The sequence below is a fragment of the Pelomonas sp. Root1217 genome (assembly GCF_001425705.1).
GTDB lineage: Bacteria > Pseudomonadota > Gammaproteobacteria > Burkholderiales > Burkholderiaceae_C > Pelomonas.
The window spans coordinates 992,289-1,049,378 of sequence record NZ_LMDC01000001.1; the positions used below are offsets into that span (position 1 = coordinate 992,289).

Genomic DNA, 57,090 nt, shown 5'->3' on the forward strand with positions numbered 1-57,090 from the left:
TCGGCGGGCGCACGCGTCGTCCACAGCATGCGGGCGGCGAAGTCGTTCTGGATGGCCTCGCGCCAGCGCCACAGCGTCACGAGCGCGTCGTTGAACTCACGCTCCCCGGGCTTGACGGGGCGGCCGTAGGCTGCAGGAACCGCGGGCCGGTAGCGGTCCACGGCGTTGGTCCAGATCGGGCGAGTCTCCTGCTCGACGGGCACGCCGCCGGTGAAGCCGTCCGGGTCGGTGTCCTCGCGGCGCGGGGTGTAGAGCTCGTAGCGCCCGCCCCAGCCGCCCCAGTTGGGATGCTCGGGCGCGTTCAGGCCGTTGGGAATGATGCCGAGGAAGGACGGCGTGTCGCCTTCCATGCCGTAGGCGATGTCGGGGTAGGCGGCGCCCAGTGGGCCGTGGCCCTGCTGGATGTTGCGGACGATCCAGGCGTTGCTGACGTGCTGGTTGTCGATGCCCTCGATCTCGCGGTGTATCGCGGCCCAGGTGGGGCGCGCATAGCTGCCGGGGCTGACGATGTAGAACAGGCCCGGGAACTCGCGGCGCAGCCAGGCACCGGTGTCGTCCTGGTCGGAGATGGTGTAGACGCGCAGGCGGCTGACGGCCGCGTCGACGGCTGCTTTCGGGTGCGCGCGGCGCAGGCTGTGCAGGGCTTGCGCCAGCGTGTTGGCCCCACCCCAGACGCTGACCCACAGCGGGCGCGGATCGGGGCGTTCGAGCTCACGCAGCAGCAGCTCGGAGCCGGGGCTGTCACGGCCATCACCGATGGCCTGCAGGCCGTACCCGAGCTGCCCCGTCACGACGCGGGCNCGTTCGAGCTCACGCAGCAGCAGCTCGGAGCCGGGGCTGTCACGGCCATCACCGATGGCCTGCAGGCCGTACCCGAGCTGCCCCGTCACGACGCGGGCGTGCAGCTGCGCGGCATCGGGATAGGCGCGGTCATGCTGGCGCAGCCGGGGCAGTACTTGGGCGTAGCGCTGGATCACCCGTTTGATCGACTCGGGATGCACGCCCTGCTTCATGTGCACCGAGGTCGTGGCCACGAGACCGCGCAGCTCGATGTCGTTGGCGTAGAGCAGCAGCCGCACGAGGGACTGGGTGTCGTCGGGCTCGTTCTCGATGTCGGTGAGGACGATGAGGCGCGGCTTGACGGCCGGCGCTACGAGCGTCGTCGCGCTCGCCCGCTGGAAGTTGACAGGCTCGGTGTTCCGCGCGATGGCGGCAGAGCCGATCACCAGCAGGGCGATCGCAAAGAGTCTCGCGGTGATTTGCATCGGGTCATTGAGTTAGGAGGTGGCCGCGAACAAGAGCGTAGGTAGGCCTCTGGTCAGTCAGTGTCGAACTCAAGCACGGCCACCTGCTTGTCGGCCTCGATCTGCGGGGGTGTGACGGCCGCCAGCGATGTCAAAGAATGCTCCACCACTGCACGACCCCGCCTGTGCACTGCCACTGCCGGACTTCGGCGCCGGGGGTCTTCCCGCCGTTGAAGTCATCCAGGCACAGGTTGCTGTTGCGGTTGACGATGTTGAGCTGGCCGCCGTCCGCGTTGACGAGGCGCCATTGCTGCACGGCCTGGCCGTTGCAGGTGTACTGCTGGATGGTGGAGCCGGGGGCGGTCTTCCCGTCGGTATCGTCGAGGCACAGGCCGCTCTTGACGTTGACGATGGTGACGTAGCCGTCGGCCGCAGGCACGATATTCCATTGCTGCGCCGCCGACCCGTTGCACGTCCATTGCACGACGGGCGAGCCGGCCGCGGTCGCCGAGTTGTGGTCGTCGAGACAGAGGCCGTTGTACTCATTCTTGATCGCACGGCCTGTCAGCGTCGTGGAAGTGTCGACCGCGTACTTCGCCGCGACGAGATTGGCCTGGACGGCGTCCTCGGTCGCGTCCGACGGATAGCCCGACGTCATGGCGCCCTCGTAGAACGTCCCCCGTCCCCCGTTGCTGTTGTCACCGCCGATGCCCAGGACGATCGCGCCCTCCTTGCTCATGGTCGTGTACCCGCCGCTCGGGCGCACGCCGTCATTGAAGGTCGACAGCGAACCGGCCTGTGTGTTGCCGCCGCGGATCGCCCAGTGGTTCGGCTCACCCTTGACGATGGCCGTGACGAAGCGGCTGGTGATCGTGGGATCGTTCGCGTTGAGGTGCGGGTCGCGGCCTGAGAACAGGCCGTTCTCCAGGTCCGCCATGATCCAGGGGCCCGGGCCTGCTCCGGTGCCCCAGGCGGACTGGTTGCCGAAGTAGATCGTTTCCATGTGGCCGTTGCCGGTGTCGGTCGAGCTCGTCTCGGCATTGCCGTAGTCGAAGCAGCATGCCGAGTTGAAATGCCACCCGTCGAGGGCCGCGTACATGCCTTCGGGCTGATCGCCCACCGCGATGCCATTGGTGGCGTTGTTGCGGTAGCCGGTTCCCGGTGGGATGTAGACGCCGTAGACCTTCTGGCCCGAGAGCGTCAACGGCGCCGCGTTGGCGACAGCGAGATTGTCGTACCCGCCGGCCGCCGGCCCCTTGAAGAAGCCGGGCGGCGCCTGCGTGAGGTGGTTGTTGCGCCCCGACTGGTCGTAGATGACGCTGATCAGGCAGGTCGCGCCGGTGCAGAAGGCGTCCTGCAGCGCAGCGTTGGCGATGCCGTTGGAAAGCGCGGTGACGTCGAGCGTTGCACTGTCCGATTGCCTGAGTACCTGGTACAGCGGCCCCGTATAGGTCGAGAGCAGGACCCGCGTCGTGCTGTGCGCCGCGACGCACGGCGTGCCGCCGGCGGCGTAGATATCGCAGGGCCGCTGCGCAGCCGAAGGCGTAGGTGTAGGAGCAGGAGCAGGAGCGGGAGGAGGAGCGTTGCCGCCACCACCGCCACAGCCAGCCAGCAGGCTCGTGGTGATGACGGAGAGAACGACGAGTCGTTTGCTGTACTTCATGGCAAAAGGGTCGGGTTCGTTGATGACAAGGCGCGATGGCGCTGATCAAAGGGCAGGCGCCGGTTCCAGCGCCCCTGTCGATGTGCCCGTGGGCGGCACAGGTGAGACCCACACCGCTGCGGCGGCGGGGCGGGCTTTCATTTCTTGCACACCGCGCTGATGGCGTTGGGGCCGGTTGCGGTGATCAGGCCCAGGCGATAGGGCAGCTCGATGTATTCGTACTGCTTGACTTTTTCCAGTTCAACGGCCGGGTTTGGTCCGAAGGCGTTTCCCACGGCGAGATGCCTCGGCCGACGGCTGGATCAGCGCCTCGCTCGATTTCCATTCGAAAGCGCTGGCGTGGGCCGGCGACCCGTCGCCGACGGCGGGGGGGGGCGTCGTGTCGCTGCCCTGCTTTACATCACTTGACGTTGTCGACGATGGCCTTGATCAGTTCCGGGAAGGCCTGGGCGCCGGTCGAGCGATCGAACAGCCCCGACGCGTGATTGGTGATGTAGCCCGGGTCCCACCATGCCGGCACGATGCCGTGCTGCACCATGGACTTCGTGACGTATTTGGTCCAGTAGGTGCGGTAGGTGCCGGCCGGGTCGTACTCGGTCCTCAGGATGGCACCGTATTCGCCCATCAGCACGGGCATGCCAGCATCGACGAAGCGGGACTTCATCTTCTGCAACTGCGCGTCCACGTAGGCTTCGTTGGCCCAGGTCTCGGTCGCGGCCGGATTGGTCGCGATCGCACCCCACTGCCAGATGCCGCTTTGGTCATTGAGCGCGAAGTTGTACGGATCGTAGAAGTGCACTTCGAGGAACAACCGGTTGGCCGCCGAGTCGGTGGGCTTGACGAAGCCGTCGTAGGTGTAGTTGATGTTGGTGTTGAAACCCTGCACCACGAGATGGCGCTTGGCGTTGTTGCCGCCCGTGGCCCGCACCGTGTTGACGAAGACCTGGTTGAACCCGTTCTGAACGGATTGGTACTCGGCCGTCGGCGGGCCGTAGTCGCCATGGAACATGATCTCGTTGGTGCCGGCGAACAGCAGGTAGTCGTCGTAGTTCTTGAAGTGGTTGGCGATTTGCGTCCACAGCTTGGCCAGGCGCGCGTTGGCAACCGGTTGGTTGGCGTAGGTCGGGTCCGTCCACTCGGTTTCATGGTTGTTCAACACGACGTAGAGACCGGCGTTACGGGCATAGCCGACGATTTGGGCGACGCGGGCCATCCAGGCCGCGCTGATGTTGCCGTCGGCATCGGCATGGTGGCTCCAACCGGCGCCAATGCGCACGGTTTTGAAGCCGGCCGCCTTCACCGCGGTGAGCAGTTGCTGGTTCACCATGGGGTTGCCCCAGGAAGTCTCGTCGGGTACGGCGTTCACCGAGTTGCCCAGGTTCCAGGCCGGCGACATCTCCTTTGACAGCTGGAGGCTTGTCAGATCGCGCATGGATCCGGGCACGGCGATCGCGAACGCCTGCGTGCTCTTGGCGCCGCAGCTGTTGGTGTAGGTGGCCGTGGCCGTGCAGCTGGCGCTGGGCGTGATCGTCTGCTCGCGCGAGCCGCCCGCGGTGCCGCAGCCGCTCCAGGTCCACATGCCGCCCGAGATTGGTTGCGGCCCCAGGATGGCCGAGCTGCCGGGGTTGACGGTCGCGGAGGCAGTCTGTGTCCACGAGCCGTTGACGTTGACCCACGGCGTGACAGCGGTCGGCGCGCAGCTGCTGCCGCGCGTGGCGGAAGCCGAGCCGGAGTTGTAGCTGCCGGCACTGGTCGTGAACTTGACCCAGTACCAGTAGGGCGTGCCGGTGTTGGCCGAACCGTCGGCGTAGTTCCTGGCGTTGGTGGCGGGCACGGCGATGCGGCTGCGGCCGGCGGGGTCGCTGTCGGTGTCGCGGTAGACCTCCAGGCGCGTGACNCCGTCGGCGTAGTTCCTGGCGTTGGTGGCGGGCACGGCGATGCGGCTGCGGCCGGCGGGGTCGCTGTCGGTGTCGCGGTAGACCTCCAGGCGCGTGACGTTGCCGCTGACGGTCCAGCTGAGCTGGTTGTCGTTGGCGCTGCCGGTGGCGCTCAGGCAGACGGTGGCGCCGCCGCCGCTGCCGCAGCTTTGCGCCTGGGCNGCCGCTGACGGTCCAGCTGAGCTGGTTGTCGTTGGCGCTGCCGGTGGCGCTCAGGCAGACGGTGGCGCCGCCGCCGCTGCCGCAGCTTTGCGCCTGGGCCAGCGGGGCCGCACCCAGCGCGGCCACCAGGACGGAGAAGGAAGCGAGGAACTTCATAGGGTGTCTCTCGGTGTGTTTGATCTTGGCGGCTGGCGCAGCGGCGGCCAGAACCCGATGCGGCCGGGGCGTGCAAGGCACGACCCCGGCCGTCGTCTTCACGGGCTTGGTTTCGTCACATCACTTGGCGTTGTCGACGATGGTCTTGATCAGGTCCGGGAAGGCCTGGTTGCCACTCGACCGATCAAACAAGCCCGATGCGTGGTTGGTGGTGTAGCCCGGGTCCCACCATGTCGGCACGATGCCGTGCTGGTAGGCGGACTTGGTCACGTACTTGGTCCAGTAGGTGCGGTAGGTGCCGGCCGGGTCGTACTCGGTCCGCAGGATGGCGCCGTACTCGCCCATCAGCACGGGCATGCCGGCATCGACGAAGCGGGTCTTCATCTTCTGGAACTGCGCGTCCACGTAGGCTTCGTTGGCCCAGGTCTCCGTCGCGGCCGGGTTGGTCGCGATCGAACCCCACTGCCAGATGCCGCTCTTGTCGTTGAGCGCGAAGTTGAACGGATCGTAGAAGTGCACCTCGATGAACATCCGGTTCGTCGCCGGATCGTTGGGCTTGACGAAGCCGTCGTAGGTCGCGTTGATGTTGGTGTTGAAGCCCTGCACGACGAGATGGCGCTTGGCGTTGTTGCCGCCCGTGGCCCGCACCGCGTTGACGAAGACCTGGTTGAACCCGTTCTGAACAGCCTGGTACTCGGCCGTCGGCGGGTTGTAGTCGCCTGCGACCATGATCTCGTTGGTGCCGGCGAACAGCAGGTAGTCGTCGTAGTCCTTGAAGTTGTTGGCGATCTGCGTCCACATCCGGGCCAGGCGCGCGTTGGCACTGGCTTGGCGGGCGTAGGTCGGGATCAGCCAGTCGCCTTCGTGGTGGGTGTTCAGCACGACATACAGGCCGGCGTTGCGGGCGTAGCCCACGACCTGCGTGACGCGCGCCATCCAGCTCGGGTTGATGTTGCCGTCGGCGTCGGCGTACTGGTTCCAGGTGACGGGAATGCGCACGGTCTTGAAGCCGGCCGCCTTCACCGCGTTGAGCAACTGCTGGCTCGCCATAGGGTTGCCCCAGGACGTTTCAGCCGGCACGGCGTCCAGCGTGTTGCCCAGGTTCCAGGCGGGCGACATCTGCTGCGACAGCTGGACGCTCGTCAGCTCGCGCATGGAGCCGGGCACGGTGATCACGAAAGCCTCTGTGCTCTGGGCGCCGCAGCTGTTGGTGTAGGTGGCGGTGGCCGTGCAGCTGGCAGTGGGCGTGATGGTCTGCTCGCGCGAGCCGCCTGCGGTGCCGCAGCCGCTCCATGTCCACATGCCGCCAGTGATCGGTTGCGGCCCCAGGATGGCCGAGCCGCCGGGGCTGACGGTGCCCGAGGCGGTCTGCGTCCACGAGCCATTGACGTTGACCCACGGCGTGACGGCGGTCGGCGCGCAGCTGCTGCCGCGAGTGGCCGAGGCCGAGCCGGAGTTGTAGCTGCCGGCGCTGGTCGTGAACTTGACCCAGTACCAGTAGGGCGTGCCGGTGTTGGCCGAGCCGTCGGCGTAGTTCCTGGCGTTGGTGGCGGGCACGGCGATGCGGCTGCGGCCGGCGGGGTCGCTGTCGGTGTCGCGGTAGACCTCCAGGCGCGTGACNCCGCTGACGGTCCAGCTGAGCTGGTTGTCGTTGGCGCTGCCGGTGGCGCTCAGGCAGACGGTGGCGCCGCCGCCGCTGCCGCAGCTTTGCGCCTGGGCGAGGGTGCCTGCGCTCACGCCGAAGGCGAGCAGCAGTGCAGGTATCAGGGTTCTCATGTTCTACCTTTCAGGGTTGAAAGTGCTCGGCCGGTTGTCTCCTCCGGTCACGAGCGTTATGAAAGATGCAGCTTCAATGCATGGCTACATCCCGACGACAACGATGGACTGCCAGCGGCAGCGCCAGAACCCGGTCCTGCGGGCCGGGCCGGGCTCAAAACGGCGCGGGCGCGGTGGCCCGCGGCGGCTCGACGTGGTGTGGGCGTGCATGGCTACCGCCGCCGGTTGATCCGGGTGGTCGGAGGCTTGGCAAGTCGGCGTGAGCACCATGCGAGGATTGATTCGACGCCGAATCATTCGGCGAAAAAAATGCGCAGCAGTGCCGCGAGGTCATCTTAATTCGGCCGACAACCGAACTAATTAGGGGAAACCATCGGCGCAGCTGCACCTGCTTACAGCTTCAGGAGATCATCAGCACCGCGCCGCGCGCAGGGGCGATCAAGGTCCGGCCGGGAAGGATCTCAACGGGCAGGACAATGTTGCGCGGGCCCTCGTATGTCTGTCCGCTGCGCTGCGCCTCGATCAATTGCATGAGGACGTTGACCGCCTGACGACCCATTTCGAGCAGGGGTTGGCGCACGGTCGTCATGCGCAGGGTGCGGGCCAGCAAGGTATCGTCAAAGCCAGCGATCGAAATGTCCCGAGGCACGCTCAGGCCTCGCGCCTCCAGCGCTTCCATGCAACCGAACGCGATGGCGTCGTTGCCACAGAAGATGGCCTCGGGCAAGCGTTCACCGCGGTGGCCCTGCAGCCACGTCTCCATCGCCTCTCGGCCGCCCTGCACGGTGAACCAGGTACGGATCACATGGTGGGCACCGACCTCGACGCCGGTTTCGGCATGCGCGCGCAAGAAGCCCTCGACACGGCGGTCCGCACCCTTGGTGTGCGGCGGCCCGCCCACGCACAGGATGTGGCGATGACCGAGTTCAAGCATGTGGCGCACGATGCCAAAGCCGCCGGCCTCGTCGTCCGCCTCGACGTTCACCTGGCCCTGCAACTGCATGCCCGCGTGGATCGTGACCAAGGGCGTATGGGGAGGCAGCCAATTCGTGCTGTCATCTTCCAGATACGGCGCCAGAACGACCAGCCCGTCGACGCGGCCGTCACACAGCGCGGGGATGCGCTTGGGCGCTTCTTCCCAGCCGCCTAGCGGGAAGACGCATGTCGCCTGCTCAGCCTCGGTCGCGCCGCGCACGACGCCGTTGAACACCTCCAGGAAGTAGAGGTTGGGTTCCTCATTGGCAATGTTGGCGACGAAGCCGATGGCGTTGGCCCGTTGACGGCTGAGCGCACGCGCCGTCGCGTTGGGCCGGTAGCGCAGGCGCTCGGCCGCTGCCAGCACCCGTTCACGCGTTTCCATGGATACGCGTGTCGAACCCTTGCCGGCGTTGAGCGCGCAGGATGCCGCTACATCTGACACGCCAGCTTCTCGCGCGACGTCGGCGAGCGTCGGCAATCTGTGACGACGACTTTTTGTCGGCTGGGTAGGCTTGGGTGTCGAGGCGGACACTGACCGGCGGCGGGTTTGAGTGAGCGGCGCACTTTAGCACCGGGCCGCCCGCAAGCTCGGCGTCGTCACGGCTGGAAGCCGGCAGTAACCCGGTCGAGCAATTCACCTGGCCACCAGGGGCGCGTGCCGATCGGCGGATCGCGCCGCGCAGGCAATGGTTGATACCGGGCGAGAGCCGAGAGGCTCCCGCCAGCTCAGCGCATCACGATCAGTTGAACCCGCCGGTTCGTGCTGCGGCCTTCGCGGGTGTTGTTGTCGGCCAGGGGGGCAGATTCGCCGTAGCTGATCGTTGCCATGCGCGCCAGCGGCAGGCCGGCGCGGGCCAGGTGCAGGCGCACGGCTTCGGCCCGCTTGAGGCCCAGTTGCTGGTTGCCCGCGTCGCTGCCGGTAGCGTCGGTGTGCCCCTGGATTTCAATGAACACCGGCTGGTTGTCGGCCTTGAGCTTGGTGACGAGTTGATCGAGTTCCTGGCCGGCCTCCTCGGTGAGCTGGAAGCGGCCCGACTTGAATTTGATCTTGTCATCGGTCAGCACGGTGCTCATCAGCAGGCCGGGCGGCTTGGGCAGATTCTTGGCGGCCTGGGCGCGCGCCGCAGCCTCCTGCTCCAAGGTCGCGATGCGCGCATCGCTGCCCTGCAACCGGCCTTCCAGCGCCTTGAAGCTGTCGTCATGCGCCTGCACGCGGGTGCCAAGACCGTCCACGCTGGTCTGCACCGGAGCGACTGTCTCTTTGACGAAATCCTTGGTGGCGCAAGCGCTCAGCAACATGACGCTGCTGGCGACGATCAGGGGCGAAAGTCTCGACATCGGTAGTCTCGTGGAGGAGGAAAGTGGTGCGAATGTAGGCAGTCCTTCACGGACGAACGTACCGAGCTGTGAGCAATCCTTGCGCCATTAACCCGGCTGAACAAAGCCTTACCGTTGCGGGCCAATGCGCTACGGGTTGGGCGGTGCTCACAAGCTGTATCAAGCTCGAACGTCAACCGCACCGCAGGCCTGGCGTTCAAGGAGGGCCGACGGGATGACCTCGGCCCCTTGATGAAAGCACCGATCATGACCACGCTGACCCTCGTCTTCAATGGCCCTTCGAATCAGGCCCGCAGGGCACTCGGGGGGCTGCTGCAGCGCTACCGTTCTGCCTATTTTGTTGAGCGCAGCAGCAATGAATACGCGGTGACGGCCGACGATGCCACCGTCGCGGAACTCACGAAGCAACCTCTCTGGTCGGCCCAGTTGGCCCAGGCGCCGGTACGCGGATGACCGGCGCGCAGGGCTCCGCTGCTGAAAAGGCAAGCCGGGAGTTCTGGACAACGCGTGCAGGTGGACACCTGCAACGCTGCGAGTGTCAATCCGGTGCGCCGGCGAAGGCGGCGCGGCTGCGTGAATTTGGCAGCATTCGGTGCGTGTCTATTGAGTAGGGACGCTGAGGATTAAGGTGACGTTCCGTACCCTTTCGGCAGGGCGTTAGCAAAGTCGCTGAAGTGGAAAAGCTACTGTTGTGGCGGGTGATCTACACCCCCCCGAGTCACTCTTCAAAGTGACAGCTTCTGTTCGGGGCCGTGGCACTCGAGCAAGGCCTATATCGAGCAATGCGCGGCTGCACTGAGCAAGACTCGGCAGATTGGCCTGCAAAGCAACAAGCAGGCGACGAATGGCGCCTGCACTTGGCCCACGCGCACCTGACACGGCTGGCCTGATCCCGGTAATGCGTCTGCGGATCGCGCCGGATGATGGGCAAATGGTTGCGCTATCATTTTGGCATGAGCCCATCTCCAAGAGCGAACTTCCGCTTCGGCTTGCTGACTGCCGTACTGCTGCTGGCTGCGTGCGCCAGCCCGCTGCGAGGCGATGCCGGCGGCAACTGGCTGGCGGCTTGGGCCAGCGCGCAGCTGGAGCAGGCGTCGCCAGCCGATGTCCAGCCCCCTTGGCGCCAGCCGATGCACGACGTCAGCCTGCGCCAGATCGTGCGCGTGGACGCTGCGGGGAAGGCCTTGCGAGTGCGCATCAGCAATCTCTTTGGCGCCGAACCTCTGGCATTGGGCGGCGTCAGCGTGGCCCAGGCGGATGGCCTGGTGGTGAAGGCAGCCAGCCTGCGGCCACTGAGCTTTGGCGGCCAGCGCGGCGTCGTCGTGCCGGCGCATGCCGAGATCTGGAGCGACGCGGTCGAGTTCGCCGTGCCGCGCCAGGCCGATGTCGCCGTGCAGATGCATGTACAGGCCGGGCCGACCCTGGCCAGCGTGCATCCAGGTTCGCGCATCCGCAGTTGGGCGGTGTCAGGCGATCGCGTTGGCATGGCGGACTGGCCCGATGCTGTGGCCCAGGAGGGCTGGCGGCATCTGGCAGCCGTGGATGTGCGGGCCGCCAGGGCGTTGCCCGTCCTCGTCGCGACAGGTGACTCCATCACCGACGGCTATGGCGTGCCCTCGGGCAGCTACCTGCGCTGGACCGATGTGCTGTCGCGTCGCCTGGTGGCCGAAAAGCGGGAGGTCTCGGTCATCAACACGGGTATCGGCGGCGGGCGCCTGCTGCGCGACGGGCTCGGTCCCAACCTCGTGTCGCGTTTTGACCGCGACGTGCTGGAAAGAACCGGTGCCACACATGCCGTCGTGCTGATCGGCGTCAACGATCTCGGTGTCAGTCACCGCGGGCGGCCGACGACGCCCGAGTCACGCGCCGCGCTGCTGGCCGAGATGAAGGCGGGTTTCACTGATCTCGCCACGCGCGCCCGTGCCCGCGGCGTCTGCCTGATCGCGTCGACCGTCATGCCGTATTCGGGCAGCGGCTATTACGCGCCGCAGGTCGAGAACGAGGCCGACCGGCAGACGCTGAACGCCTGGCTGCGCGAGCCTGGGCGCTTCGATGCCCTGGTCGACTTCGACGCGTTGATGCGCGACCCGGCGCGGCCGGCCTACCTGCGCGCCGACGTCGACAACGACGGCCTGCATCCGTCCCTGGCCGGCTATCGTGTGATGGCGGAAGCCTTCCCTGTCGAAGTGCTCGACAGGCGTTGCGAGAAGGTCAGCGCCCCTTGAGCTGGCGCCAGGCCGCGAAGTCCGCAGCCACGTCGGCATCGGTCGGCGGGTACAGGCCCAGCACGCTGCGGCCGCCCATCACCTTGTCCTGCACATAGTCCTCAAAGACGGTCATCTCGACGGATTCGTTCGCGATCTCGTCGGCCAGGTGGGCCGGGATGACGATGACGCCCTCGGCATCGCCGACGATCACATCGCCCGGGAACACCGGCGCATCGCCGCAGCCGATCGGCTCGTTGATGGCAATGGCCTGGTGCAGGGTCAGGTTGGTCGGTGCGCTCGGGCGCGAGTGATAGGCCGGCATGCTGTAGCGGGCAATGTCCGGGCTGTCGCGAAAGCCCCCATCGGTGACGACGCCGGCCACGCCGCGCACCATCAGCCGGGCCACCAGGATGCCGCCGGCCGAGGCCGCGCGAGCATCCTTGCGGCTGTCGATGACGAGCACGGCGCCTTCGGGGCATTCCTCGACGGCCTTGCGCTGCGGATGGGCGCGGTCCTTGAACACGCTGATGTCGTTCAGGTCCTCGCGCGCCGGCATGTAGCGCAGCGTGTAGGCCGGGCCGACCATGTTGGGCAGGCCGGGGTTCAGCGGCCTGACGTCCTGGATGAACTGACCGCGCAGGCCGCGCTTGAAAAGGGCGGTGCAGAGGGTGGCGGTGCTGACGCACATCAGCTTCTTGCGGGTATTTAGATTCATGAGCAAGTTCCAGGAATGCAACCACAGAGGCACGGAGACGCAGAGAAGAGCGTTGAGCTTTCCTCAGTGCCTCTGTGACTCTGTGGTTGCATTGGGTTTCAGTTCAATAGATGACCGGCTCGGGCACCGGTGCGCCGAAGCTGGTTTCCAAGAAATCGAAGTCGCAGCCCTCGTGGGCCTGCAGGATGTGGCGGCCGAACATCCAGCCGTAGCCGCGCTCGTAGCGCGCGGGCGGCGGTGTCCAGGCGGCGCGGCGGGCGGCCAGTTCCTCGTCGCTGACTTCGAGATGGATGCGCCGGGCCGGCACGTCGACGGTGATGCGGTCGCCCGTCTTCACCAGCGCCAGCGGCCCGCCGACGAAGGCTTCGGGGCTGCAATGCAGCAGGCAGCCGCCGTAGCTGGTGCCGCTCATGCGCGCGTCCGACAGGCGCAGCATGTCGGTCACGCCCGCTTTCAGCAGCTTGGTCGGGATGGGCAGCATGCCCCATTCGGGCATGCCGGCGCCCTTGGGTCCGGCGTTGCGCAGCACGAGGATGTCTTCGCCGGTCACGTCGAGGTCGGGGTCGTCGACGGCGGCCTTCAGGCTCGGGTAGTCGTCAAACACCAGCGCGCGGCCGGTGTGCTGCAGCAGGTGGGGCGCGACGGCGCTGGGCTTGATGACGACGCCGTCCGGCGCCAGGTTGCCGCGCAGCACGGCGAGCGCGCCCTCGGCATAGATGGGGTTGTCGAGCGGCCGGATGACGTCGGCGTTGAACACTTCGGCGCCCACAATGTTCTCGCGCACGCTGCGGCCGTTGACCGTCATTGCGTCGACGTCGAGCTTCTCCCGCATCACGTTCATCAGGGCCGGCAGGCCGCCGGCGTAGAAGAAGTCCTCCATCAGGTAGGCGTCGCCACTGGGCCGGATGTTGGCGATGACGCCGACATGGCGGCTGGCCGCGTCGAAGTCGTCCAGCGTCACCGGCAGCCCGGCGCGGCGGCTGATGGCCACCAGATGGATGATGGCGTTGGTGCTGCAGCCCATCGCCATGGCCACCGCAATCGCGTTGGCGAAGCTGCCCGCGCTGAGCATGCGCGCCGGCGTCAGGTCGTCCCACACCATCTGCACGATGCGCCGGCCGCATTCCGCCGACATGCGGATGTGGTTGGCGTCCGGCGCGGGGATGCTGCTCGCGCCCGGTAGCGTGAAGCCCAGCGCTTCGGCAATGCCCATCATGGTGGCCGCCGTGCCCATGGTCATGCAGGTCCCGTGGCTGCGCGCGATGCCTGCCTCCATCTCGGCCCAGGCCTGGTCAGACAGGCGCCCGGCGCGGCGCTCGTCCCAGTACTTGAAGGCGTCCGACCCCGAGCCCAGCACCTGGCCGCGCCAGTTGCCACGCAGCATCGGGCCGGCCGGTAGGTAGATGCAGGGCAGGCCCATGCTCAGGGCCCCCATCAACAGGCCGGGCGTGGTCTTGTCGCAGCCGCCCATCAGCACGGCGCCGTCCACCGGGTGGCTGCGCAACAGCTCCTCGGTCTCCATCGCGAGGAAGTTGCGGTAGAGCATGGAGGTTGGCTTGACCATGCTTTCGCTGAGCGAAATGGCCGGCAGCTCCAGCGGCCAGCCGCCCGCTTGCAGCACGCCGCGCTTGACGTCCTCCACCCGCTGCTTGAAGTGGGTGTGGCACTGGTTGGCGTCGCTCCAGGTGTTGATGATGGCGATAACGGGTTTGCCGATGAAGTCCTCGGCGGCATAACCCATCTGCAGCACACGGCTGCGGTGGCCGAAGCTGCGGAAATCGTCCTTGGCGAACCAGCGCGCGCTGCGCAGCTCTTCGGGTGTCTTGGTCATGGGCAGCGAATTCATCGGGCGAGGGCGTCGAACTCCAGGCGCATCCAGCGCGCCAGCGTCTGGCCGGGGCGCAGGATGCAGCCCTGTTCCCGCCAGCCCGGGTGGTTGGGCGCATCGGGGAAGAACTGTGGCTCCAGCGCGATGCCGGCATGGCGGGAAAAGGGCAGGCCATCGCGGCCTTTGGCATGGTGCACGAAATTGCCGCTGCAGACCTGCAGGCCAGGGTAGCTGGTGAAGAGCCGCATGGCCAGGCGTTCGTCGCTCGAGACCAGCGCGGCCGCAGGTGCCTCGCCGCGGGCGGCGTTCTCGTCCAGCACGAAGCAGTGGTCGTAGCCGCTGCCATGCGACTGTTGCTCACCCTGGCCCAGGCCGTCGCCGATGCGGCGTGGCTGACGCAGGTCGAAAGGCGTGCCGACGACCGGTGCGACTGCGCCGGTCGGAATCATGTCGGGCCGCACCGGCAGCATCGCGCTCGCGGCCACCTGTAGCCGGTGGCCGAGCACGGGCGCCGTCGTGCCGTCGAGGTTGAAGTAGGGGTGGCTGGTCAGGTTGACCGGGCAGGGCGCGTTGACGCGGGCGCCGAAGTGCAGCGTGACGGCCGGCCGCTGCGGGTCCAGGCGGTACTCGACTTCGGCGTCCAGCGCGCCCGGGTAGCCCTGGTCTCCGTCGGGCGAATGCAGGGTCAGCCGCAGGTGGTGCGTGCCGTGGTCGACGACCGTCCAGCTGCGCCGGTCGAAGCCGTCGGGACCGCCGTGCAACTGGTTCTCGCCTTCGTTGGCGACGAGCCGATGCGCGCGCCCGTCCAGCGTGAAGGCGGCGCCACCGATGCGGTTGGCGAAGCGGCCGACGATGGCGCCGAAGAAGCCGGGCTCGCGCTGATGGTCGGCCGGCGTCGCATGCCCGAGCACGATCTCGCGCCGGCCGCCGCCCGGGATGGGCACGAGGCAGGACAGCCAGCGCGCGCCCAGGTCGCTCACCTGGATCTGCAGGCCGTCGGCTGCGCCGAGCGTGAAGACCGCGGGACAGTCTGCTGCAGCCCCGGCGCTCATCGAGGCAGGTAGTCGAAGCTTGTGAAATCCGCCGTGCGTGCCGCGCCGCTGGTGTCGAAGGCCAGCATGCCGATGAAGGCGCCGGTGAAGGAGCCATGCTCGCCGCGGCCGCCTTCGTCCGAGATGACGCTCGCATCCAGCACGGGCCCCACGGGCTGCCAGCCCTGCCCCCAGTCGGCGAAGAACTGCAGCTGCGGGCCGTCGATGTCGGCAGCCAGGCGCACCGGGCCTTCGGCGGGCAGCACGACGGGCTCGGCCAGCGGGAACTGCAGCCGGTTATCAGGCCAGTCGCCAGGGCAGGACAGGATGCTGAGTACGCGACCCGATCCGTCCTGCCAGGTCACGACGAGGGCGTGGAATTTGTGGCGGTTGTAGTAGTGAGCGAGGCCCGCCGCCTGCTGGTAGGTGTCCGGGGAAAAGCTGGCCAACGTCGTCTCGGCGCGCAGGCTCGCGTCTTCCTGGCGGCGTGCCACCAGACTCTGTTCGAACCAGCTGCCCACCGACTCGCGGCCTGTCAACCGCAGCGCGTCGCCGGTCAGCCTGAACAGGCGGTCAGGCTCGGGCGTGCGCAGCCACTGGAACTCGGGCGGCAGGGCAGGGCAATGGACAAAGCTGCGCCGCACGGCCTCGCGCGGTCGCGGCTCGATGCCAGCGAAGGGCGCGGGCACGTCAACGGCAGGCACCATGCCGCCGTGCGCCAGGTAGAGCCAATCGTCGTCGCCCCACACGCATTTCTGGATGGCGGTCTCGCGGCCACGCGGTGAGCGCCGCGTACCGGGCAGCGGCCGGCCGCAGAGGTGGGCGAGGTAGGTGCTGCCATCCTCCAGTTCCACCACCTGGCCATGGCCGGCGCGTTGCAGCGGCGCCTCGGGCGCGTCCTTGCTGCTGACGACATGCAGGTTGGGGTGCGTCTCGTAGGGGCCATGCAGCGTGCGTGAGCGCGCCAGCGTCACCGCATGGCCGTAGCCTGTGCCGCCCTCAGCGGTCATGAGGTAGTACCAGCCCTTGCGCTTGAACAGGTGCGGCCCCTCGACGAGGCCCAGCGACGTGCCCTTGTAGATGTTGCTTACCGGGCCGACGAGCTTGCCGCTGGCGGCATCCCATTGCTGCAGCAGGATGCCGTCGAAGGCCGGCGCCTTGGGTTGGCCGCCGATGGAGCCGGTGCGGTGGTTCCACAGCATGTTGATGAACCACTTGCGGCCATCGTCGTCATGGAACAGCGAGGGGTCGAAGCCCGAAGAGTTCACGTAGACCGGGTCGCTCCAGGGGCCCTCGATGCTGGGCGCCGTGACGATGTAATTGTGCGCATCCTTGAAGTTACCCTCGAAGCGCTTCACGTCGGTGTAGACCAGCCAGAACCGGCCGTCCGCGTACGACAGGCAGGGTGCCCAGATGCCGCAAGAGTCCGGGTTGCCGCGCATGTCAAGCTGGCTCTTGCGGTTCAGCGGGCGCGTCACCAGCGTCCAGTTGACGAGGTCTCGCGAGCGGTGGATCTGCACGCCGGGGTACCACTCGAAAGTGGAGGTCGCGATGTAGAAGTCATCGCCGACGCGGCAGAAGGAAGGGTCCGGGTTGAAGCCGGGCAGCACGGGGTTGTGGATCATCGCTGCGGTGCTCACGGGCCCTGGTCCCAGGAGACGACAAAAAGGTTACGCTACCATAAACCACTACAAGATCTTTCGCATTAGGGTGAAACCAGCCTGATTGCGTAACCATTAGCGACCAGAGGCGCCGCTCCAAGGCGCCCCACGGAGACAAGACGCATGAATTTCAGAGCGATGGCCGTCCTGCTGGGGGCGGTGCTGGCCGGCGCAGCGGCGAATGCCTGCGAGGCGCCGGTTTCCGTGTGCGAACGCGACCCTGGCCAGGGTCTGGCACTGATCCGTGCGGGCCGGCCAGCGGCCGTTCACATCGACGCGGGGGCCGACCCGGCGCTGCGGCATGCCAGCCGCGCCCTGGCGGGCGACCTGGCACGCGTAGCCGGCCAGCCTGCCCCGGTGCTGGACCGCATCGCCGACGCGCATGGCGAAGTCGTCGTCATCGGCGTGCTGGGGCAAAGCGCCGTGCTGGCCGACCTCGTCGCCCGCCACAAGCTCAAGCTCGACGACCTGCGTGGCCAGTGGGAGGCTTATCGGCAGGTCGTCGTCGACAGGCCCTGGCCGAACGTGGCGCGCGCCCTCGTCATCGCCGGCTCGGACCGGCGCGGCGCCGTCTTCGGCACCTACGACCTGTCTGCCCGCATCGGCGTCAGCCCCTGGACCTGGTGGGCCGATGTGCCGGTGCAGCAGAGGCAGGACGTCTTCCTGGCCGCGGGCGCGCGGCGCGACCAGCCACAGGTGAAATACCGCGGCATCTTCATCAACGACGAGGCGCCGAACCTGAGCACCTGGGCGCAGGCCAAGTTCGGCGGTGCCAACTCGGCCTTCTACGCCCATGTGTTCGAGCTGATCCTGCGCCTGCGTGGCAACTACCTGTGGCCGGCCATGTGGGCGCCGCGCGCCTTCAATGCCGACGACCCGAAGAACATGGTGCTGGCCGACGAGATGGGCGTCGTCATGGGCACCTCGCATCACGAACCGATGTCGCGGGCGCATGACGAATGGGCGCGCTTCAAGGGCGGCGCCTGGGACTACACGAAGAACGCCGACAAGCTGCGCGAGTTCTGGCGCAGCGGCATGCAGCGCACGATGGGCCGGCCTGGCGGCAAGGCCTTCGACACCCTCATCACCGTGGGCATGCGTGGCGACGGCGACGAGCCGATGAGCGAGGGCACGGCCACCGCACTACTCGAAGGCATCGTGCGCGACCAGCGCAAGATCATTGCCGATGTGACCGGCCAGCCGGCCGAGAAGACGCCGCAGATGTGGGCCCTCTACAAGGAGGTGCAGGACTATTACGACAAAGGCATGCAGGTGCCCGACGACGTGCTGCTGCTGTTTGCCGACGACAACTGGGGCCAGATCCGCCGCCTGCCGGTGAAGGACCTCGACCGCAAGGGCGGCTACGGCGTGTACTACCACTTCGACTACGTCGGTGGCCCGCGCAACTACAAGTGGCTCAACACCAACCAGATCGAGAAGACCTGGCAGCAGATGAACCTGGCGCACGAGCGGGGCGCCGACGCGCTGTGGATCGTCAATGTCGGCGACATCAAGCCGATGGAGTTCCCGATCAACTTCTTCCTCGACATGGCCTGGAGCCCGCAGCGCATGACGCCGACGGCGCTGGCGGCCTACCCGCGCAACTGGGCGGCGCAGACCTTCGCAGGCACTCAAGCCGCGGAGATCGGTGAGCTGGTCACGCGCTACAGCCAGTACGCGGCGCGGCGCAAGCCCGAGCTGGTCGACGCGGGCAGCTTTCCTCTCGGTAATGCCGCGCCCGATGCGCTGGACGGTGGCGACTTCGGCCGACGCGTCGCCGAATGGGAGGCGCTGGAAGCGCGCGTGGCGAAGGTCAAGGCCGGGCTGAAGGCCGACCAGCTCGACGCCTACTTCCAACTCGTCGAGCACCCCGTACTGGCGATGGCCAATCTCTACCGCCTGTACTACGCGGTGGCCTGGAACCGCAAGCTGGCCGCGGCAGGCGATGCGCGTGCCAATGTCTTTGCCGACCGCGCCGAGGCCGCTTTCCAGCGCGACCAGGCCATCGCCGACCAGTACCACGCCCTGGCGAACGGCAAGTGGGCCGGCATGATGCTGCAGACCCATATCGGCTACACGAGCTGGCAGCAGCCGGACAAGAACATCATGCCGGCAGTGAAGCGCGTGGCGGGCAGCGCCGATGCGGCCGAAGTTCAACGCCAGCTGCAGCGCTCTGCGGCAGCAGCGTCGAACGTGATCACGCTGGAGGCGATTCGCTTCAGCCGCGCCATCGACGGCCAGGGCCTGACCTGGACGGCCATCCCCAACCTCGGCCATGGCCTGGGCGCAGTGACGGCCTTGCCGCAAGGCCGCGCGCCGACAACACTGGCCGATGGAGTGAGGCTGGAGTACGACGTTGACACGTCGCATGCCGGTGACCTGCTGCTCAGCCTGCACATGGTGCCGACGCTGGACACGCGCAATGCGGGCGGCATCCGCCTGGCCGTGGCCATCGACGAGTTGCCGGCGCAGGAACTCAAGCTCCATCTGACGCCCACCGCGGGCCCCGAGCTGAGCCGCGGCGAGAAGGACTGGGCGCAGGCCGTCAAGGACAACGGCTTTGTGCTCAGCGCACGCTTCGCCAGCCTGCAGCCCGGCCGCCATGTCATCAAGGTCTGGCGCCTCGATGACAACGCGGTGCTGCAAAAGCTCGTGCTGGCGCCGTTGGCCTCGGTCGTCCTTCCGCCGCGTGGTGCGGCACAGACCGGCAACTACCGCAATCTGCTGCGCGAGATCCGCCCCAGCGTGACCGAGGCCGACATCGACGCCAAGCTGGCCGGCTACTGGCAGTCGCTGTTCGAGGGCGACGCCGAACACCGTGTCGTCTATCCCGCGCCCGCCACACCTGACGGCCCGGCCGCCTATGTGCTGGACGTCAACAACGCCGATGTGCGCAGCGAGGGCATGTCCTACGGGATGATGATTGCCGTGCAGATGGGTCGCAAGGCCGAGTTCGACGCGCTGTGGAACTGGGCCGCCACCCACATGCGCTACCGCACGGGCCCACGCGCCGGCTACTTCCGCTGGCAATGCCGGCCCAAGGGCTGCGACAAGGACACTGTGCCCGCGTCCGACGGCGAGGAGTACTTCGCCACGGCGCTGCTGATGGCGGCCGCCCGCTGGGGCAATGGCCAGGGCCAGTACGACTACAACGCCCAGGCCCAGGCCTTGCTCAGCACCATGCTGCACAAGGAGGAGATGAACGGCGGCATCGTCGACGGCGTGCGCTCGATGTTCTCGCCCGAGCGCGGCCAGGTCGTCTTCGTGCCCATCGGCAAGGCCGCCGACTTCAGCGACCCGTCCTACCACCTGCCCGCCTTCTACGAGATCTGGGCCCGCCGCGCCGCCAAACCCGAGGACCGCCAGCGCTGGGCCGAGATCGCCGCGATCAGCCGCGCCTATTTCTCCATGGCGGCCCATCCCAGGACCGGCCTGACGCCCGACTACGCCGAATTCGACGGCCGCCCGCGCGTGCATGAAGGCCATGAGGACTTCCGCTACGACGCCTTCCGCACGGCGGTGAACTGGAGTGTCGACCAGGCCTGGTGGGACAAGAACCCCGACGCCGCGGGCTTGAGCCGCAAGCTGCTGGGCTTCTTCGCTTCACAAGGCAAGGACGGCAAGCCCTATCCGCATCTCTACGCGGTGGACGGCAAGCCCTTGAATGACGAGGCCTCCACGGGCCTGATGGCCAGCAATGCCGTCGCGGCCTTACTCGTCGACAAGCCGCTGGGTGCGCGCTTCGTCAACGATCTCTGGGCGCTGGAGCCGCCCGCCGGCCAATGGCGTTACTACGACGGCCTGCTGCAGTTCATGGCGCTGCTGCATGTGACGGGGCGCTTCAAGGCTTGGTAGGCTGAGGAAGGTTACAAAATAAGGTTAGTGGAATCCAAGTGGATGGTTGCATGATAGCGCCATGCCTGCCACACCTTTGCTTTCACCCAGGACGGCCAAGCCTGTCGATGAAAAGCTGACCCTGAACATCGGCTGTGTCGATCTGGGCCAGATCGACTTGCTGGTCCAGGAAGGCTTCTATGCCAACCGCAGCGACCTGATCCGCACGGCCATTCGCAACCAGATCGCGACCCACGCGGACGTGGTGCGCCAGGTCGTTTCGCGCAAGAGCATCGTGCTGGGCATCCAGCAGTTCAGTGCCGCAGACCTGGCGGAGGTCCAGGCGGCGGGGCAGAAGCTGCAGATCCGCGTGCTGGGCCTCGCCGTCATCGCGCCCGATGTCACGCCGGAACTGGCGCTCGCCACCATCGAGTCGCTGACCGTGCTTGGCGCCCTCCACGCCAGTCCCGCCGTCAAAACGGCCCTGGTCGGGCGGCTGCTTTGAGCCGGGCCGCTCGACTCTCGAAAGTCCCCATGCATCCGCAATTCGGTCAATTGATGAAGAACGCCACCGCGCTCACGCGTGCCGGCGACCTGCAGGCCGCGATGGCGGCCATCACCGAGGCGCTGGAACGCAGCGCAGCGCCGGTTCGCCCCTCCCCACCGCTGGATGACGCCGTCATTGACGTCGAAGCGCGTGTCATTGAAGAAGGGATGCCGGCGGCCGCTCCTGAAGTCAGCGCGAACTCGCAGTTCGTCAGCGGCCACTACACCCATCGCGCTGGTGTACGCGACTACCGCCTGTTCATCCCGCCGGCCCAGGCTGACAAGCCGCGCGCGCTGGTCCTCATGCTGCATGGCTGTACGCAGAATCCCGACGACTTCGCCAAGGGCACGCGCATGAACGCGCTCGGTGCCGAATACAACGCGCTGGTGCTTTACCCGGCACAGGCGCGCCAGGCCAATGCGCAGGGCTGCTGGAACTGGTTCAAGCACAACCACCAGGGCCGCAACCGCGGCGAACCCGCCTTGTTGACCGCGATGGTTCAGCACATCGCTGCCAGCCATGGCGTCGACGCCAAACACATCTTTGTGGCCGGCCTGTCCGCCGGCGGCGCGATGGCGGCGATCCTGGCCGACACGCACCCAGACGTCTTCGCCGCGGCAGGCGTGCACTCCGGGCTCGCTGCCGGTGCGGCGCGCGACCTGCCGGGCGCACTGGCCGCGATGCAGGGCCGGAGCAGCCCCACGCCGTCGGACAAGGCCAAATCCGGCGTGCGCATGATCGTCTTCCACGGCGATGCCGATGCCACGGTCCATCCGAGCAATGCCGACCAGGTGGCGGCCACCCACGGCTGCACCGCCGTCAGCGTGGATGAACAGCAAGGTCTCCAGCGCGGCGGGCGTTTTTGCAGGCGGCGGCTGCACAAGGACGCGCAAGGCCAGGTCGTGACCGAGCAATGGCTGGTGCGGGGTGCCGGCCACGCCTGGTCGGGCGGCGATCCGTCGGGCTCCTACGCGGACGCTCGCGGGCCCGATGCCAGCGCGGAAATGATGCGTTTCTTTTTCGAGCGTTGAACGCAGCGCTCAGGCCGCCGCAGCAGCCAATGGCCGCCGTGGCAGGCGCATGAACATCAGCGCCGACAGGAAGGCGCCGATGCCCAGTGCGAATGCGCCGATGAAGAGCCAGGCGTAGCTCGAGAACGAGTCGTAGATCAGCCCGCCCAGCACCGGCCCCAGCGCCATGCCGATGCTGCTGGCCATGGTGGTGCCGCCGATCACCGTGCCCATCATGCGCAGTGGAAAGTTCTCGCGTGCGATGACGGCGAACAGCGGCATCACGCCGGCATAGGTGAAGCCGAACAGGGCGGCCACGGTGTAGAAGCTCTTCAGCTCGCGCGCATAGAGATAGCCGAGCACCACCACCGCCTGGGCCAGCAAGGCCAGTACCAGCGTGCGTGCGGCACCGAAGCGGTCACCCAGCAGCCCGAACACCAGGCGGCCGCCCATGCCGGCCAGCCCTTCCAGGCTGTAGATCGACACGGCAGCCATCAGCGGGATGCCGCAGGTCACGGCATAGCTCACCGTATGGAAGATCGGGCCCGAGTGGGTGGCGCAGGTCAGGAAGCTGGTCAGCACCAGGATCAGGAAGGGTGCCGAGCGCACAGCCTGGCCGACGGACATGCCGGCTTCCTGCGCCTCGCCCGGCGTCGCGGCGGCTGCCGCCAGCGCCGGTGGCCGGCGCACGAGCATTGCTGCCGGCAGCATGATGACGGCCACCAGCGCCGCGACGATCTGCAGCGTGCTGCGCCAGTCGTGGCCCTGCACCAGCCAGGCGACCAGCGGCGACATGGTCAGCGGCGCCATGCCCATGCCTGCCGAGACCAGGGACACGGCCAGGCTGCGACGCGTATCGAACCAGCCGGTGACGCAGGCCATCAGCGGCGCAAAGATCGCCGCCGCGCTGACGCCGACGATGGCACCGAAGCAGAGCTGGAAAGCCACGAGCGAGGTGGCGAGGCTGGCCAGCACCAGGCCGGTGGTGAGCAGCAGGGCGCCCGTCACCACGACGAGGCGCGGGCCGACGCGATCGGACAGGGCGCCCCAGAACATGCTGCCGACGGCCAGCGCCACGAAGGCGACCGTCATGGCGGTGGAGATGCCCGTGGTGGACCAGCCGGTGTCCAGCGCGATGGGTCGCAGCAGCACGGGCAGGGAGAAGAGGGCGCCGATCGCCACGCAGCCAAGCAGGCCGCCGGCGGCGACGATGATCCAGCGGTAGTGCTCGCGCAGGGACGTTGACCAGGAGCGCATGGCCGGTCCTTTCTTCAGGAAATTGAATGGGTGCAGCCCTCTCCGGGGCCGTCGATCTGGCGCAGTTCGCACGCGAGGTCCCAGCCGGTGCCATGCAGACGCAGGAAGCGCTGGGTCAGCTCGAATGCCTCGGCACGGGAGGGCGCCTCGAAGATGGCGTAGCCGGCGATGACCTCCTTGGTCTCGGTGAAGGGGCCGTCCACCACCGAGAGCTGGCCGTCGCGGTGCAGGCGCACGCGCATGCCTTCCGAGGAGGGCCGCAGCCCGGCGGTGCTGACCAGCTGCCCCGAGCGGGTCAGCTCGTCGATCAGCTGGCCCATGTCGGCCATCAACTGCTCGGTGGGGCCTTGGCCGGCAGTTTCGTCGGCGCGGATCATCGAAAGGAATCGCATGGTCGGGTCTCCAGAGGCAGGGTGCGGCAGAAGAATTCCGCCGTCTCACCCCACGACGAACGACGGCCCGTGAAATCGACAAGCGATCTGGCCCGACCTCTGCGCTTGCTCAATTGCAGATGTTGATGCACGATTGCACACCGGTTGACAACGCTGTCATTTCTGTCTGATGGTTCGATGAAAAGTCACTCCCCCTCTTCCCATGCCGCCACGCTGCGCATGGTGGCCGACGCCTCCGGCGTGTCGACGACGACGGCCTCGCGCGTGATCAACAACGCGCCGCATGTGCGCCCCGAGAAGCGCGACGCCGTGCTCGCGGCCATCGCGCGGCTGGGCTTCGTGCCCAACACGATCGCGCGGGCGCTGGCCGATGGGCGCTCCCGCACCATCGGCATCGTCGTGCAGCACTTCGAGAGCCCCTGCTATGCCTGGACGCTGCGCGGCGTCGAGGAGGCGTTGTCCAAGGCTGGCTATGGCCTCGTTGTCGCCAGCGGGCATTGGGACCGGCGCGAGGAGGAGCGCTGCGTGCAGTCGCTGCGCGCCCGCCGCGTGGACGGCATCATCGTGCTGACGGGCACGCTGGACGACCGCTTCCTGACCGAGCTGGCCCTGGAGCTGCCGGTCGTGGCCACCGGCCGGGAACTGCGGGCACCGGGCCTGCACAGCCTGCACTCCAACGACTTCGAGGGCGCACGTGCCGCCACACGGCATCTGCTGCAGCGCGGCCATCGGCGCATCGCCCACATCACCGGCGACCCGACCCACCCGGACGCGCTCGAGCGCGAGCAGGGCTACCGGGCCGCGCTGCAGGAGGCCGGCGTTGCGCTGGACCGCGCGTTGGTGGTGCGCGGCAACTACCAGGAGGCCAGCGGCGAGCGCGCCGCCGAAGACCTGCTGCGCCGGGGCATCGAGTTCTCGGCCCTCTTCGCTGCCAACGACCAGATGGCCACCGGCGCGGCACAGGCGTTCTACCGGCACGGCCTGCGCATTCCCGAGGACGTGTCCGTCGTCGGCTTCGACGATGTGCTGGCCGCGGCCCATGCCTGCCCGCCGCGCACGACAGTCAACCTGTCGCCGGCCGAACTGGGCCGCCGCGCCGCCGCGGCCATGCTGGACCTGCTGGCGCATCGCCGGCCCAGGGCCGTGGCGCCCGAACCCGAGTTGGTGGTGAGGCTGTCAACGCGCTTTGTCTGAAGCCATGACGCTGCATGGCCGGCGGATGTAATTGGCGCAGCGTCCTACAACACGGCGAACCTCAGCGTCGCATGGTGGGAGCTTTCCACTCCCGGAGACGACCATGCCCCGAGGTGACAAATCGTCGTACACCGACAAGCAGAAACGCCAGGCCGAGCACATCGAAAGCGGCTATGAACACCGCGGCGTGCCCAAGGAAGAAGCCGAGGCCCGCGCATGGGCGACGGTGAACAAGGAGACCGGCGGCGGCAAGAAGTCGGGCTCGGGCCGCGGCCAGCCCGAGAACCACGAGCCTTCGCGCAAAGGCGGCCGCCTGGGCGGCAAGGCCGCGGCCAGCCGCACGGCGGCCGAGCGCTCGGCGTCGGCCAAGAAGAGCGCCGAGACCCGCAAGCGCAACGCCGCAGCACGCACGCATCATTGAGGCTGTCATCGACGGCGGTGCCTGGCCTGCGGTCAAATGGACCGCTAGGTACCGCTCGCTCCTCGACAGGCTTCAATGACCGCCCTCCCGTTCCCGCCGGGAAGTCCCGCGCCCCTGGCGCGCTCAGCGCCGATTCGTCGGGCGCTGCTGTTCCTGTTGATCTGCGCGCCGATCTGGGCGGTGCCAAGCCTCATCGCTGTTGGGCATCCGATCGTGCTGGTCGGGGCCGCCATCGCGCTGAGCCATCTCTTCCTGCGATACGAGGGGCGTTCCCTTGCGGTGCTTGGCCTCAATGCGTCGTGGCGCCGGCTGGGGCAGCTGGGCGCCGGGTTTGCGGGCGGGGTGCTGCTCATCGTGGTGATCGCGGTCGTGATGCGGCTCGTGTTGCCCTTTCCCTGGGCGTGGAATCCGCGCTTCAGCGCAGGAATGGCGGCGTGGTCACTGCTCTGGCTGCTGTGCGGCAACGCGGTCGAAGAGCTCGTGTTCCGCGGCTACAGCTTCGAGCGCCTCATCGCGGGATGGGGCCACTGGCAGGCGCAGCTCTTCACGGCGCTGCTGTTTGCGGTGTTCCATGTCGTCAACGGCTGGCCCTGGCAGGTGGCGCTGCTGGGCACCACAGTGGGCTCGTTGTTGTTCGGGCTGGTGTTCGTGCGCTGGCGCAGCGTTCCCGCGGCGGCGGGCGTGCACGCCGCGGTGAACTGGACGCGAGACTTGCTGTTGAATGATCCGCCGACGGTGAAGACGCTGCTGGCACCGCTCTCGCCGCGCCTATGGACGGCTGGCGAGCAGCTGAGCACGATGCTGGTGATGGACGGTGCCTTCCTGCTCGTGTGCGTCGCGCTTGCGGTCTCGATCAGGCGCCGACGGCTCTCAGCTTCTCAGTCGGGGTAGCGCCGGCCCAGCGTCTCCAGCGCCCAGCTGTCGCTGCGCCAAGGCGCCATCGGCAGCCCGTCGCCGCCGATCAGGTTGGCTTCGCTGGGGTTGTCGACCCAGGCGTAGCGCGCCGCCATCGGCGCGGCCACGGCCGGGCTGCTCAACACGATGACGTCGGCGCCCTCCAGCCGCGCCTGGGCCGGTTGCCAGCGCTGGTCGGCGCCCGCCAGCAGGAAGCCGCGCAAGGCTTCGCCGGCCCGGGCCGTGCGCAGGCCGCCGGCGGTCTGCGCAAACCGCAGCCGCAGCTCGTTGCCGTGCACCTCGGTGCCGGCCAGGCGTGGTCCCGTGGCGGGCGACGGGCGCAGGCCCAGCTCATGCATGGCCAGGGCGGCCAGGCGTTGGCCGACGCTGCGTTTGTTGCGGGGGTGGATGTCGGCCGCGTCGCCGATGTCGATGGCGACCGCCATGCCGGTGTGCGGCAGGGCCAAAGCGGCGGCCTGGGCCTCGCGCAGTTCCGCCCAGCCGCCATGGCCGGGCCGGTTGTCGGCCAACGGCAGGAAGGCGGCCAGCTGCACGAAGAGGAAGGGCAGCTCGGGGGCCTGGAACTGGGCGCGCCAGTCCTGGATCAGCCGCTTGAAGCCGTCGGCATAGGCGGCCGCGCGGCCGGTGTTGCTCTCGCCCTGGTACCAGAGCACGCCGCGCACGCTCAGGCCCTGCAGCGGTGCGATCAAGCCGTTGTGGGCCAGCGTGGGCGCGTCGTTGGCAGTGGGACCGGTGCTGGCGCTGACTTGCTCGACGCGCGCCCGCCAGGCGCCGGCCAGCGGCAGGCTGCCGGCCGCCGTGTCCAGCCGCATCGCCGCCGCGTCGCCATGGAAGCCGCCACCGCCGCCGTTGTCGGTGACGCGCACGGCGATCCAATTGGCGCCGGCTCGCAACAGGCCCGGCGCCAGCTCGTAGCGGCGCGGCTGGTCGTAGCCGCACTGGCCGCCAACGCGCTGGCCGTTGACCCAGACCTCGTCGCAGTCGTCGACCTTGGCGAGGTGCAGCTGCGCGGCGCCGGCCGCCTGCGCGGCACTGAGCTCGATGCGCCGGCGCATCCAGACGATGCCGTCCAGGTCGGGCAGGCCTTGCGATTCCCAGACCTGCGGCGCCTGCAGCTTCGGCCAGGCGGTGTCGATGTCGGCGGCGGCCGACCAGCCGCTGGCGTCCACGCCCTGCCAAGGCAGGCCTGGTTGCCAGGCCGTGACCACGGCCTCGATGCGCTCACGGCGCGCGCGGGCGAAGGCTTTCTCGTCGGCCGGCAGGGCCTTGACGGCCGGCGCCAGGTCCGGGTCGCGCAGGGCCGCTTCGCGGCGCATCCAGGTCTCGAGGTGGGAACCTCCCCAGGCGGTGTTGATGAGGCCGATGGGCACGCCCTGCACGGCCTGCATCTGGCGCGCAAAGTGGTAGCCGACGGCGCTGAACTCGCCCACGGCGCCGGGCTGGGCCACCTGCCAGGCGGCGGGCGCGATGTCGGCTTGCGGCAGCAGGCTGGCGCGCAGCGGCACGCGCAGCTGGCGCAGCTGCGGGTTCTGCGGCGAGGCGACCTCCTGCGGCCCGGTGTCGGTGGTCGCCAGCGGCCACTCCATGTTGGACTGGCCGGACAGCAGCCAGACATCGCCGATCAGCACGTCGCGCAGCTCCACCGTTTGGTCGCCCTGCACGCGCAGGCGGTGCGGGCCGCCGGCGGGCAGGGGAGGCAGCTGCGCGCGCCAACGGCCGTTGGCGGCGACTTGCGTGCGGGCCTGGTGCCCGGCCAACTCGACGGTCAGCGTCTGGCCGGGCGTGGCCTGGCCCCACAGGCGCAGCGGGCGCTCGCGCTGCAGCACCATGTGCTCGCCGAACACGGGGGCCAGGCGCACCTCGGCCTGAGCGGTGGCGGTCAGCAGTGAAAGCAGCGCGGATAGGAGGGCGGTCTTCTTCATCGGGTTGTCTCGTCTTATGGGGTGACCAGGGTCGTGAGGCTTTTGGCGGGCAGCGTCACGCTCACGCGCCCGGCCGTGGCGGGCAAGGCCGCCTGCCGCGCGAAACGGCCGTTGGCGGTCGTGACATAGGGCGTCCAGCTGCTGTCCGTGCGGCCGGCCAGAGCCAGCTCCAGCGTTTGCGGCTGGCTGCCCTCGTTGATCAGCACCAGCACCGCGCGCGGGCTGGTGGCATCGGCCGGCGTGGCATAGGCCGACAGCCTCACGCCCGGCAGCGGCTGGGCGGTGGCCTCGACGCGCTGCGACCCGGGGCGGACGAAGTACGCGAAATGCTTGAGCCCCAGGCCAAAGTGGTTGGGTTGGTTGGCCGCGTCGATGAGGCCGGTGGGCTGGGCGTCGTTGGCGTTCACCAGCCACCAGTGCACATAGGCGTTGTACTGGCCGAGGGCGAAGCCCTCGTGCACCTCGCGCGCGATGGCCAGGGCGTCGTCGATGCCGGTGGCCCAGGCCGCGGCCGTGCCGGACTTGTTGACCGAGTCCTGGAAGTGCTCGGTCATCCACACCGGCCGGCCCTGCGCGCCTTCGGCCGTCTGCGGCACGCCGCCGTAGAGGTGGCCGCCGAGGATGCCGATGCGCGCGGCCACGGCGGGGTCGGCCAGCAGCGCCTCGGTGGTGGCGGGGGAGAAGTTCAGCGACTCGGGCGCCATCAGCAGCGTCTTCGTGCCGGCCACGGCCGCCGCGCCGTGGTTGGCGATCCAGGCCTTGAGCTCGTCGGCATTCCACAGGCAGGACTCGTAGTCGGCCGGGTCCCAGTCGGGCTCGTTCTGCGGCGAGACCGCGTAGAGGCTGACGCCGCGGCTCGTGGCGTAGCGCAGGTAGGCGTTCAGGTACTCGGCATAGGCGGCGTAGGCGGCCGGGTCCAGCCGCCCGCTCCACAGCGGGTCGCGCCGCTCGGGATTGGCGAGCTTCATCGAGGCGGGCGGCGTCCAGGCCGAGGCGAACACCAAAGCCCCGCGTGCCTGTGCGGCGACGGCATTGCCCATCTCGGCGCTCCAGGCGCCGGTGTCGGCGGTCCGGGCGGTGGCGTCCCAGGCCGCGGGGGCGATGCGCAGGCGCAGGATGCTCAGGCCGAGGGCGTCATCGCCCTGGGTGCCGAACAGCACATCGGCGCGGGCGGCGGCCATGGGCGTGTAGTACCAGGCCGCCGAGCCGCCGAAGCCCTGGATGGTCTGGCGCGCCGCGCCGAAGTCAACGCTCGCGGTGGCTGCCGCGGGCTTGACGCTCAGCAGGGTCTGCACCCAGCCCGGCTCATAGTGGGCGCTGTCCTGCGGCAGGAAACGGGCGCGCAGCACGGCGCTGCCGGGCGTGGCGCTGGCCTGGCTCAGCGGCCGGCCGTCCAGCAGGCTGAATGAGGCCGGGTCGGCCGTGCCTTGCACGCCGTAGAGGGCGCGGGGTGCGCTGCCCAGGGCCGCGGCCGGCACGGCGGCGCCCTGCACAACCGCCCCGGGCGCGTCCCAGCGCAGCGCCGGCCGCGTTTTATCGACCCGCAGCGGGCGGCTGATCGTGACGCTGCGGTAGTGCGTCGCATCCTGGGGCGTGAAGACCAGGCTCAGCGTCTGGCTGCCCACCTCGGGCCGGCTGCCGGTGGCCGGCGTGTAGGCATAGCTGCCCGCCACGCTGGCCTTGGCATTGAGCTGGGCGGCGCTGAGCGTGGTGCCCCAGGTGATGGCGGCCGGTTCGGGCCAGGTCAGCTCGGGCGTCAGCAGGGCCGGCGTGCTGGCCGGGGGCTGTTCGGCGGCACCGCTTCCACCGCCGCCGCCGCATCCAACGAGCAAGGCGAGGAGCAGGGCGGCGAAGGTGGTGGTGGGGCGCATGCGCAGGGCTGGGTGCTGATGAGAGCAGATCAGTGGTCCGAGCGCTTCAGTGTCGGCGATGAATGGCGCGATGCCGCCCGCCTGGCAGTGACGCTCAGCTGAACTCGGCCCGCAGCGCGCCATACAGGCGCTGGAAGCGCTCAAAACGCGGCCGCAGTTCGGTGGCCAGCGCAGCATCGGGCTCGGCCACGCGGGCGATCTCGGGCGTGCGGCAGACCTCGTCGACACTGCCGCCACAGGCCAGCCAGGCCAGGCGCGCTGCGCCGAGCGCGCCGCCGGCTTCGGCACCCACGCCATTGACGAGGCGGATATTCAGCAGCGAGGCGAGCAACTTCGCCCACCACTCGCTGCGCGCGCCGCCGCCCACCAACCACAGCGACTCGGCCCTGCCGCCGCCGGCCTGCAAGGCCTGCCAGCCGTCCAGCAGGCCAAAGCCCACGCCTTCGAGCACGGCATAGCCCAGGGCCGCGGCGTCATGCTCGTTCGTGAGGCCGAAGAACACACCCTGCGCATTGGCGTTGTTGTGCGGCGTGCGCTCGCCGCTCAGGTAGGGCAGGAAGATCGGCGCGCGTTCACGCTGGGCCGGCGTGAGCTGGGCAACCTTGGCAATCAGCTCGGCCTCGCCCGATTCCTTGAGCAGCAGCGTCACCCAGCGCAGCGCACTCGCCGCGCTGAGCATGACGCTCATCTGGTGCCAGGTGTTCGGCAGCGCGTGGCAGAAGGCGTGTACGGCGCGCGCCGGGTTGGGGCTGAAGGCCTCGTTGCACAGGAAGATGACGCCGGACGTGCCCAGCGACAGGAAACCCTGGCCGGGCTTGACGACGCCCATGCCGACGGCGCTGGCCGCGTTGTCGCCACCACCGCCGGCGATCGGGATGCCGGCGCGCAGGCCCCAGCGTTCGGCCAACTCGTGCTTCAAGCCGGCGCTCGGGTCGCTACCTTCCACCAGCCGCGGCATGTGGCTCTCGTTCAGCCCCGTCAGCGCCAGCGCCTCGGGCGACCAGCGGCGGCGCGCCACGTCCAGCCACAGCGTGCCGGCGGCGTCGCTCATCTCGCTCACAAAGGAGCCGCTCAAGCAAAGGCGCAGCCAGTCCTTGGGCAGCAGCACCTTGGCCACGCGGTTGAAGAGCTCGGGCTCGTGCTGGCGCATCCATGCGAGCTTGGGCGCCGTGAAGCCCGGCATGGCCAGGTTGCCGGTGATGGCCGGCAGCTCAGGGCAGGCGGCCATCATCTCGGCGCATTGCCCGGCGCTGCGGCCGTCGTTCCACAGGATGGCCGGCCGCTGCACGCGGTCGGCGTCGTCCAGCGTGACCGCGCCATGCATCTGGCCCGACAGCCCGATGCCGCGCACCCTTGCGAGGGCTGACGCATGGCTCTGGCCGAGTTTGGCCATGCCTTCATCGAGCGCTGCCCACCAGGCGGCGGGCTCCTGCTCGCTCCACAGCGGCTGCGGACGCTGCACGGTCAGCGCGACACCGGTGGTCGCGACGATGTGGTGCTGCTCGTCGAGCAGCAGCAGCTTCAGCTCGGAGGTGCCGAGGTCGATGCCGAGAAACATGGGTCAGGGGTCCGATTCAATGAACACGGCCACAGAGACACAGAGGCACAGAGAAAAGCCTCTGAATTGCTCTGTGTCTCAGTGCCTCTGTGGCTTTGTTATTGGGCCGCTGTCATCAGCCAAAAATCCGTCAGACGAAGTTGTTGACGACGTTTTCCAGTCGTTCCTGGCGGCCGGAACGGGCGACCGGCGAGATGCCTTGCGCGTGAACTACGGCAGCGAGCTCGTCAAGGCTGGCGCCCGCCTGGATCTTCTGGCCCAGCTCGCCGTTCCAGCCCGCATAGCGATCGCCCACGGCCTTCTCCAGCTGGCCGCTTTCGTACAGCGCCGCCGCACTCAGGAAAGCGCGCGCCATGGTGTCCATGCCGCCGATATGGCCCTCGAGCTGGTCGGTCGGGTCGATGGACTGGCGGCGCACCTTGGCGTCGAAGTTGGTGCCGCCGGTCGTGAAGCCGCCCGCGCGGATGATCTCCAGCATGGCCGGCACGAGGGCCGCGTGGTTGTTGGGGAACTGGTCCGTGTCCCAGCCCAGTTGCTCATCGCCGCGGTTGGCGTCGATGGAGCCGAAGATACCCAGGGCGCAGGCGGTGGCGACCTCATGCTCGAAGCTGTGGCCGGCCAGCGTGGCGTGATTCACCTCCAGGTTGACCTTGACCTCGTTCTCCAGGCCATAGGTCTTCAGGAAGCCGTAGACCGTGGCGCTGTCGTAGTCGTATTGGTGCTTGGTCGGCTCCTGCGGCTTGGGCTCGATGAGGATGGCGCCCTTGAAGCCGATCTTGTGCTTGTGCTCGACGACGGCGCTGAGGAAGCGGCCGTACTGGGCCAGCTCGCGCTTGAGGTCGGTGTTCAGCAGGGTCTCGTAGCCCTCGCGGCCACCCCACAGCACGTAGTTCTGGCCGCCCAGGCGGTTCGTCCACTCCAGCACATGCTTCACTTGCGCGGCGGCATAGGCGAAGACCTCGGGGTCGGGGTTGGTGGCTGCGCCGCTCATGAAACGCGGGTTGGAGAACAGGTTGGCCGTGCCCCAGAGCAGGCCGATCTTCTGGTCCTGCATCTTCTTGGCCGCGGCTTCGAGCAGGCCGTCGAGGATGCGGTTGGATTCGGCCAGCGTCGCGCCTTCGGGGGCCACGTCGCGGTCATGGAAGCACCAGTAAGGCAGGCCCAGCTTGCTGAAGAGGTCGAAGGCGGCGTCGAGCTTGAGCTTGGCGGCCGTGACGGCGTCAGCCTCGGCGAACCAGTTGCGCTGGTGGGCGGTGGCGCCCAGGCCGAAGATGTCCTCGCCCTTCCAGCAGAAGTTGTGCCAGTAGCAGACGGCCGGGCGCAGGTGCTCGGCCAGCGTCTTGCCCATCACGACGCGCTTGGCGTCATACCAGTGGTAAGCCAGCGGGTTGGTGGATTGCGGGCCTTCGTACTGGACGGTAGGGAGGTCGGAATAGGCGGTGCTCATGGCGGGTCCTTACTGCGGAATCAGGGAAGGGTGGTGAAAGAGGTCAGGCGGTGGCCGGCACGGCATTGGCCGGGCCGATGTCGTCACCGTTGTTGGCGCCGGCCTTGCTGCGGCGCCGGGCGAGTTCGTCGGCCATTTGCAGCGTGGTCTGCTTGTTCAGCTTGTTGGCGATCAGGCAGAAGGTGCAGCCGGCAAACAGCGCGGCGACGACGAAGCTGGACATCACACGATAGCCTTCGATGGCATTGGGTGCTGTCGGTTGCATCGTGTCGTAACCGAAGAAGCCGGCCATCAGCCACAGGAAGCAGGCCGAGCCGAGGGCCAAGCCGGCCTTCAGCGAGAAGCCGATGGTGGCGAACACCATGCCGGTGAAGCGGCGGCCGGTCTGCCACTCGGAGTAGTCGGCCGCGTCGGCGTACATGGCCCACATGATGGCGCAGGTGGGCGCGTAGACGATGGCGCCCAGCACCTGCAGGCCGACCATGGCCCAGGTGGCCGTTGGCGGCAGCAGGTACATCGCGGCTGCGGTCAAAGTCGACAGGCCGAAGCAGGTGACGGCCACGGTGCGTTTGCCGAAGCGCGCCGACAGCCCCACCGACAGCATGATCACGATGATGGTCGTCAGGAAGCCGGCCATGTTGACGATGCTGTTGAACACATCGGCGACATTGGAACTCGCCAAGCCGTCGCGCGTGCCGTGCACGATGTAGCCCAGCGTGTCGGCCAGGCTGCCGGTGCCGGCTGGGTCGGGTGTCGTCAGGCCCAGCGAGGCGACGAAGTCGAACATCGCGGCCTTGTCGGCATAGTGGTGATAGAAGTTGTAGTGGGCACCGCCACGCAGGGCCAGCATCGCGAAGTGAAAGACCGTGTAGGCCACCAGGGCGATCCACGGGCCGTTCTTCAACAGGTCGACGAAGTCCTGCTTGGGCGAGGCGTGCGTCTCGACGATGGGCTTGACGCGTTCCCTGGTCGTGAAGAAGGTGACCATGAAGAGCACCAGGCAGGCCACGGCCCAGATCGTCATCGTCATCTGCCAGCCGTACGCGCGGTCATGCCCCTGCGCGAACTTGGCCACCAGCGGCAGCGTGAAGCCGCCGACGATGAATTGCGCCGCGTTGACCGATACGAAACGGTAGGAATTGAGCTTGGTGCGCTCATTCAGGTCCGCCGTCATGACCCCGCCCAGCGCGGAGTAGGGCATGTTGTTCATCGAGTACAGCGTCATCAGCAGCGTGTTGGTGATGCCCGCGTAGGCCACCACCATGGCGGTGCTCCAGCCCCAGCTCTTGTCGGGCGTGGTGTAGGCCAGGACCATGACGACGCACCAGGGCACGGCGGTCCAGAGCACCCAGGGGCGGAACTTGCCCCAGCGCGTGTTGGTGCGGTCGGCCAGCACGCCCATGACGGGGTCGAAGACGGCGTCCCACAGCCGCGGCCACAGCAGGATGGCCGCCGCCGTGCTCGCGCTCAGCCCGAACACGTCGGTGTAGAAGTTGAGCTGGAACAGGATCATGGACATGAAGACCAGGTTCGCAGCCGCGTCGCCGCAGCTGTAACCGGCCTTCTCCACGAAGGACAAGGGCTGATGGGTGGTGGCCATGGGGTGTCTCGTGTCGTTTTAAGAGCGCGCGGTCTCAGGGCCGTGCTTCGTAGGAAAGGTAGTCGAAGTCCGCGGCAAGGCGCTGGCCCGACAGATCTTGACAGGCAATGCCGATGAAATTGCCGGTGAAGCCAAAGCTGCGCGCGTAGCCGTCGACGAAGCGCGTCACGGCCTCGTCGCTGAGCATGGCGGTGTCCAGCGCCGGGCCGATGTCCTGCCAGGCGCCGCCGGCTTGATGGGCTTGAGCGAACTGGAACTGGTAGCGGTCGTGACGGAACTCGACGGCCAGGTCGACCGGGCCCTCCGCCAGCACAACGGGTGTGGCCGGCTCGCACAACGCCGAGTCGCGGTTGACGGTCAGCCGCAGCACGCGCTGGCCGGAGTCGACATCGCGGCTGACGTGCAGATAGGCATGGTTGCCGGTGTTGTAGTAAGCCACCAGGCCGGCCATCTGCTGGAACAGCTCGGGCGCGAACTCCAGGCGCGTCTCGACCCGGCAGTTGAAGTGCTGCTGGCGCCGCGCGACCAGGCTCTGGTCGAACAGGCTCATCAGCGACTCGCGGCCCTTCAGGCGCAGCCAGCCGGGGCGTTCGGTCAGTGAGATCCAGCTTTCATCAAAGGGCACGCGCAGTGAGTTCAGGTGGTGATTGAGCGTTGCCGAGTCGAAGTCGTCGCGCGCCGGCTCGGCCGGGAACACATGCTCGGGAAGGCCCGGCCCGGCAACCTGCAGGCGCGGCGCATTGCCGCCACCCTCGATCTCCGGCCAGTCGTCATCGCGCCAGTGGATGCGCTGGATGCCGGTCTCGCGGCCCAGCGGGCAATGCAATTTCTCGTAGACGCCGTTCTGCTTGTCGGCATTCGGGCCGCTCCATTCCAGCGGCCGGCCGCAGAGGTGCGCCAGGTACCAGTCGCCGTTGTGCGTCTGCACCAGGCTGGCGTGGCCGCTGCGCTGCAGGCCGTCGGTGGGCTGCTGCCAGGCCGTCAGCAGCGGGTTGCCGGGCAATGTCTCGTAGGGGCCGTCAATGGCACGCGAGCGGGCCAGCGTGACGGCGTGCTCGTAGAAGGTGCCGCCCTCGGCCGTCAGCAGGTAGTACCAGCCGTTGCGGCGGTACAGGTGAGGCCCTTCGACGACGCCCAGCGGTGTGCCGGCATAGATGTTCTTCACCGGGCCGACCAGGCGCCTGGCCTCGTGGTCGTATTCCTGCAGCAGGATGCCGTTGAAGTGGTGCTTGCCCGGTTGGTGGATCCACTGCTGGTTCAGCAGCCACTGCCGGCCATCATCGTCGTGGAACAGGCTGGGGTCGAAGCCCGAGCTGTTCAGGTAGATGGGCTCGCTCCACGGGCCGTCGATGCTTGGCGCGGTGACCAGGTAGTTGTGTGTGTCCTTGAAGGCGCCGAAGGTGGAGCGCACGTCGGTGTAGATCAGCCAGAACTGGCCGCCGGCATAGCTCAGGCAGGGCGCCCAGACGCCGGCCGAGTCGGGGTGGCCGAGCAGGTCGAGCTGGCTCTTGCGCGTGACGGCGTAGCTGTGGTGGCGCCAGTTTTGCAGGTCGCGCGAATGGTGGATGCGCACGCCGGGCCACCACTCGAAGGTCGAGGTGGCGATGTAGTAGTCATCACCGACGCGGCATATCGAGGGGTCGGCGTGGAAGCCCGGCAGGATGGGGTTGGTGATCATGTGTCGGTGCAGGGAGAGTCAGGCGGCCGCAGCCAGGCGGCTGGCGGCGATCAGGGGGCGGGTGAGACGGTAGCGGGCCAGAGCGGCGGCGCCGACGGCGACAGCATCGACGCCGAAACGCGACAGGGTGACCAGGGGCGGCGACACGCCGGCGGCACTGGCATAGGCTTCCAGCGTGCGAAAGGCGTGCTCGAGAAAGGGGGCGCCGATCTCGACGGCGGGGCCGCCGAGCACGATGCGGCCGGGGTCGTAGGCGGCGCAGAGATTGCCCAGCAGCATGCCGAGATAGCGGCCGGCGCGGGCGACGGCTTCAGTGCTGTCGGGCTGCCTGGCGCTCAGCCGGCGCTGGATCCCGGCCAGGCCACCGCCTTCTTCGCCGGGGGGCAGCATGGTTCGAAAGCCGATCATGGCTTCGGCGCAGCCGCGGCGGCCGCAGCTGCAGCGCGGGCCGTCGATCTCCAGCGTCGTGTGGCCGACCTCGCCGGCCAGGCCGTGAGCGCCGGTCAGCAGTCGGTCCTCGACGACGATGCCTGCGCCCACACCCAGGCCCAGGCTCAGGTAGATCAGCGGGTCGCGGCCGTCGGCGCTGAACTCCAGCTCGCCCAAGGCCGCCGCATCGGCGTCGTTTTGCACGAACAGCGGCACGCCCTGTAGCGGTGTATTGCGCAGATGCTCGACCAGCAGCCGGCCGACGGGCAGGTCGCGCCAGCCGAGGTTGTGGGCGAAATGCAGATGGCCGCGTTGCTCGTCCACGCCGCCGGGCAGCCCGACGCCGATGCCGATGACCCGCTGGGACGGCGTGTCCAGGCGCGCGTACACCTGCGTCAGCAGCCGCGCGGCGCGCATCAGCGCAAGAGGGGCGTCTCGCCCGGCATCCAGCGGCGCACGCGCGCGGGCCAGCACGTCGCCGGTCAGCGAAGTGGCGACGACCTGCACGCCCTCCACGCCCAGCTCGGCGCCCAGCAGCACCAGCCGCCCCGGATCGACGAAGAGGGGCGTCGGCCGGCGGCCCAGCTCGCCGGTCGCGACGATCTCGCGCTCCAGCAGCCAGCCCTCGTGGATCAACTCCTTCACCAGCCCGCTGACGGTGGACTTGGTCAGCTGTAGCGATTCGGCCAGCGCCGCTCGTGACTGCCCGGGCCAGGCGCTCAGCTGCCGCACGACGGCCATGCGGTTGAGGTCCTTGAGCAGGTGCTGGTCGGCGGTGAACTGCATGTGGGCTCTAGATGGGTTGCAGCCCGCCGGCCGCGAAGGGCCGCAGGTTGAGGGCGTGGTTGAAGGTGGTCGCAACGAAGAGCGGCGCGCGCATAACCCAGCGCTGCCGGCCCGGCGGCATGGCGACAGCCCCGACCATCACGCGGCTTTCAGCGCATCTCCCCGAAGCGCGAGGGCGCCGGGGCAGGTGGCGGGAGCCGGTAGGGCGGGGTGAGAATTCAATGCGGTCTCCGTCTTGAGCGGCGTCCTTCCGACACCGCTTGCTATGGACTCAAATGTAGCGCTACCATTTTGCATTGCGCAAGCGAGAAATCTCTAACATTCCCGCGATCCCGGGGTGCAACCCCGGCCGGCCCATACAGGAGACTTGATGAAGACATGGGCCCGAGGCCTGGCCGGCTTGCTGCTGGCGGCCGCGCTTCAGCCGGCGTGGAGCGCCGTGGAGGACGGCTACGAGCTGTGGCAGCGCTACCGCGCACTGCCGCCCGTGACTCAAAGCGAGGTGCTCGTGCGGGCTCTCAGCATCCTCCCCGCCACGCCGATGACGCCAACACTGCAGGCCGCCGTCGCCGAATTGAAGCGCGGTGTGGCAGGCCTGACGGGGCGGGAGCCGGCCGTGTCGGCCCAACTGGCGGACGGCGCTCTGCTGCTGGCCACGCCGGCCAGCGCCCCGGCCGGACTGAACCTGCCCTGGGCCGAGTTGGGCCGCGAAGGCTATCTGCTGCGCAGCGTGAAGCTGCAAGGCCGGGCCGTGACCTTGATCGCCGCCAACACCGACATCGGCCTGCTTTACGGCAGTTTTGCCTGGTTGCGCGCGGCACAGACGGGCGCCGACCTGGGCAAGCTGGACCTGCGTTCCGCACCCAGGCTCGGCTTGCGCCTGCTCAACCACTGGGACAACCTGGATCGCACCGTCGAGCGCGGCTATGCCGGTGCGTCGATCTGGGACTGGTGGAAGCTGCCCGACATCCGCGATGCGCGCTACGTGGATTACGCCCGCGCCAATGCGTCGCTGGGCATCAACGGCACGGTGCTGAACAACGTCAATGCCAAGGCCGATTCCCTGACCGCGCCCTTCCTTGCCAAGGCGGCGGCGCTGGCCGATGTGTTCAGGCCGTATGGCATCCGCGTCTACCTGTCGGCACGCTTCTCGGCGCCGGTGGAACTGGGCGGGCTGAAAACCGCCGACCCGCTGGACCCGGCCGTGCGCGCCTGGTGGAAGGCCAAGGCCGACGAGATCTACCGGCGCATCCCCGACTTCGGTGGCTTTCTCGTCAAGGCCAATTCCGAGGGTCAGCCGGGGCCGCAGGACTATGGCCGCAACCATGCCGACGGCGCCAACATGCTGGCCGAGGCACTGACGCCGCATGGCGGCGTCGTCATGTGGAGGGCCTTCGTCTACGCGCCGGATGCGGGCGACCGCGCGAAGCAGGGCTACGCGGAGTTCCAACCGCTGGACGGCCGCTTTGCGCCCAACGTCATGGTGCAGGTCAAGAACGGCGCCATCGACTTCCAGCCGCGCGAGCCCTTCCATCCGCTGCTTGGCGCCATGCCGAAGACACCGTTGGCGCTGGAGCTGCAGATCACCAAGGAATACCTGGGCTTCTCGACGCACCTGGTTTATCTCGGCCCGCTGTTCGAAGAGGTGTTGCGCACGGACACCCAACGGCCGTCGGGCGTGACGGTTGCCGGCCAGCTGACGGCGATGGCCGGCGTGGCCAACATTGGCACCGATCGCAACTGGTGCGGCTCCCACTTCGACTGCGCCAACTGGTATGCCTTCGGCCGCCTGGCCTGGAACGCCGACCTGCACGCGTCCGACCTCGCCCGCGAATGGGTCATGCAGACCTTCACGGCCAAGCCCGGGGCCGTCGACAGCATCGTCTCGATGATGACGGCCTCGCGCGAGGCGGTGGTTGACTACATGACGCCGCTGGGCCTGCACCATCTGATGGGCACGGGCCACCACCATGGCCCGGCGCCCTGGGTTGACAACCTGGAGCGGGCCGACTGGAACCCGGTCTACTTCCACCGCGCTGGCCGTGACGGCATCGGTTTCGACCGCTCGCCGCGCGGCAGCAACGCGACGGCCCAGTACGCGCCCGGCTGGGCCGCCCGCCTGGCACGGCCGGAGACGACGCCCGAGGAGTGGCTGCTCTGGTTCCACCACCTGCCCTGGGATTACCGGCTGGCGTCTGGCCGCACGCTGTGGGCCGAATTGGTAGCGCGCTACGACCGTGGCGTCGCGAGCGTCGTCGACATGCGCGCGCGCTGGGCCACGCTGCAAGCCGACATCGACCCCGTCCGCCATGCCGACGTCACCGCCTACCTGGCAGTGCAGGAGGCCGAGGCTCGCTGGTGGCGGGATGCCTGCCTTGCCTATTTTCAGTCCGCCTCGGGGTTGCCGCTGCCGCCCGGCGTGCGGCCCCCCGAGCGCTCGCTGAACGACTACAAAGCGCTGCGCTTCAATTTCGCGCCGGGTCGCGGCGGCTGACACACCTCAAGCCAAATATGATTGCGCAAACAAACCCATCACCATCCGAGGGACCCTTTTGAAGCCAACCGCTCGCTCCGGGCGCAGCCCCAAGGTCGCGACCATCGCCGATGTCGCCGCGCTGGCCGGGGTGTCGCCGATGACGGTGTCGCGGGTCATCAACGGGGAGCAGAACGTGCGCCCGGGCACGCGTGAGAAGGTGCAGGCCGCCGTCGCCGAGCTGAATTACCTGCCCAACCAGGCCGCCCGCCACCTGGCCGGGTCGGAGCCCATCCGCATCGGCATGCTCTACATCGATCCGACGGCCGGCTATCTCAATGAATTCCTCATCGGCCTGCTGAACAAGGCCAGCCTGCGCCATGTGCAGCTCGTCGTGCAGCGCTGCGAGGCCGCGCGCGAGGGCGAGGAGAAGCCGGTAGCCGAGATGATCGCCAACGGCATCGACGGCCTCATCCTGCCGCCGCCCTTCTGCGATTCCCAGCCGCTGCTCAGGCTGGTGGCCGAGACGGACACGCCGGCCGTGGTCGTGTCCAGCGGCGTGCCGCCCGAAGCCGTCTGCGCCGTCGGCATCGACGATTACCAGGCCGCCTACGAGATGACGCGCCATTTGCTGAATCTGGGCCACCACCGCCTGGGCTTCATCATCGGCGACCCCTACCAGAGCAGCAGCGCCCGCCGCCTGGCCGGCTTCCATGCAGCGATGACCGACGCCGGCCTCAACATCGAGGAGGAGGAGGTCGTCGCCCAGGGCATGTTCACCTACCGCTCGGGCCTGGACGCGGCCGAGTTCCTGCTTTCGCAGGAGCGCCGGCCGACGGCCATCTTCGCCAGCAATGACGACATGGCGGCGGCCACAGTCGCCATCGCCCATCGCATGGGCCTGGACGTGCCCAGCGACCTGACTGTCGTCGGCTTCGACGATGCGCCGCTGGCCACGACCATCTGGCCCGAGCTGACCACCGTGCGCCAGCCCATCATGGAGATGGCCGGCGCCGCGGTGGACCTGCTGGTGCGCCACATCCGCGCGCGCCGCACCGGAGAGCCCCTGCCCTGCGAGCACGAGCTCATGGATTTCGCGCTGGTCCGGCGCCAGTCCGACGCCGCGCCCCGGCTGCGCCCGCCGCTGCGCATCGGCGCATGAAATGAAGCCCCTCGTCCAAGGCGTACCTTGGCCGGGACCGCGCTGCGGACCACGGTCCGCAGCGCTTCGGCAGGCACATCATGTCCACTGGACATGATGTGTCCGGCCTCAGCCCCCGCGGGGACGGCGATGCTTGCCGGATTGACCGGCAAGCACATCACCCAAGGCGGGCCGGCTTGGGAGCGCCCCGGCGCTCGGCCCGCAATTCAAATGCACCGCCCTGAAATGAACCCTCTCTCCGCTCCGCGCTTCAAGCGCCTGCTGCTGACCGGCGCTGCCGGCAATCTCGGCCGCGTGCTGCGGCCGCGCATGAAGCATTACTGCGACGTGCTGCGGCTGTCGGACCTCGCACCCATGGACCCCGCCGGCGAGGGCGAGGAAGTCGTGCAGGCGCCGCTCGAGGATCTGGCTGCCATGCAGTCACTGCTCAAGGATGTCGATGCCGTGCTGCACTTCGGCGGCGTGTCCATCGAGAAACCCTTCGACGTGGTGCTGCCGGCCAATATCGTCGGCGCCTACAACGTCTACGAGTCGGCCCGCCAGCGCGGCGTCAAGCGCATCATCTTCGCCAGCTCCAACCACGTCACCGGCTTCTACAGCCAGGGCGAGACGTTGACGCCAAGGGCCGCGCCGCGGCCGGACAGCTACTACGGGCTGTCCAAGGCCTTTGGTGAGGACCTGGCGCAGTTCTATTTCGACCGCTACGGGTTGGAGACGGTCTCGGTGCGCATCGGTTCCAGCTGGCCCGTGCCGACCGACCGCCGTATGCTGTCGAGCTGGCTGAGCTTTGACGACCTGGAACGCCTGCTCGTCGCCGCACTGAGCGCCCCCGTCGTCGGCCACAGCATCATCTACGGCATGAGCGACAACCGCTCGACCTGGTGGGACAACAGCGCGTCCAACCACATCGGCTTCAAGCCCCAGGACAGCTCCGAGCCCTGGCGCGCCGAGGTCGAGGCGGCCCAGCCCTATGTCGACCCGAGCCGGCCCGAGGTGCGCTGCCAGGGCGGCCAGTTCGTCATCCAAGGCCCCTTCGAGAAGGCGCCAGAAGACCAATGAAGATCCCCTTCACGCCCAACGCCCGCCGGCCTGACCCGGCCATCGAGGTGCTGGACGAGGCCTTCCTGCCGCTGCGCCTGTTCGCCGCCGGCGTCGAGCAGCTCGCCACGGGCCTGGCCTGGGCCGAGGGGCCGGTCTGGTTTGGCGACGGGCGCTACCTGCTCGTCTCCGACATCCCCAACAACCGCATCCTGCGCTGGGACGAGACGACCGGCGCCGTCAGCGAGTTCCGCAACCCGAGCAACAACGCCAATGGTCATGTGCGCGACAGCCAGGGGCGGCTTGTCAGCTGCGAGCACCTGACGCGGCGCATCACGCGCACCGAGTACGACGGCCGCATCACCGTGCTGGCGGATCGCCATCAAGGCAAGCGGCTGAATTCGCCCAACGACATCACCTGCCAGCCGGGCGACGGCAGCCTGTGGTTCAGCGACCCGCTGTTCGGCATCGCCAGCGACTTCGAGGGCGAGAAGGCCGAGTCTGAATTGACGCCGGCCGTCTACCGCATCGACGGCGCGACCGGCGAACTGACACTGCAGATCGACGACCTCAAGGGCCCGAACGGCCTAGCCTTCAGCCCTGACGGCAAGACGCTCTACGTCATCGAAAGCCGCGCCCAGCCGCATCGGTTGATCTGGGCCTATGACGTGGATGGCGTGTCCTTGAGCAACAAGCGGCTGCTGGTCGACCCGGGGTGCCCGGGGGCTTTCGACGGCATGGCCGTCGATGTGCAAGGCAATCTCTGGTGTGGCTTTGGCAGTGACGGCAGCGCGGATGCTGATGCGGCGGTGCTGGATGGTGTCCGTGTCTACAACCCCATGGGCAAGCTGTTGGCCCATATCCACCTGCCCGAGCGCTGCGCCAATCTCTGCTTCGGCGGCGCCAAGGGCAACCGCCTCTTCATGGCGAGCACGCATTCGCTGTATGCGCTGTACGTGAACACGCGCGGCGCAGTCACTTGACGTCATCATGAGGCCGAGCCACAAAAAAGCCCTGGCGTTTGAGGCCAGGGCTTTGGGGACTTCGGCGGATCACTGCACGAGCGACCCAGAAATCAATTCAATTACCGGTCGCGACGGCGGCGGGAAGCAACAAAACCGATGACGCCCAGGCCTGCGGCCAGCATGGCGTAGGTTTCGGGTTCCGGCACCGGCAGCGCGGTGGCCGAAGCCGAAATCGCGTAGGCCGACGGCGCCTGGTTAGCCATCGCGAACACGTTGAAGTAATAGTTGCCGGCGCTCAGGTTCGTGAAGTGCCCGGTCGACGTGGACGTGAAGGCAAAGCCGATGATGACGGTGTCGTCAGTGCCGCCCACGACGTGATCGGCGCCAGTGCTGACGATGCTGTAGAAGGCCGGCGACAGGCTGCCGAAGAACGTCGTCACATTGCTCTGCACGCTCGAAGCCGACGCGAGCGAGAACGTGAAGGTGTCGTTCAGCAGGCTGGGCACGACGGCGACATTGCCGCTGTTGACCGTGGTGGTGCCCAGCGTGCCGGTGCCCAACACGAAGGGGGTGGCCTGCGCCGCAAGGCTGCCCAGGGACAGCACAGAGGCCAAGGCAAGAGACTTCAACATAGTTACTTACTCCCAAAGAAAGACCCAAGCTAATTAGCAAGCACCGTGCCATCAGAGAAAACCCTGCTGTGGCGGTGATTTACTTGCGGTCAGCCTTCTGGGTGTAAAGAACGCCGACACCAACGGGCCTTGTCGTCGAGAAAGTAGTCCTCGTCCGGCGGCTCGATGGGCTCGCCTTCAAAGAGCCCTGCGGGAAAGCCATAAGCCCTTGGCAGCCGCGCGTCCGCGGTGAAGACGTGCGATCCGCATGTCTTGCAAAACGAGCGCTGCAGATTGGGCGTGGGACAGAACACCGACAGCCCTTCAGGGTTGTTCACAACGACCTGATCGCGCGGCGCCGTGATCCATGTGGTGAAGGCCGCACCACTGAGGCGGCGGCATTCGCCGCAGTGGCAATTGTCCGGACGGCGCAAAGGCGATGGGACCGTGACGGACACGGCGCCACAGTAGCAGGAGCCGCGGGCAGCAAGAGGGGGGATCATCGGCTTCAAGGCAAGGGGAAGAGCCAGGACTATGCCGCTGCCGCGTTGCTGAACTCCGTTGCCCGCTCGCGATCGGCGTGGGCAGGACTCACCGGCTGGCGGGGTGCCTTCTGCTGACAAGCCGTTGTCGCGACCTCCCGCCATCATGGCGATTCCCAATTTGCGCACGAGTCGCTCCGATGAAAAACGCCACCCTGTGGGAGGAATCGGCACAGGCCGGCATGGCCGCGCCGCGCGGCAACTGGATTGCCGTGGCCAGCGCCACCCACGCACGCCGAGGCTGCGCGGAACGCGGCGCAGGCTATATGCAGGTGTGCCATGGCAAGGTCGCGCCGTTGCGGCGCGTGAGGCCCGGTGACCGCGTGGCCTACTACGCGCCCACAGTCACCATGGGCGGCAGCGACAAGCTGCAGGCCTTTGTGTCGCTCGGGCTGGTCAGGCCCGGCGAGCCCTACGCCTTCGACATGGGTGGCGGCTTCGTCCCCTTCCGCAAGGATGTGGACTATGTGCCGGCACGCGAGGCGCCCATTGCCCCGCTGATCGACCGCTTCGAGTTCGTGCAGGACCGCGCGCGCTGGGGCTATTCGTTCCGTTTCGGACTGTTTGCCATCAGCGACCATGACATGAGGCTGATTGCCGATGCCATGGGTGCCGATTCGGATGCCCTGCATTTCTGAACTGCACAGATGACCCTGCCATCCATGAATCCTGAGGGTGACCGCAACACCGGCGCGTTCGATCCCGCGGTCGCTGCGCGTGCCTGGGCCAATGGCTGGGCGATTTCGCGGCGCACGCCAGCGCCGGTCAGGCGCTCTGGCTGCTTACAGATTTCGGTCGGAAAGCCCGGGCAGACGACTCGCTATGTTCTTCCCGCCCTTGATCGACATCTTCTTCAAGAACTTGTCACCGAGACCGGCCCCGGCAGCTGGCTGAAGATCTGCGCACCACGTGAAAGCGTGTCTCCCTTGCTTTCCCATCATTGGCAGGTTCACGACGCTGAGTTTCTGATGTGCACCGATCTCATGGGCGGCGACGCCAGCGCCCCTGAGGGCTATCGCATGCAGACCGAGAAGGTGGGAGAGGTCGCATTTGCCAGGCTGATCGCAGGTTCAGGGGAAATCGCGGCCGGCGGCCAGGTGGCGATCGAGGGTCCGTTCGCCACCTTCGATCAAATCGTCACGGCCGAGGCCCACAGGAGGAAGGGGCTGGGGCGACGCATCATGACCATCTTGTCAAGCATCGCGCTCGATCTGGAGGCAAGGCAAGGCGTGCTGGTGGCCACGGAGTCGGGCGCTGCTCTGTACAAGGCGATGGGTTGGTCCCTGGTCTCGCCGGTCACGGCGGCGTCGTATCCAACCGCGCAGGCGGGCTGACGGGTGATGGGGATGAGCCTTTTCACCTGACCGTCTTGCGTACCGGGTTGTCCCCTTCGACGAACCGAAGGTTTCAGCCCTGCTACGAAAGACCGCCATGTGCCGACTGCTCGCCCCGCTGCTCCTTGCCACGCTCACCCTCCTGGCTGGCGTGCCGCCAGCCGCCGCGCAAGCTGCTGCGCCGACGGTCTCCGTCGGCAGCGACAACGGCGCGGCCATCAAGGGTGCGCGCCGTGTCGCCATCGACCAGTTCGGGATCGAATTCGTCACCACGCTGAAGGCGAGCGGCAGCGGCGGGGGCAACAGTACCTCGGTGCAGGCCGAACTGCGCGGCGTGCCGGATGCGGCGATGCAGGCACTGACCGACCGCGTCTACCGCGACACCGTCGAGGCGCTGACCGCCGCCGGCTTTGAAGTCGTCAGCATGGACACGGTTCGCGCGCGCCCCGAGTACGCCGAAGTCGAGGCCCGCATGGGCAAGCCGGCGCCCTATGTCATCGACGACACGGGCGCCGTCTCCAAGATCTTCGCGCCCACCGGCATGCCGGCCTTCTTCCAGACGGCAGGAGGCCGCGGCACGCTGAGCGACCGCATCACCGCGCTGGACGGTGCCAACGGTGCAAAGGCCAGCGCGGTGGCGCAGGCGCTCGACCTGCATTTCGTGCGCCTGCACTTCTTTGCGAGCTTCGGCACCGCCTCCGGCAGCAAGGGCTTCCTGGCCAATATCGCGCGTCGCTCACAGTCCTCCATCGAGGCCGGTCCGGTGCTTTACCCCAACGAGACCCAGCTGCAGATCGTGTCGCAGGAGGGCCAGCGCATCTTCCGCACGACGTCGCGCAGCGGCGTCAACGGCGCCTTCTACGTCGACCGCCTGGTTCAGGGCGCGACTGAAGGCTTCACGCTCGTCGACACCACCACCGACGAGTCGCGCAAGTCAGACAACACGAGCAACGCGCTGTCGATGGGCCTGGCGCTGTTGACCGGTGGCCGCTCGCGTGGCACCAGCAATGCGACTGCCGCGGTCACGCTCGACGAGGCCAGCTTCGAGCGGGCTTTCCTGCCCATGATCGGCAGCGCGCGGGATGCGCTGGTGCAGCGGTTGAAGAGCGCCAGGTGAACCTCCGCCCTCGCGTCAGGCCAGCGGCGCGGCGCCCAGTTCGCGGCGCAGCCAGGCGCGGGCCAGCGCCCAGTCGCGCTTGACGGTGGCGAGCGACAGATCGAGCGCCTGCGCGATCTCGTCGTTTTCTAGCCCGCCGAAGAACTTCAGCTCCACCACCTTGGCCGCGCGCGGGTCGACGGCTTCGAGGGCCAGGATGGCCTCGTGCACGGCCACCACGTCGGGCTCGGCCTGCACGCCGATTTCCGGTGCGCCGGTGATCGACAGCGACACCAGCTGCGCCTCGCGCTTCTCGGTGCGTTTGGCCAGCGCGTGGTTCACCAGGATGCGCCGCATCATGGTCGAGGCCACCGACAGGAAATGCGCGCGGTTGGACCATTGCGTGCGCGTCTGCTCGGCCATGCGGAACCAGGCCTCGTGCGTGAGCACCGTCGGGCTCAGCGTGTGCGCGTTCGCCTCGCGGCCCATGTGGGCGCGCGCGATGCGGTGCAGCTCGCCGTAGAGCAGCTCGAAGAGCTGGTTCGATGCGCCGGCCGCATCCGTGTCGAGCCGGCGCAGCCACTCGGTGACATCGGCGGCGGCGGGGTTCGAAGCGGACAGGGCAGTCATAGCGGTCATGGCGCCGCGCATTTTGCGCGCGGCGCCGCGACATGCCTGCGAAGGATTGCTCGGTTCATGCGTGCCTGTTTTCAAGCCCGATGAGCCTTTTGGCCGCGCCACGCTGCGTACCCCGACATGCCCCTCGAATCGGCGAGGGGTGCCACCCCTCCCACCGGACTCCACCATGACATCGACCCCTTGCCCAACTCCCCACGGCCTGCGTGGCCTCGTGATCGCGGCGGCCACCGTGGCCGTTGCCACCTTGGCCGGCTGCGGGGGTGGCGGCACCACGGCGCCCGCAGTACCGGCTCCTGCACCGGTCGCAACAGCGCCTGCGCCCGTCCCCGCGCCTGCACCCGCCCCTGCGCCCGCGCCTGCGCCTGCCCCGGCGGTTGTCAAGGCCACATTGACCGGCGTGGCTGCGAGCGGCGCGCCCGTCGTTGGCGGCACGGTCACGGCCACCTGTACCAGCGGGCCGGCGACGGTCTCGCTGCCGACCAGCGCCACCGGCACCTGGACTGTCGACGTGCCGGCCAACACGCTGCCCTGCGCACTGCAGGTGTCGGGTGGCACGGTGGGCGGCGTGCCGAATGCGCTTTCGCTGCACAGCATTGCCGTGGCCGCCGGGCGCGTGAACATCACCACCCTCACCGACCTGACGATTGCGCGTGCTGCCGGCATGCCGCCCGCGACCTGGTTTGCAGGCCTGGCCGCCGCACCGGCGGGCACCCGGCTCGAAACCGCCGGCGCGCTCACCCAGCTGATTGCCACCCTCACGGCCGGCAGCTATGTGCTGCCCAGCGGGCCGTTCGACCCGTTCACCGTCGTGTTCGACGCCAAGCCGGGCGATTCCACGGACGCGCTGCTGGACAGTGTCATGGCCGCCGCACTCGCCAGCCACAAGACCTACATCGACCTGATCGCCGACTTCAGCGCCGCAACCAATGGCATCTACCGCCTGCCGCCCGCGCTGACGGGCACAGATCCCACGCCACCGGCGCCGCACGCCATCGTGCTCACACCCAAGGGGCAGGCGGCAGCCGCTGACGTCGCGCCGGCCATCGGCACCTGGCAGGGCCAGCTCGGGCGTGTCTTCACGCCGGGCCAGGCGACGCAGGAGACCACCTCGTGCAGCATTGCCGTGGCCAAGGACGGCATGCTGACCGTCTCGGCCGGTGGGCGCAGCCTGCAGGCCGCCGTCAACGGCGACGTGGGCGACCTCATCCTGAATGTCGTCAGCCTCACCCGGGTCCAGGCCAGCGACGTGCCGAACGACCGCTACGCACAACTCACCCTCGTCAAGGGCGTGATGGCGCAAGGCGTGGCGCGCCAGGGTGGGACTGGCTTCACCACGGCCACGGACCGGGTGGAGTGCTGGCTGAGCAACCCCAACCCGACCAGCGCAGGCAGCGCCAATGTCGCGGCCCTGAACGGCGCCACGGCGGCCGACATGTCTTCGGCACTCGTCGGCCACTACACGAGCAGCAGCTGCACGCTGGACGTGTCGAGCAGCGGCGTCTTCCACCTGGTGAGTGGCAATGTTGACGTGACGACCCGCCTCGCCGGCGACGAGGACGACGTCATCGTCACATTTGGCGAGAGCGTGGCGGTGCAGGCGCAGGACTATTTCACCGCCGGTGAACAAACCTGGGTGACGCTGGCCTACCAGCCGGCCAATGCGGCACTGAACGTGCCTGCCTCGTACAGCGCCGACGCCAGCCACCGCGCGCCGCGACCGGTCAAGTCGCTCGCGCAGTGCAACAGCCTCGTCAAGCAGTGATGGCACGGGGGCGGTTCCCCCGCTCCCGCACTTGCCGACGCGTCACTACAGTCGCGTCGCCACCGCCCAGCCCCGAGCCCGCCGAATGACCACACCCACTCCCACGCCTGCCGATTGGGCCGCGCTGCGAAGCCTCTTCGACGAGGCTTTGGCACTGCCTGCGGCCGAGCGTGCGGCGCATGTCGACGGGCTGGCCGTGAGCGCCGCACTGAAGGCCGAGCTGCACTCGCTGCTGGCTCACCATGTCGATGACACCGACGGCGAACCCTTGCTGTCGCGGCCCATCGCCGAGAGCGTGGCCGCCAGCCTGTCCCGCGACGGCGAGCGCTTCGGCGCCTGGGCGGTGGTGCGCAGCATCGGCAGCGGCGGCATGGGCGAGGTGTACGAGGCGCGCCGCGCTGACGGCAGCTTCGAGGGCCGCGCGGCCATCAAGGTGATCAAGCGGGGCATGGACAGCGACGCCGTGCTGCAGCGCTTCGCGCAGGAGCGCCAGGCGCTCGCGCGGCTGCATCACCCGCACATCGCCCAGCTCTTTGACGCCGGCCTCAGCGCCGACGGGCTGCCCTATTTCGTCATGGAGTTCATCGATGGCCTGCCTATCGACGAAGCCGCACGGACGCGCCGCATCGAGGAGCGCCTCGCGCTCTTCCTGCAGCTGGCCGACGCCGTCGCCCACGCTCACCGCAACCTGCTCGTGCACCGCGACCTCAAGCCCGGCAACGTGCTCGTCACGCACGAGGGGCAGGTCAAGCTGCTCGACTTCGGCATCGCCAAGGCGCTCGACCCGGCCGAGGCGCAAGGGAACGACAGCACCCTTGGCGCCGTCCGCCCCTTCACGCCCAACTACGCCAGCCCCGAGCAGGTGCGCGCCGAACCGGTAGGCACCGCTACCGATGTCTACTCGCTGGGCGTGCTGCTCTACCAATTGCTGACCGGCCAGCGGCCCTACGGCCGCAGCGCGCGCACTCCCGCCGAGGCCGCGCGCGCGGTGCTGGACGAAGCGCCGACCCGCCCCTCGCAACTGAGCAGCCCCGACGCTGCGGCGCCCGATGCCCAGGCCTGGCTGATCACCCGGCAGCGCCTCAAGGGCGATCTCGACAACATCCTGCTCAAGGCGCTGGAGAAGGACGTGGACCGCCGCTACGCCAGCGTCGACCAGTTCGCCGCCGACCTGCGCGCCACGCTCGCGGGCTACCCCGTCAGCGCCCGCGCGCCCAGCCGCGGCTATCTGCTCGCCAAGTTCGTGGGTCGCAATCGCCTGCCGGTGAGCCTGGGTCTGGGCGTCGTGCTGGCCCTGGCCGGGGGCCTGGCCGCGGCGTCCTGGCAGGCACATGTGGCCGGCCAAGCGCGCGCGGCGGCCGAGTTGCGGCTGACGGCCGTCAAGGGCATCACGGCCGACCTGGTGTTTCGCTTCGGCGATGCGATCACCTACCTGCCCGGTGGCAGCAAGGCCCAGGACGCGCTGCTGGCGCAGACCCTCACCGCGCTCGATCCGCTGGTGCAGGGCGAACAGCCCGATGGCGACCTGCAGGCGCTGAGCGCTGCCATCCTCGCCCGCCGCGCCGAGCTGCTGGGCAACGACACCACCGGCACGGCCGAGCTCGGCGCGCAGACCGATGCCATGGCCCAGCGCGCCATCGACCTGGGCGAACGCCTGTGGGCCAGCCAGCACCACGACTGGCGCTTTGTGCAGTGGCATTCCAGGGCGCTGCAGGTGCAGGCGGTCCGGCTGCGCAACGCCGGCCAGAGCGAACGCGCGGTGGCCAACACCCGGCTCGCCATCCTGCGCCTCGAGCAGGCACGCCCGTTTGCCCGGGACGACGTGCTGGGCCGCGCCGCCCTGGGCGTGGAGCTGGCCAACACCACGCTGAGCCTGGGCCAGACGTTCAGCGCGGCAGGCCGGCTCGATGAAGCCCTGGCGCTGTATGCCAAGGCCGAACCGGTCTACCGCGAGCTGCTGGCCGACAAAGCCATGCAGGCCGAGAGCGACCGCCGCGCCGCACCCGGCGACATGAAGACCGAGGTCTACCTGCGCCACCAGCTCGGCGTCGCGCTGGCATCCCGCGCGAAGACGCTGCTGCGCCTGGACCGGCTCGACGACGCGCTGGCCCAGCTGCAGGCCGCCATGCCGTTGCGCCGCGCCAATGTCGAGGCCGAGCCTGCCAATATCGCCTGGCACGATGGCCTGCTGCAGGAGGCCAACAACCTGTCGCTGGTGCAACTGCGCCGCGGCGAATGGGCCGCAGCGCTCGAGGCCTCCACCCTGGCCTGGACCGAGAACGAGCATCTGGCCCGGCAGGAAGGCCCCAAGAGCAAATGGGCCCAGATGCCGCGCACCCTGGCCGCCCAGCATGGTCTCGCGCTCTGGCGCAATGGCCAGCCTGTTCAGGCGCTGGCGGTGGTCGAACAGGGCCTGGCTGCACACAAAGCGGCGCCCGGCACGGCGCCCAGTCCCGCGGCCGACCTGCGCTGGAGCACCTTGCAAGCCGTGCACGGTGCCCTGCTGGCCGAGCTTCACAAGCCCGGCGCGCAAGCGCAACTGCGCGAGGCCCTGGCCCGGCTGCAGCCGCTGTTCGACGACCCCAACCTGGGTCGCCCGGCGCGGCTGGCCTGGGCCGAGGCGGCCGCCTGGTTGCTGGCGCTGAAGCCCGCCGATGGCGAGGCGCTGCGCCAGCAGGCGCTGGGCGCACTGGCGGCTGCGGCCAGTGTGACGCCGCTGGCGGCCGACCATGCCGCGTTGAAGGGTCGGCTGGAGACCTGAGCCGGCATCGGGCTAGCCGGTTGCGCGGTCAAGTCCTACACCTGCGGGTGGGTCTTGCGAGGAGAGTCGGCACAGGTTCAAGGCGCTTCGCGCCGTTGAATCGTGAGCCCCAACTACCAAGGAGACCGCCATGAGTCTAGGTGCCATTCTGCTGGTCGTGCTGATCCTTCTTCTGCTCGGCGCCATCCCGGCGTGGCCACACAGCCGCGGCTGGGGCTATGGGCCAACGGGAGGGATCGGCCTGGTTTTGCTTATCGTGCTCGTGCTGTTCTTTATGGGCCGGATATAGCCGTCCCGACATGAGCGCGTCTACCCCTGGCCGGTGTCGCCCGGCTCGTTGGGTGGCCGCCCTCGCCGGGGCGCCGGGCTGGCGGCCGGCTTGATGCCGCGCCGCGCCAGCGCCTCGCGCAGCAGCACTTCGACCTGCGCATTGGCCGAGCGCAGTTCCTGGGCTGCCAGGCGTTCGATTTGTGCCCACAGCGCCGGGTCCACCCGCAACGCGAAGGCCTTCTTGTCGGGGCTGGCCATGCCGCGGCGCGCTCAGGCGTACAGAGTGCCAGCGTTGATGATGGGTTGGGCGTCCTTGTCCGAGCACAGTACGACGAGCAGGTTGGACACCATGGCTGCCTTGCGCTCGTCGTCCAGTACGACGATCTCGCGCTCCGACAGCCCCCGCAGCGCCTCCTCCACCATCGTCACCGCGCCCTGCACGATCTTCTTGCGCGCGCTAATGATGGCCTCGGCCTGCTGGCGGCGCAGCATCACCTGGGCGATTTCCGGCGCGTAGGCGAGGTGCGTGATCTTGGCCTCCAGCACCGTCACGCCGGCCTGGGCGCAGCGCTCTTGCAGTTCGGCGATCAGCGCCTTGACGACCTCATCCTGGCCGGCGCGCAGCGTCGTTTCGCCGGGGTCCAGGTCCTCGCCATCGTCGTAGGCGAACTGCGTGGCCAGATGGCGGATGGCCGTCTCAGCCTGCACGCCCACGTAGGTTTCGAACTTGTCCACGTCGAAGACTGCGCGCGCCGTGTCCTGCACGCGCCAGACGATGGCGGCGCTGATTTCGATCGGGTTGCCGCGCTTGTCGTTGACCTTGATGTGCGGTGCGTTCAGGTTGCGCGCGCGCAGCGAGATGCGCTCCCGCATCGCGAACGGGTTGGCCCAGCGAAGGCCTTCATGGCGGTCGGTGCCGACATAGCGGCCGAACAGCGTCAGGATCCGCGCCTCATTGGGCTCCTGCATGTAGACCCCGATCAGCATGAGCAAACTGGCCGCGAAGAGGAGCACCGTCAACACCATCAGAGCCAGGTTGCCGATGGACCACACGAACAGCGCCGCCGCCGCTGCCGCTCCGCCCAGGCTGCAGGCAATGGGCACGAAGCCGCTGAACGCGCGAGCCGGCAGTTCAAGACGAGGGAGCTGTTCGAGGATGGGCATGGCGACATCTCAGAAAAAGGAGATATCACTTTAATTCACTTTGCCCGGCGTGACCACACTAATGGTTGTGCCGCGGCGGCGTGTCGATCACGCCGCGATAGGGCAAGGCGAGTTCCAGGCAGGCGCCGGTCGACAGCTGCCCCACCGTCGAGCGGTAGATCTCCTGCCACGGTGTCTGGCTCGGCGGTACCGCGGGTGGCGCATCTTCGGCCCGACGGCGCGCGAGCTCCTCGTCGCTGAGCAGTACATCGCAGCGGCCGGCGATCAGGTCGACGCGGATGACATCGCCCGTGCGCAGCCAGGCCAACCCGCCGCCGATGGCGCTCTCGGGCGAGGCATGCACGATGGAGGGGCTGTCCGACGTGCCCGACTGGCGGCCGTCGCCCAGCGTGGGCAGGCTCATCACACCGCGCCGGATCAGCGCGTCCGGAGGCTGCATGTTGACGACCTCGGCGGAGCCTGGCCAGCCCATCGGCCCGGCGCCGCGCATGACGAGGATGCAGCCCTCGTCGATGCCGAGCGCGGGATCGTTGATGCGCGCGTGATAGTCATCGGGCCCGTCGAAGACGATGGCCCGGCACTCAAAGGCGCCGCCCTTCAGGTAGCGCTCGCGGAAAGCCGCCGAGATGACGCTGGCCTTCAGGATGGCGAAGTCAAACAGGTTGCCGCTCAGCACAACGAAACCGGCATCGGGCTTCAGCGGCGCGCTGACCGGGTAGATGACTTCACGGTCCTGCGTCTCGCGGCCATCGAGATTGGCGGCCATCGTGCGGCCGGTCACCGTCGGTCGCTCGGTGCGCAGCAAGCCCGCCTGCTGCAGTTCCCACATGACGGCCGGCACGCCGCCGGCGCGGTGGAAGCGCTCCCCAAGGAACTGGCCGGCCGGCTGCATGTTCAACAGCAGCGGCACATGCTGGCCCACGTCCGTCCAGTCGGCTGCGGTCAGCTCGACGCCGGCATGCCGGGCCATGGCCATCAGGTGCGGCTGGGCGTTGGTCGAGCCGCCGATGGCCGCGTTGACGACGATGGCGTCAAGGAAGGCCTCGCGGCTGAGGATGCGTGAAGGCCGCTGGTCCTCGCGCGCCATGTCGACGATGCGCCGGCCGGTTTCATAGGCCATCTGGCCGCGCTCGCGGTAGGGCGCGGGGATGGCCGAGCAGCCGGTCAGCGACAGGCCCAGGCACTCGGCCAGCGCATTCATCGTCGAGGCCGTGCCCATGGTGTTGCAGTGGCCGGCCGAGGGGGCGGAAGCCGCGGCAATCTCGATGAAGGTCTCTTCGTCGATCTCGCCGGCCGCCAGGCGCCGGCGGCCGGCCCAGATGGCGGCGCCCGAGCCGACGAGCTGGCCCTCGAACCACCCGTCCAGCATCGGCCCGCCGGACAGCACGATGGCCGGGATGTCGACCGTGCTTGCCGCCATGACCTGAGCGGGCGTGGTCTTGTCGCAGCCGGTCGTCAGCACGACGGCGTCCAGCGGATAGCCGTGCAGGATCTCGACGAGGCCGAGATAGGCCATGTTGCGGTCCAGCGCCGCGGTGGGGCGGCGGCAGTTCTCGAAGATGGGATGCAGCGGGAACTCCATCGGGATGCCGCCCGCGTCGCGGATGCCATCGCGCACGCGCTTCGCCAGCTCCAAATGGATGCGGTTGCAGGGACTCAGATCGCTGCCGCTCTGCGCGATGCCGATGATGGGACGGCCCGAGCGCAGCTCCTGCGGGGTGAGGCCGTAGTTCATGAAACGCTCCAGGTAGAGCGCCGTCATGTCGACGTGGTCGGGGTTGTCGAACCAGTCCTGGGAGCGCAGTCGGCGCGTCATCGCGCGCGGCTCCGCAGGTGCTTCGACAGCAGGCCGACGCCATGGGCCATCGTGGCGGCGTGGGCGGAGATGTCCACCAGAGCGCCTTCGGCGTCGGCAGGGAGGAAGCTGGGGTGGGTCAAGGTCATGCAGCTCGCGGTGCGGTAGGGGAGGCGGTCCGAATTGTGAGCGCTACCGATTTCGCCCGCCAAGCGAGGGGCGAGGAGGCTGCAGCTCAAGAGACGATGAGGTACTCAGGGTAGCGCTGCTGGATCTCTTCCACCGAGGCCAGCGTGCCGGACAGATGCTCGCGCACGGCCTGCTGCGCGCCCTGCGCGTCGCCCGATTCGATGGCTTGCAGGATGGCCAGATGGCCGACCAGGATGGACTCGGCCTTGCCCTCGCTCGGCGCGTGCAGCAGGCGCAGCCGGTCGATGTGGCCCGACATGCGCGTCACCACCGACCACAGCCGCGGCAAGCCGGCGGCGACGTACATCAACCGGTGGAACTCCTTGTCGGCCGCGATGAAGGCCGGATAGTCCTTGCTGGCAGCAAGGCCCTCCTGACGCGCCAGCTGGGCACGCAGGTCGTCGATCACTGCCTGGTCGTGCGAGAGCGCCAGCAGGCGTGCAATCTCGATTTCGATGGCGCGGCGCAGGAAATGCGCCTCGCGGGCCGCCGGCACGTCGATGCGGCTGACCTGGGTCGTGTACTGGGCGCGGATGAGGACCAGGCCTTCCTCGCTGAGCCGCATCAGCGCGTCGCGCACGGGCGTCTGGCTGACGCCGAAGCCCTGGGCCAGCTCGGCGCGGTCGAGGGCGCTCCCCGGCGCCAATTCCAGCGAAATGATGGCGGCGCGAAGCGCTTCGACGACCTGGGGCGCCGCATGGCGGGTGGGATCTAGCGTGAAGTTCATCTCGGGTGGCAAGCCAAATCTGCCGCTGGCGCGCGAATGCTGGGCGCTATTGTCATCGCGGGGTCGATGCATGTTGCGCACGGGGCCCGGATGAAAGCTGGCAGGGTGGGTGGACTTGGCCTTTCCGACGGTTTGGGCTGATTTCGGACATCTGGCATGGGTCGTTCCGACTCTCAGGTTGTCAGGCGGGCCTTCCCTGGCGCGGCGGCTGGCCGCCTGGACGGGCCGTCCGGCAAGCTTGAGAGCGCTATCTAGCTTTCTAAAAAGTTGCAATTCCCAAGCGACTTTCTGTCTCGCCGCTCACTAATACATTAGTACACACCCTCGTTGACTGCCGATTCCTGCGGACGTAAATTGAAAATGTGCGCGCTACCATTTGATGGGTGGAGGCGTCATAGAACCAATCAGGAGACAAGATGAGCAAGACCATTTCGCGGCCGAGCCGCCGTGCCCGCCTGGACCGCCAGCTGGCCGTGGGCACCACGCTGCTGGCCGGCCTGATCGCGCAGGCCTATGCGCAGACAGCGCCGGCAGCACCGAGCCAGCAGCTGGAAACGGTCGTCGTCACCGGCATCCGCAGCTCCTTGGCTGCCTCGGCGCTGTCGAAGCGCGACAACATCGGCCTGTCGGACTCGATCCATGCCGAAGACATCGGCAAGTTCCCCGACAACAACCTGGCCGAGTCGATCTCGCGCATTCCCGGCGTCCAGGTGAACCGCGACGTGACGGGCGAAGGCCTGAACATCCAAGTCCGTGGCTTGGGTTCCAACTTCACACGCATCCTGATGAACGGTAACCCCGTCGCATCGGCCTCCACGAGCTTCAGCAGTGCCGGTAGCGCCAACCGCGAAGTCGACCTGGACTTCATGCCGGGCGACCTTTTCTCGCGCATCACGGTGTCCAAGAGCCCGACTGCCGGGATGTTGGAAGGCGCTATCGCCGGCGTCGTGAACATGCGCAACGCCCGCCCGTTCGACAAGGCCGGCACGCGCGGCACCGTCAAGC

General features: G+C 68.3%; 48 protein-coding genes and 1 pseudogene (1 of these 49 cut by a window edge). 19 read left to right on the plus strand and 30 right to left on the minus strand.

Annotation, left to right across the window (positions count from 1 at the left end; translation table 11 throughout):
- The 8 genes and pseudogenes from ASC95_RS31635 to ASC95_RS04645 form a co-directional block, all read right to left on the minus strand.
- A partial coding sequence (locus ASC95_RS31635) for a DUF1593 domain-containing protein (RefSeq protein ID WP_235537685.1) occupies positions 1-800 on the minus strand: 800 nt, incomplete at both ends.
- 1 nt (position 801) lies between these two features.
- A pseudogene (locus ASC95_RS32410) lies at positions 802-1,265 on the minus strand (nucleoside hydrolase-like domain-containing protein); the annotation flags it as partial.
- A 130-nt stretch (positions 1,266-1,395) separates the two neighbouring features.
- The gene (locus ASC95_RS04625; protein ID WP_082567476.1) at positions 1,396-2,907 is read right to left on the minus strand and encodes an arabinofuranosidase catalytic domain-containing protein; all 1,512 of its coding nucleotides are present in this window, start codon (positions 2,905-2,907) and stop codon (positions 1,396-1,398) included.
- 137 nt (positions 2,908-3,044) lie between these two features.
- Positions 3,045-3,182 (minus strand): hypothetical protein, encoded by a 138-nt coding sequence (locus tag ASC95_RS30365; protein WP_157255951.1) that lies wholly within the window; start codon positions 3,180-3,182, stop codon positions 3,045-3,047.
- 125 nt (positions 3,183-3,307) lie between these two features.
- Positions 3,308-4,804 (minus strand): glycoside hydrolase family 5 protein (locus ASC95_RS04630; RefSeq protein ID WP_235537686.1); only part of this gene is annotated, 1,497 nt, incomplete at its 5' end.
- A 478-nt stretch (positions 4,805-5,282) separates the two neighbouring features.
- Positions 5,283-6,782 (minus strand): glycoside hydrolase family 5 protein (locus ASC95_RS04635; RefSeq protein WP_235537687.1); only part of this gene is annotated, 1,500 nt, incomplete at its 5' end.
- A 556-nt stretch (positions 6,783-7,338) separates the two neighbouring features.
- Positions 7,339-8,394, minus strand: coding sequence for a LacI family DNA-binding transcriptional regulator (locus ASC95_RS04640; RefSeq protein WP_162250713.1), 1,056 nt, complete (start codon positions 8,392-8,394; stop codon positions 7,339-7,341).
- A gap of 248 nt (positions 8,395-8,642) precedes the next feature.
- Entirely contained in the window at positions 8,643-9,254 is a 612-nt protein-coding gene (locus ASC95_RS04645) for an OmpA family protein (RefSeq protein ID WP_057296563.1), read from the minus strand.
- Positions 9,255-9,500: 246 nt separating this feature from the next.
- Here ASC95_RS04645 and ASC95_RS04650 point away from each other — a divergent pair, with 246 nt between their 5' ends.
- Entirely contained in the window at positions 9,501-9,707 is a 207-nt protein-coding gene (locus ASC95_RS04650) for a hypothetical protein (protein ID WP_057296564.1), read from the plus strand.
- Positions 9,708-10,207: 500 nt separating this feature from the next.
- The gene (locus tag ASC95_RS04655; RefSeq protein WP_162250714.1) at positions 10,208-11,479 is read left to right on the plus strand and encodes an SGNH/GDSL hydrolase family protein; all 1,272 of its coding nucleotides are present in this window, start codon (positions 10,208-10,210) and stop codon (positions 11,477-11,479) included.
- Here the strand turns inward: ASC95_RS04655 and ASC95_RS04660 are convergent.
- From ASC95_RS04660 to ASC95_RS04675, 4 genes are all read right to left on the minus strand, one after another.
- Positions 11,466-12,176 carry a ribonuclease activity regulator RraA gene (locus ASC95_RS04660; RefSeq protein WP_057296566.1) on the minus strand — a complete coding sequence of 237 codons (711 nt, stop codon included), beginning with the start codon at positions 12,174-12,176 and terminating at the stop codon, positions 11,466-11,468. The genes ASC95_RS04655 and ASC95_RS04660 overlap by 14 nt on opposite strands.
- A 103-nt stretch (positions 12,177-12,279) precedes the next feature.
- Positions 12,280-14,007, minus strand: coding sequence for an L-arabinonate dehydratase (gene araD / locus ASC95_RS04665; protein ID WP_057297051.1), 1,728 nt, complete (start codon positions 14,005-14,007; stop codon positions 12,280-12,282).
- Between the two features lie 11 nt (positions 14,008-14,018).
- A complete protein-coding gene (locus tag ASC95_RS04670) occupies positions 14,019-15,056 on the minus strand; it encodes an aldose epimerase family protein (RefSeq protein ID WP_057296567.1) in 1,038 nt (345 codons plus the stop codon).
- On the minus strand, positions 15,053-16,675 hold the full coding sequence (locus tag ASC95_RS04675; protein ID WP_235537688.1) for a glycoside hydrolase family 43 protein: 1,623 nt from the start codon (positions 16,673-16,675) through the stop codon (positions 15,053-15,055). Before ASC95_RS04675 ends, ASC95_RS04670 begins: the two co-directional genes overlap by 4 nt.
- Before the next feature lie 144 nt (positions 16,676-16,819).
- Between ASC95_RS04675 and ASC95_RS04680 the strand changes: the two genes are divergently transcribed.
- The 3 genes from ASC95_RS04680 (at position 16,820) to ASC95_RS04690 (ending at position 22,108) form a co-directional block, all read left to right on the plus strand.
- Positions 16,820-20,551 carry a glycosyl hydrolase family 8 gene (locus ASC95_RS04680; RefSeq protein ID WP_082567480.1) on the plus strand — a complete coding sequence of 1,244 codons (3,732 nt, stop codon included), beginning with the start codon at positions 16,820-16,822 and terminating at the stop codon, positions 20,549-20,551.
- Between the two features lie 61 nt (positions 20,552-20,612).
- Complete coding sequence (locus tag ASC95_RS04685) at positions 20,613-21,035, plus strand: hypothetical protein (protein ID WP_057296569.1); 423 nt, start codon at positions 20,613-20,615, stop codon at positions 21,033-21,035.
- Positions 21,036-21,064: 29 nt separating this feature from the next.
- Positions 21,065-22,108, plus strand: coding sequence for a PHB depolymerase family esterase (locus ASC95_RS04690; protein WP_057296570.1), 1,044 nt, complete (start codon positions 21,065-21,067; stop codon positions 22,106-22,108).
- A gap of 9 nt (positions 22,109-22,117) precedes the next feature.
- On the opposite strand, the gene ASC95_RS04695 is transcribed toward ASC95_RS04690, so the two are convergent.
- A complete protein-coding gene (locus ASC95_RS04695; protein ID WP_057296571.1) occupies positions 22,118-23,344 on the minus strand; it encodes an MFS transporter in 1,227 nt (408 codons plus the stop codon).
- 14 nt (positions 23,345-23,358) lie between these two features.
- The gene (locus ASC95_RS04700) at positions 23,359-23,736 is read right to left on the minus strand and encodes a YciI family protein (protein ID WP_057296572.1); all 378 of its coding nucleotides are present in this window, start codon (positions 23,734-23,736) and stop codon (positions 23,359-23,361) included.
- 177 nt (positions 23,737-23,913) lie between these two features.
- Between ASC95_RS04700 and ASC95_RS04705 the strand changes: the two genes are divergently transcribed.
- The 3 genes from ASC95_RS04705 to ASC95_RS04715 all read left to right on the plus strand — a co-directional run bounded on the left by ASC95_RS04705 (position 23,914) and on the right by ASC95_RS04715 (position 26,242).
- Positions 23,914-24,930 carry a LacI family DNA-binding transcriptional regulator gene (locus tag ASC95_RS04705; protein WP_057296573.1) on the plus strand — a complete coding sequence of 339 codons (1,017 nt, stop codon included), beginning with the start codon at positions 23,914-23,916 and terminating at the stop codon, positions 24,928-24,930.
- A gap of 103 nt (positions 24,931-25,033) precedes the next feature.
- Positions 25,034-25,351 carry a hypothetical protein gene (locus ASC95_RS04710; protein ID WP_057296574.1) on the plus strand — a complete coding sequence of 106 codons (318 nt, stop codon included), beginning with the start codon at positions 25,034-25,036 and terminating at the stop codon, positions 25,349-25,351.
- 75 nt (positions 25,352-25,426) lie between these two features.
- Positions 25,427-26,242, plus strand: coding sequence for a CPBP family intramembrane glutamic endopeptidase (locus ASC95_RS04715; protein WP_082567481.1), 816 nt, complete (start codon positions 25,427-25,429; stop codon positions 26,240-26,242).
- On the opposite strand, the gene ASC95_RS04720 is transcribed toward ASC95_RS04715, so the two are convergent.
- From ASC95_RS04720 to ASC95_RS32190, 8 genes are all read right to left on the minus strand, one after another.
- On the minus strand, positions 26,230-28,188 hold the full coding sequence (locus ASC95_RS04720) for a sialate O-acetylesterase (RefSeq protein ID WP_057296576.1): 1,959 nt from the start codon (positions 28,186-28,188) through the stop codon (positions 26,230-26,232). The genes ASC95_RS04715 and ASC95_RS04720 overlap by 13 nt on opposite strands.
- Positions 28,189-28,202: 14 nt before the next feature.
- On the minus strand, positions 28,203-30,059 hold the full coding sequence (locus ASC95_RS04725) for a glycoside hydrolase family 30 beta sandwich domain-containing protein (RefSeq protein WP_057296577.1): 1,857 nt from the start codon (positions 30,057-30,059) through the stop codon (positions 28,203-28,205).
- 94 nt (positions 30,060-30,153) lie between these two features.
- A complete protein-coding gene (xylB, locus tag ASC95_RS04730; RefSeq protein ID WP_057296578.1) occupies positions 30,154-31,617 on the minus strand; it encodes a xylulokinase in 1,464 nt (487 codons plus the stop codon).
- 130 nt (positions 31,618-31,747) lie between these two features.
- On the minus strand, positions 31,748-33,064 hold the full coding sequence (gene xylA, locus ASC95_RS04735; protein ID WP_057296579.1) for a xylose isomerase: 1,317 nt from the start codon (positions 33,062-33,064) through the stop codon (positions 31,748-31,750).
- A gap of 43 nt (positions 33,065-33,107) precedes the next feature.
- Positions 33,108-34,664: an MFS transporter gene (locus ASC95_RS04740; RefSeq protein WP_057296580.1), complete on the minus strand. Its 1,557-nt coding sequence runs from the start codon at positions 34,662-34,664 to the stop codon at positions 33,108-33,110.
- 34 nt (positions 34,665-34,698) lie between these two features.
- Positions 34,699-36,342: a glycoside hydrolase family 43 protein gene (locus ASC95_RS04745; RefSeq protein ID WP_057296581.1), complete on the minus strand. Its 1,644-nt coding sequence runs from the start codon at positions 36,340-36,342 to the stop codon at positions 34,699-34,701.
- A gap of 18 nt (positions 36,343-36,360) precedes the next feature.
- Positions 36,361-37,557, minus strand: coding sequence for an ROK family transcriptional regulator (locus ASC95_RS04750; RefSeq protein ID WP_057296582.1), 1,197 nt, complete (start codon positions 37,555-37,557; stop codon positions 36,361-36,363).
- A gap of 7 nt (positions 37,558-37,564) precedes the next feature.
- On the minus strand, positions 37,565-37,696 hold the full coding sequence (locus tag ASC95_RS32190; protein WP_255355198.1) for a hypothetical protein: 132 nt from the start codon (positions 37,694-37,696) through the stop codon (positions 37,565-37,567).
- Positions 37,697-37,927: 231 nt separating this feature from the next.
- Here ASC95_RS32190 and ASC95_RS04755 point away from each other — a divergent pair, with 231 nt between their 5' ends.
- The 4 genes from ASC95_RS04755 to ASC95_RS04770 all read left to right on the plus strand — a co-directional run bounded on the left by ASC95_RS04755 (position 37,928) and on the right by ASC95_RS04770 (position 43,213).
- Positions 37,928-40,051: an alpha-glucuronidase family glycosyl hydrolase gene (locus tag ASC95_RS04755; protein WP_057296583.1), complete on the plus strand. Its 2,124-nt coding sequence runs from the start codon at positions 37,928-37,930 to the stop codon at positions 40,049-40,051.
- 58 nt (positions 40,052-40,109) lie between these two features.
- Positions 40,110-41,192: a LacI family DNA-binding transcriptional regulator gene (locus tag ASC95_RS04760; protein WP_057296584.1), complete on the plus strand. Its 1,083-nt coding sequence runs from the start codon at positions 40,110-40,112 to the stop codon at positions 41,190-41,192.
- Between the two features lie 225 nt (positions 41,193-41,417).
- The gene (locus ASC95_RS04765; RefSeq protein ID WP_057296585.1) at positions 41,418-42,251 is read left to right on the plus strand and encodes an NAD(P)-dependent oxidoreductase; all 834 of its coding nucleotides are present in this window, start codon (positions 41,418-41,420) and stop codon (positions 42,249-42,251) included.
- Positions 42,248-43,213, plus strand: a complete 966-nt coding sequence (locus tag ASC95_RS04770; protein ID WP_057296586.1) for an SMP-30/gluconolactonase/LRE family protein — start codon at positions 42,248-42,250, stop codon at positions 43,211-43,213. Before ASC95_RS04765 ends, ASC95_RS04770 begins: the two co-directional genes overlap by 4 nt.
- Before the next feature lie 101 nt (positions 43,214-43,314).
- On the opposite strand, the gene ASC95_RS04775 is transcribed toward ASC95_RS04770, so the two are convergent.
- Positions 43,315-43,827 carry an FxDxF family PEP-CTERM protein gene (locus tag ASC95_RS04775; RefSeq protein ID WP_057296587.1) on the minus strand — a complete coding sequence of 171 codons (513 nt, stop codon included), beginning with the start codon at positions 43,825-43,827 and terminating at the stop codon, positions 43,315-43,317.
- An 89-nt stretch (positions 43,828-43,916) separates the two neighbouring features.
- The gene (locus ASC95_RS31090; protein WP_162250715.1) at positions 43,917-44,264 is read right to left on the minus strand and encodes a GFA family protein; all 348 of its coding nucleotides are present in this window, start codon (positions 44,262-44,264) and stop codon (positions 43,917-43,919) included.
- 224 nt (positions 44,265-44,488) lie between these two features.
- On the opposite strand from ASC95_RS31090, the gene ASC95_RS04780 reads away from it, so the two are divergent.
- From ASC95_RS04780 to ASC95_RS04790, 3 genes are all read left to right on the plus strand, one after another.
- Complete coding sequence (locus tag ASC95_RS04780) at positions 44,489-44,986, plus strand: EVE domain-containing protein (RefSeq protein ID WP_057296588.1); 498 nt, start codon at positions 44,489-44,491, stop codon at positions 44,984-44,986.
- A gap of 9 nt (positions 44,987-44,995) precedes the next feature.
- Positions 44,996-45,682, plus strand: a complete 687-nt coding sequence (locus ASC95_RS30370) for a GNAT family N-acetyltransferase (protein ID WP_157255954.1) — start codon at positions 44,996-44,998, stop codon at positions 45,680-45,682.
- Positions 45,683-45,779: 97 nt separating this feature from the next.
- A complete protein-coding gene (locus ASC95_RS04790) occupies positions 45,780-46,799 on the plus strand; it encodes a hypothetical protein (RefSeq protein WP_057296590.1) in 1,020 nt (339 codons plus the stop codon).
- Between the two features lie 15 nt (positions 46,800-46,814).
- On the opposite strand, the gene ASC95_RS04795 is transcribed toward ASC95_RS04790, so the two are convergent.
- Positions 46,815-47,417: an ECF-type sigma factor gene (locus ASC95_RS04795; RefSeq protein WP_162250716.1), complete on the minus strand. Its 603-nt coding sequence runs from the start codon at positions 47,415-47,417 to the stop codon at positions 46,815-46,817.
- A gap of 166 nt (positions 47,418-47,583) precedes the next feature.
- On the opposite strand from ASC95_RS04795, the gene ASC95_RS31310 reads away from it, so the two are divergent.
- From ASC95_RS31310 to ASC95_RS29725, 3 genes are all read left to right on the plus strand, one after another.
- Positions 47,584-49,179: a hypothetical protein gene (locus ASC95_RS31310; RefSeq protein ID WP_200960067.1), complete on the plus strand. Its 1,596-nt coding sequence runs from the start codon at positions 47,584-47,586 to the stop codon at positions 49,177-49,179.
- Positions 49,180-49,264: 85 nt separating this feature from the next.
- Positions 49,265-51,940: a serine/threonine-protein kinase gene (locus ASC95_RS04805; RefSeq protein ID WP_057296593.1), complete on the plus strand. Its 2,676-nt coding sequence runs from the start codon at positions 49,265-49,267 to the stop codon at positions 51,938-51,940.
- A 130-nt stretch (positions 51,941-52,070) separates the two neighbouring features.
- Complete coding sequence (locus ASC95_RS29725) at positions 52,071-52,229, plus strand: DUF3309 family protein (protein ID WP_082533047.1); 159 nt, start codon at positions 52,071-52,073, stop codon at positions 52,227-52,229.
- A gap of 20 nt (positions 52,230-52,249) precedes the next feature.
- Here ASC95_RS29725 and ASC95_RS04810 read toward each other — a convergent pair whose 3' ends face one another.
- The 5 genes from ASC95_RS04810 to ASC95_RS04825 form a co-directional block, all read right to left on the minus strand.
- Entirely contained in the window at positions 52,250-52,468 is a 219-nt protein-coding gene (locus ASC95_RS04810) for a hypothetical protein (RefSeq protein WP_056204755.1), read from the minus strand.
- A 12-nt stretch (positions 52,469-52,480) separates the two neighbouring features.
- Positions 52,481-53,374 carry an SPFH domain-containing protein gene (locus tag ASC95_RS04815; protein ID WP_057296594.1) on the minus strand — a complete coding sequence of 298 codons (894 nt, stop codon included), beginning with the start codon at positions 53,372-53,374 and terminating at the stop codon, positions 52,481-52,483.
- A gap of 58 nt (positions 53,375-53,432) precedes the next feature.
- Complete coding sequence (locus ASC95_RS04820) at positions 53,433-55,190, minus strand: IlvD/Edd family dehydratase (RefSeq protein WP_057296595.1); 1,758 nt, start codon at positions 55,188-55,190, stop codon at positions 53,433-53,435.
- Positions 55,187-55,318: a hypothetical protein gene (locus ASC95_RS32195; RefSeq protein WP_255355199.1), complete on the minus strand. Its 132-nt coding sequence runs from the start codon at positions 55,316-55,318 to the stop codon at positions 55,187-55,189. Before ASC95_RS32195 ends, ASC95_RS04820 begins: the two co-directional genes overlap by 4 nt.
- An 86-nt stretch (positions 55,319-55,404) precedes the next feature.
- Positions 55,405-56,085 (minus strand): GntR family transcriptional regulator, encoded by a 681-nt coding sequence (locus tag ASC95_RS04825; protein WP_057296596.1) that lies wholly within the window; start codon positions 56,083-56,085, stop codon positions 55,405-55,407.
- Between the two features lie 416 nt (positions 56,086-56,501).
- On the opposite strand from ASC95_RS04825, the gene ASC95_RS04830 reads away from it, so the two are divergent.
- On the plus strand, positions 56,502-57,090 hold the 5' end (the start) of the coding sequence (locus ASC95_RS04830) for a TonB-dependent receptor (RefSeq protein WP_057296597.1). The gene runs 2,528 nt beyond the window's last position; 589 of the gene's 3,117 nt are visible here — the first part of the coding sequence; its start codon is at positions 56,502-56,504; its stop codon lies beyond the right edge, outside the window.

What these genes read in the sequence shown, in the direction of transcription:
- ASC95_RS04625 (WP_082567476.1), bottom strand. Translation starts at nt 2,907, where the DNA reads ATGAAGTACAGCAAACGACTCGTCGTTCTCTCCGTCATCACCACGAGC.
- ASC95_RS04645 (WP_057296563.1), bottom strand. Translation starts at nt 9,254, where the DNA reads ATGTCGAGACTTTCGCCCCTGATCGTCGCCAGCAGCGTCATGTTGCTG.
- ASC95_RS04650 (WP_057296564.1), top strand. Translation starts at nt 9,501, where the DNA reads ATGACCACGCTGACCCTCGTCTTCAATGGCCCTTCGAATCAGGCCCGC.
- ASC95_RS04655 (WP_162250714.1), top strand. Translation starts at nt 10,208, where the DNA reads ATGAGCCCATCTCCAAGAGCGAACTTCCGCTTCGGCTTGCTGACTGCC.
- ASC95_RS04660 (WP_057296566.1), bottom strand. Translation starts at nt 12,176, where the DNA reads ATGAATCTAAATACCCGCAAGAAGCTGATGTGCGTCAGCACCGCCACC.
- araD (WP_057297051.1), bottom strand. Translation starts at nt 14,007, where the DNA reads ATGACCAAGACACCCGAAGAGCTGCGCAGCGCGCGCTGGTTCGCCAAG.
- ASC95_RS04670 (WP_057296567.1), bottom strand. Translation starts at nt 15,056, where the DNA reads ATGAGCGCCGGGGCTGCAGCAGACTGTCCCGCGGTCTTCACGCTCGGC.
- ASC95_RS04680 (WP_082567480.1), top strand. Translation starts at nt 16,820, where the DNA reads ATGAATTTCAGAGCGATGGCCGTCCTGCTGGGGGCGGTGCTGGCCGGC.
- ASC95_RS04685 (WP_057296569.1), top strand. Translation starts at nt 20,613, where the DNA reads ATGCCTGCCACACCTTTGCTTTCACCCAGGACGGCCAAGCCTGTCGAT.
- ASC95_RS04690 (WP_057296570.1), top strand. Translation starts at nt 21,065, where the DNA reads ATGCATCCGCAATTCGGTCAATTGATGAAGAACGCCACCGCGCTCACG.
- ASC95_RS04695 (WP_057296571.1), bottom strand. Translation starts at nt 23,344, where the DNA reads ATGCGCTCCTGGTCAACGTCCCTGCGCGAGCACTACCGCTGGATCATC.
- ASC95_RS04700 (WP_057296572.1), bottom strand. Translation starts at nt 23,736, where the DNA reads ATGCGATTCCTTTCGATGATCCGCGCCGACGAAACTGCCGGCCAAGGC.
- ASC95_RS04705 (WP_057296573.1), top strand. Translation starts at nt 23,914, where the DNA reads ATGAAAAGTCACTCCCCCTCTTCCCATGCCGCCACGCTGCGCATGGTG.
- ASC95_RS04710 (WP_057296574.1), top strand. Translation starts at nt 25,034, where the DNA reads ATGCCCCGAGGTGACAAATCGTCGTACACCGACAAGCAGAAACGCCAG.
- ASC95_RS04715 (WP_082567481.1), top strand. Translation starts at nt 25,427, where the DNA reads ATGACCGCCCTCCCGTTCCCGCCGGGAAGTCCCGCGCCCCTGGCGCGC.
- ASC95_RS04720 (WP_057296576.1), bottom strand. Translation starts at nt 28,188, where the DNA reads ATGAAGAAGACCGCCCTCCTATCCGCGCTGCTTTCACTGCTGACCGCC.
- ASC95_RS04725 (WP_057296577.1), bottom strand. Translation starts at nt 30,059, where the DNA reads ATGCGCCCCACCACCACCTTCGCCGCCCTGCTCCTCGCCTTGCTCGTT.
- xylB (WP_057296578.1), bottom strand. Translation starts at nt 31,617, where the DNA reads ATGTTTCTCGGCATCGACCTCGGCACCTCCGAGCTGAAGCTGCTGCTG.
- xylA (WP_057296579.1), bottom strand. Translation starts at nt 33,064, where the DNA reads ATGAGCACCGCCTATTCCGACCTCCCTACCGTCCAGTACGAAGGCCCG.
- ASC95_RS04740 (WP_057296580.1), bottom strand. Translation starts at nt 34,664, where the DNA reads ATGGCCACCACCCATCAGCCCTTGTCCTTCGTGGAGAAGGCCGGTTAC.
- ASC95_RS04745 (WP_057296581.1), bottom strand. Translation starts at nt 36,342, where the DNA reads ATGATCACCAACCCCATCCTGCCGGGCTTCCACGCCGACCCCTCGATA.
- ASC95_RS04750 (WP_057296582.1), bottom strand. Translation starts at nt 37,557, where the DNA reads ATGCAGTTCACCGCCGACCAGCACCTGCTCAAGGACCTCAACCGCATG.
- ASC95_RS32190 (WP_255355198.1), bottom strand. Translation starts at nt 37,696, where the DNA reads ATGGTCGGGGCTGTCGCCATGCCGCCGGGCCGGCAGCGCTGGGTTATG.
- ASC95_RS04755 (WP_057296583.1), top strand. Translation starts at nt 37,928, where the DNA reads ATGAAGACATGGGCCCGAGGCCTGGCCGGCTTGCTGCTGGCGGCCGCG.
- ASC95_RS04765 (WP_057296585.1), top strand. Translation starts at nt 41,418, where the DNA reads ATGAACCCTCTCTCCGCTCCGCGCTTCAAGCGCCTGCTGCTGACCGGC.
- ASC95_RS04770 (WP_057296586.1), top strand. Translation starts at nt 42,248, where the DNA reads ATGAAGATCCCCTTCACGCCCAACGCCCGCCGGCCTGACCCGGCCATC.
- ASC95_RS04775 (WP_057296587.1), bottom strand. Translation starts at nt 43,827, where the DNA reads ATGTTGAAGTCTCTTGCCTTGGCCTCTGTGCTGTCCCTGGGCAGCCTT.
- ASC95_RS04780 (WP_057296588.1), top strand. Translation starts at nt 44,489, where the DNA reads ATGAAAAACGCCACCCTGTGGGAGGAATCGGCACAGGCCGGCATGGCC.
- ASC95_RS30370 (WP_157255954.1), top strand. Translation starts at nt 44,996, where the DNA reads ATGACCCTGCCATCCATGAATCCTGAGGGTGACCGCAACACCGGCGCG.
- ASC95_RS04790 (WP_057296590.1), top strand. Translation starts at nt 45,780, where the DNA reads ATGTGCCGACTGCTCGCCCCGCTGCTCCTTGCCACGCTCACCCTCCTG.
- ASC95_RS04795 (WP_162250716.1), bottom strand. Translation starts at nt 47,417, where the DNA reads ATGACCGCTATGACTGCCCTGTCCGCTTCGAACCCCGCCGCCGCCGAT.
- ASC95_RS31310 (WP_200960067.1), top strand. Translation starts at nt 47,584, where the DNA reads ATGACATCGACCCCTTGCCCAACTCCCCACGGCCTGCGTGGCCTCGTG.
- ASC95_RS04805 (WP_057296593.1), top strand. Translation starts at nt 49,265, where the DNA reads ATGACCACACCCACTCCCACGCCTGCCGATTGGGCCGCGCTGCGAAGC.
- ASC95_RS29725 (WP_082533047.1), top strand. Translation starts at nt 52,071, where the DNA reads ATGAGTCTAGGTGCCATTCTGCTGGTCGTGCTGATCCTTCTTCTGCTC.
- ASC95_RS04810 (WP_056204755.1), bottom strand. Translation starts at nt 52,468, where the DNA reads ATGGCCAGCCCCGACAAGAAGGCCTTCGCGTTGCGGGTGGACCCGGCG.
- ASC95_RS04815 (WP_057296594.1), bottom strand. Translation starts at nt 53,374, where the DNA reads ATGCCCATCCTCGAACAGCTCCCTCGTCTTGAACTGCCGGCTCGCGCG.
- ASC95_RS04820 (WP_057296595.1), bottom strand. Translation starts at nt 55,190, where the DNA reads ATGACGCGCCGACTGCGCTCCCAGGACTGGTTCGACAACCCCGACCAC.
- ASC95_RS32195 (WP_255355199.1), bottom strand. Translation starts at nt 55,318, where the DNA reads ATGACCTTGACCCACCCCAGCTTCCTCCCTGCCGACGCCGAAGGCGCT.
- ASC95_RS04825 (WP_057296596.1), bottom strand. Translation starts at nt 56,085, where the DNA reads ATGAACTTCACGCTAGATCCCACCCGCCATGCGGCGCCCCAGGTCGTC.